The organism is Sphingomonas sp. CCH21-G11, from assembly GCF_001555965.1.
Classification (GTDB): Bacteria; Pseudomonadota; Alphaproteobacteria; order Sphingomonadales; family Sphingomonadaceae; genus Sphingomonas.
On the sequence record NZ_LSHX01000018.1, the window covers coordinates 1 to 57,301 of the forward strand.

At 68.0% G+C, this 57,301-nt stretch carries 52 protein-coding genes (1 of these 52 cut by a window edge); 21 read left to right on the forward strand and 31 right to left on the reverse strand.

All coding sequences use genetic code 11. The features are described 5' to 3' along the window. The 5 genes from AX676_RS03800 to AX676_RS03820 form a co-directional block, all read right to left on the reverse strand. The coding region (locus tag AX676_RS03800; protein ID WP_156441211.1) for an error-prone DNA polymerase at positions 1 to 2,501 on the reverse strand (2,501 nt) is incomplete at its 3' end. Positions 2,502 to 2,674: 173 nt separating this feature from the next. Beyond that, complete coding sequence (locus tag AX676_RS03805; protein WP_231726138.1) at positions 2,675 to 4,324, reverse strand: DNA polymerase Y family protein; 1,650 nt, start codon at positions 4,322 to 4,324, stop codon at positions 2,675 to 2,677. Positions 4,325 to 4,616: 292 nt separating this feature from the next. Further along, complete coding sequence (locus tag AX676_RS03810) at positions 4,617 to 5,366, reverse strand: ImuA family protein (protein WP_066480840.1); 750 nt, start codon at positions 5,364 to 5,366, stop codon at positions 4,617 to 4,619. 53 nt (positions 5,367 to 5,419) lie between these two features. Next, positions 5,420 to 5,968 carry a GNAT family N-acetyltransferase gene (locus AX676_RS03815; RefSeq protein WP_066480839.1) on the reverse strand — a complete coding sequence of 183 codons (549 nt, stop codon included), beginning with the start codon at positions 5,966 to 5,968 and terminating at the stop codon, positions 5,420 to 5,422. A gap of 19 nt (positions 5,969 to 5,987) precedes the next feature. Further along, entirely contained in the window at positions 5,988 to 8,234 is a 2,247-nt protein-coding gene (locus tag AX676_RS03820; RefSeq protein ID WP_066480838.1) for a TonB-dependent receptor, read from the reverse strand. A gap of 369 nt (positions 8,235 to 8,603) precedes the next feature. On the opposite strand from AX676_RS03820, the gene AX676_RS03825 reads away from it, so the two are divergent. From AX676_RS03825 to AX676_RS03840, 4 genes are all read left to right on the forward strand, one after another. Beyond that, positions 8,604 to 9,893 (forward strand): 3-methyl-2-oxobutanoate dehydrogenase (2-methylpropanoyl-transferring) subunit alpha, encoded by a 1,290-nt coding sequence (locus AX676_RS03825; RefSeq protein WP_066480837.1) that lies wholly within the window; start codon positions 8,604 to 8,606, stop codon positions 9,891 to 9,893. 153 nt (positions 9,894 to 10,046) lie between these two features. Further along, the gene (locus tag AX676_RS03830; RefSeq protein WP_066480868.1) at positions 10,047 to 11,051 is read left to right on the forward strand and encodes an alpha-ketoacid dehydrogenase subunit beta; all 1,005 of its coding nucleotides are present in this window, start codon (positions 10,047 to 10,049) and stop codon (positions 11,049 to 11,051) included. Between the two features lie 2 nt (positions 11,052 to 11,053). After that, positions 11,054 to 12,346, forward strand: coding sequence for a dihydrolipoamide acetyltransferase family protein (locus AX676_RS03835; protein ID WP_066480836.1), 1,293 nt, complete (start codon positions 11,054 to 11,056; stop codon positions 12,344 to 12,346). Between the two features lie 33 nt (positions 12,347 to 12,379). Continuing rightward, positions 12,380 to 13,201, forward strand: coding sequence for a protein phosphatase 2C domain-containing protein (locus tag AX676_RS03840; RefSeq protein WP_066480834.1), 822 nt, complete (start codon positions 12,380 to 12,382; stop codon positions 13,199 to 13,201). A 13-nt stretch (positions 13,202 to 13,214) separates the two neighbouring features. Here AX676_RS03840 and fghA read toward each other — a convergent pair whose 3' ends face one another. The 5 genes from fghA to AX676_RS18435 all read right to left on the reverse strand — a co-directional run bounded on the left by fghA (position 13,215) and on the right by AX676_RS18435 (position 17,973). Then, entirely contained in the window at positions 13,215 to 14,057 is an 843-nt protein-coding gene (gene fghA, locus AX676_RS03845) for an S-formylglutathione hydrolase (protein ID WP_066480833.1), read from the reverse strand. After that, the gene (purU, locus tag AX676_RS03850; RefSeq protein WP_066480832.1) at positions 14,054 to 14,917 is read right to left on the reverse strand and encodes a formyltetrahydrofolate deformylase; all 864 of its coding nucleotides are present in this window, start codon (positions 14,915 to 14,917) and stop codon (positions 14,054 to 14,056) included. Before purU ends, fghA begins: the two co-directional genes overlap by 4 nt. After that, positions 14,914 to 15,294, reverse strand: coding sequence for a VOC family protein (locus AX676_RS03855; RefSeq protein WP_066480831.1), 381 nt, complete (start codon positions 15,292 to 15,294; stop codon positions 14,914 to 14,916). Before AX676_RS03855 ends, purU begins: the two co-directional genes overlap by 4 nt. Positions 15,295 to 15,349: 55 nt before the next feature. After that, entirely contained in the window at positions 15,350 to 16,462 is a 1,113-nt protein-coding gene (locus AX676_RS03860) for an S-(hydroxymethyl)glutathione dehydrogenase/class III alcohol dehydrogenase (protein WP_066480829.1), read from the reverse strand. A gap of 143 nt (positions 16,463 to 16,605) precedes the next feature. After that, positions 16,606 to 17,973: a CoA transferase gene (locus tag AX676_RS18435; RefSeq protein WP_066480864.1), complete on the reverse strand. Its 1,368-nt coding sequence runs from the start codon at positions 17,971 to 17,973 to the stop codon at positions 16,606 to 16,608. A 75-nt stretch (positions 17,974 to 18,048) separates the two neighbouring features. Between AX676_RS18435 and AX676_RS03870 the strand changes: the two genes are divergently transcribed. Continuing rightward, entirely contained in the window at positions 18,049 to 19,173 is a 1,125-nt protein-coding gene (locus AX676_RS03870; protein WP_156437771.1) for a citrate synthase, read from the forward strand. A gap of 24 nt (positions 19,174 to 19,197) precedes the next feature. On the opposite strand, the gene AX676_RS03875 is transcribed toward AX676_RS03870, so the two are convergent. The 9 genes from AX676_RS03875 to pyrE form a co-directional block, all read right to left on the reverse strand. Next, a complete protein-coding gene (locus AX676_RS03875; protein WP_066480827.1) occupies positions 19,198 to 20,823 on the reverse strand; it encodes an alkaline phosphatase D family protein in 1,626 nt (541 codons plus the stop codon). Between the two features lie 26 nt (positions 20,824 to 20,849). Further along, a complete protein-coding gene (locus AX676_RS03880) occupies positions 20,850 to 22,034 on the reverse strand; it encodes a glycosyltransferase (RefSeq protein WP_066480862.1) in 1,185 nt (394 codons plus the stop codon). An 11-nt stretch (positions 22,035 to 22,045) separates the two neighbouring features. Next, positions 22,046 to 22,585 carry a DUF2141 domain-containing protein gene (locus tag AX676_RS03885; RefSeq protein WP_082730963.1) on the reverse strand — a complete coding sequence of 180 codons (540 nt, stop codon included), beginning with the start codon at positions 22,583 to 22,585 and terminating at the stop codon, positions 22,046 to 22,048. After that, positions 22,585 to 23,508, reverse strand: a complete 924-nt coding sequence (locus tag AX676_RS03890) for a hypothetical protein (protein ID WP_066480826.1) — start codon at positions 23,506 to 23,508, stop codon at positions 22,585 to 22,587. Before AX676_RS03890 ends, AX676_RS03885 begins: the two co-directional genes overlap by 1 nt. 19 nt (positions 23,509 to 23,527) lie before the next feature. Then, positions 23,528 to 24,157, reverse strand: a complete 630-nt coding sequence (maiA, locus tag AX676_RS03895; protein WP_066480825.1) for a maleylacetoacetate isomerase — start codon at positions 24,155 to 24,157, stop codon at positions 23,528 to 23,530. A gap of 148 nt (positions 24,158 to 24,305) precedes the next feature. After that, on the reverse strand, positions 24,306 to 25,187 hold the full coding sequence (lepB, locus tag AX676_RS03900) for a signal peptidase I (protein ID WP_066480824.1): 882 nt from the start codon (positions 25,185 to 25,187) through the stop codon (positions 24,306 to 24,308). Then, positions 25,188 to 25,604: a holo-ACP synthase gene (gene acpS / locus AX676_RS03905; RefSeq protein WP_066480823.1), complete on the reverse strand. Its 417-nt coding sequence runs from the start codon at positions 25,602 to 25,604 to the stop codon at positions 25,188 to 25,190. Positions 25,605 to 25,710: 106 nt separating this feature from the next. Continuing rightward, complete coding sequence (locus tag AX676_RS03910) at positions 25,711 to 26,442, reverse strand: pyridoxine 5'-phosphate synthase (RefSeq protein ID WP_066480822.1); 732 nt, start codon at positions 26,440 to 26,442, stop codon at positions 25,711 to 25,713. Further along, complete coding sequence (gene pyrE / locus AX676_RS03915; RefSeq protein WP_066480860.1) at positions 26,439 to 27,023, reverse strand: orotate phosphoribosyltransferase; 585 nt, start codon at positions 27,021 to 27,023, stop codon at positions 26,439 to 26,441. The genes AX676_RS03910 and pyrE overlap by 4 nt, the downstream gene beginning before the upstream one ends. A 198-nt stretch (positions 27,024 to 27,221) precedes the next feature. Here pyrE and coxB point away from each other — a divergent pair, with 198 nt between their 5' ends. From coxB to AX676_RS03935, 4 genes are all read left to right on the forward strand, one after another. Then, positions 27,222 to 28,361, forward strand: a complete 1,140-nt coding sequence (gene coxB, locus AX676_RS03920) for a cytochrome c oxidase subunit II (protein WP_082730962.1) — start codon at positions 27,222 to 27,224, stop codon at positions 28,359 to 28,361. Between the two features lie 2 nt (positions 28,362 to 28,363). Continuing rightward, positions 28,364 to 30,007, forward strand: a complete 1,644-nt coding sequence (gene ctaD / locus AX676_RS03925) for a cytochrome c oxidase subunit I (RefSeq protein ID WP_066480820.1) — start codon at positions 28,364 to 28,366, stop codon at positions 30,005 to 30,007. A gap of 198 nt (positions 30,008 to 30,205) precedes the next feature. Then, positions 30,206 to 31,219, forward strand: a complete 1,014-nt coding sequence (locus tag AX676_RS17645) for a hypothetical protein (RefSeq protein ID WP_156437770.1) — start codon at positions 30,206 to 30,208, stop codon at positions 31,217 to 31,219. A gap of 92 nt (positions 31,220 to 31,311) precedes the next feature. Continuing rightward, entirely contained in the window at positions 31,312 to 32,148 is an 837-nt protein-coding gene (locus tag AX676_RS03935; RefSeq protein ID WP_066480859.1) for a TIGR00266 family protein, read from the forward strand. A 96-nt stretch (positions 32,149 to 32,244) separates the two neighbouring features. On the opposite strand, the gene AX676_RS03940 is transcribed toward AX676_RS03935, so the two are convergent. Beyond that, positions 32,245 to 32,913, reverse strand: coding sequence for a L,D-transpeptidase family protein (locus AX676_RS03940; RefSeq protein ID WP_066480817.1), 669 nt, complete (start codon positions 32,911 to 32,913; stop codon positions 32,245 to 32,247). Between the two features lie 269 nt (positions 32,914 to 33,182). After that, positions 33,183 to 33,938 carry a competence/damage-inducible protein A gene (locus AX676_RS03945; protein WP_066480815.1) on the reverse strand — a complete coding sequence of 252 codons (756 nt, stop codon included), beginning with the start codon at positions 33,936 to 33,938 and terminating at the stop codon, positions 33,183 to 33,185. Between the two features lie 65 nt (positions 33,939 to 34,003). On the opposite strand from AX676_RS03945, the gene map reads away from it, so the two are divergent. Genes map through AX676_RS03965 form a run of 4 tightly spaced genes read left to right on the forward strand, consistent with a single transcriptional unit; the run spans position 34,004 to position 37,826 of the window. Next, on the forward strand, positions 34,004 to 34,831 hold the full coding sequence (gene map / locus AX676_RS03950; RefSeq protein ID WP_066480813.1) for a type I methionyl aminopeptidase: 828 nt from the start codon (positions 34,004 to 34,006) through the stop codon (positions 34,829 to 34,831). Positions 34,832 to 34,855: 24 nt separating this feature from the next. Further along, a complete protein-coding gene (locus tag AX676_RS03955) occupies positions 34,856 to 35,962 on the forward strand; it encodes an 8-amino-7-oxononanoate synthase (protein WP_066480811.1) in 1,107 nt (368 codons plus the stop codon). Then, positions 35,959 to 36,576, forward strand: coding sequence for a dethiobiotin synthase (gene bioD / locus AX676_RS03960; protein WP_066480810.1), 618 nt, complete (start codon positions 35,959 to 35,961; stop codon positions 36,574 to 36,576). Before AX676_RS03955 ends, bioD begins: the two co-directional genes overlap by 4 nt. Next, positions 36,573 to 37,826, forward strand: a complete 1,254-nt coding sequence (locus AX676_RS03965) for an adenosylmethionine--8-amino-7-oxononanoate transaminase (RefSeq protein ID WP_066480809.1) — start codon at positions 36,573 to 36,575, stop codon at positions 37,824 to 37,826. Before bioD ends, AX676_RS03965 begins: the two co-directional genes overlap by 4 nt. On the opposite strand, the gene AX676_RS03970 is transcribed toward AX676_RS03965, so the two are convergent. After that, a complete protein-coding gene (locus tag AX676_RS03970) occupies positions 37,776 to 38,933 on the reverse strand; it encodes an HD-GYP domain-containing protein (RefSeq protein WP_066480807.1) in 1,158 nt (385 codons plus the stop codon). The two genes, AX676_RS03965 and AX676_RS03970, sit on opposite strands and share 51 nt — an antisense overlap. 56 nt (positions 38,934 to 38,989) lie before the next feature. Beyond that, entirely contained in the window at positions 38,990 to 39,961 is a 972-nt protein-coding gene (locus AX676_RS03975) for a helix-turn-helix transcriptional regulator (RefSeq protein ID WP_066480806.1), read from the reverse strand. Between the two features lie 262 nt (positions 39,962 to 40,223). Between AX676_RS03975 and AX676_RS03980 the strand changes: the two genes are divergently transcribed. Beyond that, positions 40,224 to 43,661 carry a TonB-dependent receptor gene (locus tag AX676_RS03980; protein ID WP_066480805.1) on the forward strand — a complete coding sequence of 1,146 codons (3,438 nt, stop codon included), beginning with the start codon at positions 40,224 to 40,226 and terminating at the stop codon, positions 43,659 to 43,661. 168 nt (positions 43,662 to 43,829) lie between these two features. On the opposite strand, the gene glmS is transcribed toward AX676_RS03980, so the two are convergent. From glmS to AX676_RS04020, 8 genes are all read right to left on the reverse strand, one after another. Further along, positions 43,830 to 45,665 (reverse strand): glutamine--fructose-6-phosphate transaminase (isomerizing), encoded by a 1,836-nt coding sequence (gene glmS, locus AX676_RS03985; protein WP_066480804.1) that lies wholly within the window; start codon positions 45,663 to 45,665, stop codon positions 43,830 to 43,832. Positions 45,666 to 45,680: 15 nt separating this feature from the next. Further along, the gene (locus AX676_RS03990; protein ID WP_066480803.1) at positions 45,681 to 46,049 is read right to left on the reverse strand and encodes a PIN domain-containing protein; all 369 of its coding nucleotides are present in this window, start codon (positions 46,047 to 46,049) and stop codon (positions 45,681 to 45,683) included. After that, on the reverse strand, positions 46,046 to 46,420 hold the full coding sequence (locus AX676_RS03995; protein ID WP_066480802.1) for a ribbon-helix-helix protein, CopG family: 375 nt from the start codon (positions 46,418 to 46,420) through the stop codon (positions 46,046 to 46,048). The genes AX676_RS03990 and AX676_RS03995 overlap by 4 nt, the downstream gene beginning before the upstream one ends. Positions 46,421 to 46,451: 31 nt before the next feature. Then, positions 46,452 to 47,801: a bifunctional UDP-N-acetylglucosamine diphosphorylase/glucosamine-1-phosphate N-acetyltransferase GlmU gene (gene glmU / locus AX676_RS04000; RefSeq protein WP_066480800.1), complete on the reverse strand. Its 1,350-nt coding sequence runs from the start codon at positions 47,799 to 47,801 to the stop codon at positions 46,452 to 46,454. A gap of 73 nt (positions 47,802 to 47,874) precedes the next feature. Beyond that, a complete protein-coding gene (locus tag AX676_RS04005; protein WP_066480799.1) occupies positions 47,875 to 48,882 on the reverse strand; it encodes a nucleotidyltransferase domain-containing protein in 1,008 nt (335 codons plus the stop codon). Further along, the gene (locus AX676_RS04010; RefSeq protein ID WP_066480798.1) at positions 48,879 to 49,742 is read right to left on the reverse strand and encodes an HprK-related kinase A; all 864 of its coding nucleotides are present in this window, start codon (positions 49,740 to 49,742) and stop codon (positions 48,879 to 48,881) included. The genes AX676_RS04005 and AX676_RS04010 overlap by 4 nt, the downstream gene beginning before the upstream one ends. 10 nt (positions 49,743 to 49,752) lie before the next feature. Further along, positions 49,753 to 50,028 (reverse strand): HPr-rel-A system PqqD family peptide chaperone, encoded by a 276-nt coding sequence (locus tag AX676_RS04015; RefSeq protein WP_066480797.1) that lies wholly within the window; start codon positions 50,026 to 50,028, stop codon positions 49,753 to 49,755. Positions 50,029 to 50,033: 5 nt separating this feature from the next. Continuing rightward, entirely contained in the window at positions 50,034 to 50,426 is a 393-nt protein-coding gene (locus tag AX676_RS04020; protein WP_066480795.1) for a hypothetical protein, read from the reverse strand. A gap of 91 nt (positions 50,427 to 50,517) precedes the next feature. Here AX676_RS04020 and AX676_RS04025 point away from each other — a divergent pair, with 91 nt between their 5' ends. The 7 genes from AX676_RS04025 to phoB form a co-directional block, all read left to right on the forward strand. Further along, positions 50,518 to 51,753 (forward strand): ATP-binding protein, encoded by a 1,236-nt coding sequence (locus tag AX676_RS04025; protein ID WP_066480794.1) that lies wholly within the window; start codon positions 50,518 to 50,520, stop codon positions 51,751 to 51,753. 54 nt (positions 51,754 to 51,807) lie between these two features. Then, positions 51,808 to 52,842, forward strand: coding sequence for a substrate-binding domain-containing protein (locus AX676_RS04030; protein ID WP_066480793.1), 1,035 nt, complete (start codon positions 51,808 to 51,810; stop codon positions 52,840 to 52,842). Between the two features lie 76 nt (positions 52,843 to 52,918). After that, positions 52,919 to 54,295: a phosphate ABC transporter permease subunit PstC gene (gene pstC, locus AX676_RS04035; RefSeq protein ID WP_066480792.1), complete on the forward strand. Its 1,377-nt coding sequence runs from the start codon at positions 52,919 to 52,921 to the stop codon at positions 54,293 to 54,295. Then, positions 54,288 to 55,586, forward strand: coding sequence for a phosphate ABC transporter permease PstA (gene pstA, locus AX676_RS04040; RefSeq protein ID WP_066480790.1), 1,299 nt, complete (start codon positions 54,288 to 54,290; stop codon positions 55,584 to 55,586). The genes pstC and pstA overlap by 8 nt, the downstream gene beginning before the upstream one ends. Then, complete coding sequence (gene pstB / locus AX676_RS04045; protein WP_066480789.1) at positions 55,586 to 56,392, forward strand: phosphate ABC transporter ATP-binding protein PstB; 807 nt, start codon at positions 55,586 to 55,588, stop codon at positions 56,390 to 56,392. The genes pstA and pstB overlap by 1 nt, the downstream gene beginning before the upstream one ends. A 16-nt stretch (positions 56,393 to 56,408) precedes the next feature. After that, positions 56,409 to 57,098, forward strand: a complete 690-nt coding sequence (phoU, locus tag AX676_RS04050) for a phosphate signaling complex protein PhoU (RefSeq protein WP_231726137.1) — start codon at positions 56,409 to 56,411, stop codon at positions 57,096 to 57,098. A gap of 28 nt (positions 57,099 to 57,126) precedes the next feature. Continuing rightward, positions 57,127 to 57,301: the beginning of a phosphate regulon transcriptional regulator PhoB gene (gene phoB / locus AX676_RS04055; RefSeq protein WP_066480785.1), read on the forward strand. The gene runs 518 nt beyond the window's last position; the window shows 175 of its 693 coding nt (coding positions 1–175); it begins with the start codon at positions 57,127 to 57,129; the stop codon falls past the right edge of the window.

A 57,301-nucleotide genomic window follows, 5' to 3' on the forward strand; every position in this document is an offset into this window, starting at 1 on the left:
GCCACCAGCACCGCGCCAGGTGGATAGCCCCCACTCTCGCCCCCTCCCCTGGGCCGCAGGCGAGCGAAGCTCAACGGGAGGGGGGAGCCGTCCCCCAAATCCCACCCCTCCACCATCACGTCCCAGCGGCTGGCGTTGATGCACAGCGGCCGCACCTCGACGCCGTGTTCGCGCGCGTCGCGGACGATCTGGGCGGGGGCGTAGAAGCCCATCGGCTGGGCGTTGAGCAAAGCGGCGCAGAAGATGTCGGGGTGATGATGCTTCATCCAGCACGACGCATAGGCGATCTTGGCAAAGCTGGCGGCGTGGCTTTCGGGAAAGCCATAGCTGCCGAAGCCCTCGATCTGCTTGACCAGCCGCTCGGCAAAGTCCTGGGCGATGCCGTTCGCGCGCATGCCCGCGATCAGCTTGTCGCGGAACTCGCCGACCCCGCCGGTGAACTTGAACGTCGCCATCGCGCGGCGCAGCCGGTCGGCCTCCGCCGGCGTAAAGCCCGCGCCGACGATCGCGACCTTCATCGCCTGTTCCTGGAACAGCGGCACGCCCAGCGTCTTTTCCAGCACGTCGCGCAGCGCATCATTGGGATAGACGACCGCCTCGCGCCCCTCGCGCCGCTTCAGATAGGGATGAACCATGTCGCCCTGGATCGGGCCGGGGCGCACGATCGCGACCTCGATCACCAGGTCATAGAATTCGCGCGGCTTCATGCGCGGCAGCATCGACATCTGCGCGCGGCTTTCGATCTGGAACACGCCCAGCGTGTCGGCGCGCTGGATCATCCCGAAGGTATCCGGGCAATCGGTCTGCATCTCGTCGCTCGCCATGTCGATCGCCACGCCCTTGTGCGCTTCGAGCAGTTCGAACGCGCGGCGCATGCAGCCGAGCATCCCCAGCCCCAGCACATCGACCTTCATGAAACCCAGCGCCTCGATATCCTCCTTTTCCCATTCGATCACCCAGCGGTCGGGCATCGCGGCGGGTTCGACCGGGACCAGGTCGTGCAGCGGATCGCGGGTCAGCACGAAGCCGCCGGGATGCTGCGACAGATGGCGCGGCGTGCCGATCAGCTCGCGTGCCAGTTCCAGCGTCAGCGCGATACGCGGGTCGGTCGCATCCAGGTTGAGCGCCTCGACATGCCGCTCCCCCACCCCTTCGGCTGACCAGCCCCAGACCTGGCCCGCCAGCCCCGCGGTCAAATCCTCGCTCAGCCCCAGCGCCTTGCCGACCTCGCGCACGCTGCCCCTGGCTCGAAACCGGCTGACCACGGCGGTCAGCGCGGCATGGTCATGGCCATAGCTGTCATAGATCCACTGGATCACCTCCTCGCGCCGCTCATGCTCGAAATCGACGTCGATGTCGGGGGGCTCGTTGCGGCTGGTCGAGATGAAGCGTTCGAACAGCAGCTTGTGCTTGATCGGGTCGATCGACGTGATGCCGAGCACGAAGCAGATCATCGAATTGGCCGCCGATCCGCGCCCCTGGCACAGGATGTTCTGCGCGCGGGCATATTGCACGATCGAATGGACGGTCAGGAAATAGGGGGCATAGCCCATCTGTTCGACCAGCCCGAGTTCGTAGTCGAGCAGCTTGCGATAGTCGGCGGGCGGCGCGCCGCCGAAGCGCCGGTCGAGCGCCTGGCGCGCCATGTGCGCCAGCGCGTCCTGCGGGCTGCGGCCGCTCATCATGATCTCGTCGGGATATTGATAGCGCAGGTCGCGCGGGGTGAAGGTGCAGCGTTCCAGGATCGCGTCGATCGCGCGCAATGCATCGGGGCGATCGGCGAAGCGGCGCGCCATTTCCTGGGGCGGGTGCAGGTGGCGATCGGCATGGCGCTCGCGCCGGAACCCCAGATCGTCGACCGTGCATTTGTTTCGGATGGCGGTGACGACATCCTGCAGCATCCGCCGGTCGGGATGGTGATAGAGCACGTCCCCGGTCGCCAGCGGCACCAGGCCATGCGCGCGCGCCGCCCGGTCGAGCGCGTGGAGGCGCAGCGCGTCGTCGGGCCGGCGGTGCCAGGTCAGCACGACATGGCCGCGACCGGGAAAGATATCCGCCATCCAGCGCATCGCCAGCGGGTCGCCGCGATCGGCAAGGCCCGGCACCAGCGCCGCGACCAGCCCGTAGGCATGCGCCGCGACATCCTCCCAATGCAGGAAGCACTGCCCCTTTTCGCCGCGTTTGGGGTCGGCGCGCCCCTTGCCCAGCGTCAGCAGCCGGGTGAGCGCGCGCCAGCCGCCGACATCCTGTGGCCACACCAGCAGCGACGCGCCGCAGACCAGGTCGAGCCGGCAGCCGGCGACCAGGCGGATCGGATGGCCCTGTTCGCTGACCTGCTCGGCCGCGATCAGCGACCGGACGATGCCGCCCACCGAATTGCGATCGGTGACGCCCAGCGCCGGCATTCCCATCATCGCGGCGGTGGTGAACAATTCCTCCGCCGACGACGCGCCGCGCAGAAACGAGAAATGCGTCGTGACCTGAAGCTCGGCATAGGTCATTGGCCGGGCAACAGCGGTTGGAATGGGGCTAACAGTCCAGAAACTGAACTGCTCAAGCCCCTCCCCTTCAGGGGAGGGGTTGGGTTGGGGGCCGTCGGGCGCGGCGCTGGTGGACAGCCCCCACCCCCGGCCCCTCCCCTGAAGGAGTGGGGTGAAGAGAGGTCAGTGCCCATTCACCCGAACAGGCCATGGAGATACCAGCTCAGGTCGCCGGTGGCGGGGCGTTCGCCGTCGCCGCGGCGGAACAGCCAGAAACGCTGGCCGGCGTCGTCCTCCACCCGGAAATAGTCGCGGGTGGCGTGGCGTTCGGCGGAACGTCGCCACCATTCGCCATGAATGCGCTCCGGCCCGTCGGCGCGGACCACGCGGTGGGTGCGCCCGCGCCAGGTGAAGCGCAGCGGCGGACGATCGGGCAATTCGGCAAGCACGTGATCGAGCATTTCGGGCCGGCGCAACAGCCGCACCGGGCGCGGCCAGGCGGGGTGCCAGATCGGCGATTTGCCAGTGCGGTCGAGGCGGCGGACATCGTCGGGGCGCAGCCGCTCCCCGGATTCCGGCGGCGGCGTGAGCGGGCCAACGCGCCCGACAGCGCGTTCGGGCACGTCGCTTTCGACGGGCTCGGCACGCCACAGCCGCGCCATGCCGATGCGGTTGGCGATCGCATCGATCAGCGGGGCGAGATCGGGCGTGGCGTCATGCTCCAACCCGGCGGCGACCGATTGGGGTGCCAGCGGCTCGCTGCGGCGCAGGTGGAGCGTCATCGCATCGATGCCGTACCCCGGCTCGATCGTCTCGATCCGCCGGGCGAGCAGGCGCAGCAGGTGCGCGGGATCGCGGCTGGCCTGCGCCAGGCCGATACGGATGAGCTGGGGCACATGGTCGACCCGGTCGGCGATCAGCTCGACCGCGCGCGCGCCCTCGCCCGCCGCGGTCAGCGCCGCGACCAGCCGGGTGACGAGCATACCCAGCCAGTGGGCGATCACCTCCGCCGTCAGGATCGGCTCGGCGAAACGCTGTGCGACCGCGATCGCGTCGCGCGCGATCACCGGGACGAGCGGCTCGGGCAGCCTGCCCGTCGCCTGGTCGATCCGGTCGCTCAGGGCGCGACCGAAACGGCGCACGAGCGGTGCGCGCGGCAGGGCGATCAACGCCGCGATGCGGTCGACGCCCAGCCGCCGGAGCAGTTCGACCTGGTCGGGCGCGATGCGCAGCGCGGCGGGCGGCAGGGGAGCGAGCGCATCCGCCTGTCCCCCCGGCGGGCACAAGGTCACGGGATCGCAGCCCCAGCGCGCCAGCGCCCAGGCGGCACCGGGCGTGTCGGCGATGGCGACGCGCGCGCTGATCCCCAGCCGGGCGAGCAGCCGCACCAGCCGCCGCGCCATCGCGCCCTCGCCGCCGAACAGATGCGCGACGCCGCTCACGTCGACGAACAGCAGGTCGTCGTCTTCGATCGCCACCACCGGCGACCAGCGCCGCGCGAGCAGCAGCGCCAGCCGGTTCAGGTCGGCGCGATCGCCCGCCGGATCGGCGGGATAGAGCCGCAATTCTGGCGACTGGGCGCGCGCCTGCGTCACCGCCATGCCGGGGGTGATGCCCAGCATGCGCGCGACCGGACAGGCAGCGGCGATGACGATGCGGCTGCCGGTACGGTGAGTGGTCGCGTGGGCGATGGGTAAGACCGGGGATTGCCTGGCCTTGACCTGCCGCCGGGAGGAAAATTCGGGTGTCGCAGGACTGCGCAGCGACACCGGCGAATGGCCGCGCGCTTCATCGCAGGGCATCGACTTGAACGGGTGATCGGCGGCTTCGCTGCGCCGGCCCATTGTTGGTTTTAGAGGGGCTTGCGATCGACCCCGCTCACCCCTCCCCTTTAGGGGAGGGGATGGAGGTGGGGCCTTGCCACAGACGGCCGGCCCGGTGGATGGGCCCCACCCCAACCCCTCCCCTGAAGGGGAGGGGCTTGATGGGGTCAGCTTCGTTGGCTCTGTGCCGGCCATCTCGGCGCGGGCCCAGCGCGCGCCGGGGCGCCAGCCGGGCGTGTTAGGCACCGAACATTGCGTCGCGCGCTCGCGATGCGCGATTTCGCCCAGCGGCGCGGGATCAGCGGCGACCGGTTCAGGCGGCGGCGCGGCGATCCGCCCCGCCCGCCGCAGCCGGTCGATCGACCAGTCGGGCAGGTAGAGCGCAGCGACCCGTTTCATCGCATCCCTCCAGCAACCAGTGATGAGGCTCGCCGCCGCGCTGGCGGACAAGGTCGACGTGCCAGCGCGACCGGCCGACGCCGGCGACCGGCAGCGCTGCCGACGGCGCGCACCCGATCCGCCAGCGCGTCACCGCGGCCGACGGAATGGCGAGCGGATCGCCCCCGGCGCGGTCGTGGCGGCGCAGCAGCAGCGCGACGGTGCGGCCGCCTTCGGCCGCGAGCTGCAACCGGCGGGTAGCGGGCATCGCCGCGCGCTTCACCTCGCCGATCACCGCGCCCAGCCCGCGATGGCGCAGCCCCTCCTCCATCAACGCGAGCAGTTCGGCATCGTCGGCCGCCTCGGCATAGATGACGCGGTGCGCGCCCAGCCCGACCTGGCTCAGCCCCGGCGCGAACAGGTCGCGGCGGCGCACCACCCACAGCACCTCGCCCCACGCGCGCGCGGCGATGCCCGCCAGGAACAATGTGGCGGCGGCATCATCGGCCAGCGACGGCCCACCGCCCGCGACTTCGTGCAGCGCATCGAGCCTGAGGCCGCCATCGCCCAGCCGCCGGTCCACCGCAGCGATGCCGAACGGCAGCACGTCACGACGGCGCAGCGACGCGCCTTCGATCGCACGAAGCTGTTCGCGCAGCTCAACCAGGGCAGTGGCATTGGACACGGCACGACTCGACTCGGAGTTATGTTCCTATTTTGTTCCTATCGTGTCGTGAGTCAATCGGGCGCAGTGGAATCCCCCTGCCCCAGTGCACGCTGCAGGTAGACGGTGTCGAGCCAGCGGTCGAACTTGCGCCCGACCGATCGCATCCGCCCGGCATGGGTAAAGCCAAGTGCGGCATGAAGCGCGATTGAGGCGGGTTCCGGCCCGCCGACCACCGCCAGCATCTGGCGGAACCCGGCTGCCTCGGCCGCGTCGATCAGCGCGCTCAGCAGCACGCGGCCAATCCCGCACCCGATCATGTCGGGGGCCAGGTAGATGCTGTCCTCACAGGCATGGGCATAGGCCGGGCGATCGCGGAACTGCGTGGCATAGGCATAGCCGACCACGCGACCGTCACGGCACGCGACCAGCCACGGCCAGCCGCGCGCCGCGACCATCAGGATCTTCTCACGTGTCGCCACCGCATCGGGGGCGGCGGTATCGAACGTCGCGGTGCCGTGCGCGACGTGGTGCGCATAGATCGCCGCGATTGCCGCGGCATCGCTCTCACCGGCCGCGCGGATGACCAGTGCAGGATCAGGCGGGGCGGCGGACCGGGTCATGCCGCCGCCCCGCGCCCGATCAGTTGATCCGCGTGCGCAGCGACAGGCCGATGATGCGCGGTTCGTTGACGAAGGCGGTGTTGTTGTTGAAGTCGATGCCGCCCTTCACATTGTCCTCGTCGGTAATGTTGCGCGCGAACGCCGCGATTTCCAGGCTGCCGTCCTGCTTGGCATAGCCGATTCGCAGGCCGCCTTCGAACTGGGTGTCCGAATTGAACTCGCGCGATTCATAGAGGAAGAAGTTGGTCGGGCCCTGGAACGCCCAGTCGGTGAAAACGAACAATTCCGCATCGCCCTTTACCGGGACGGCATAGCGGGCGGTGAAATCGCCGATCCATTCCGGCGCGTTGGGGAACGGGTTGCCGTCGACCAGCGCGCGCCGCGTGCCCGCGATCGTCACGGTCGGATCGGTGACGGTGCACTGGGCACAGATGCCGACCGCGAGCGTGTCGTCGTTGATCTCGGTGTCGTTATAGCTGAAGCCGGCGGTCAGCGTGAACCGCTCGGTCACGCGGAACTCGCCGTCGAGCTCGAACCCCCAGGCATTGGCCTCGTTGGCGTTGAGCAGCTGGACGAGGTTGCCGCCGCCGCCGACTGCGGTGAACTGCGGGTTGTTGACGCTGTAGGTGAACGCGGCACCGTTCAGGCGCACGCGGCGGTTGAACAGCTCGCTCTTGAAGCCACCTTCCCATGACAGGATCGTCTCCGACGCGGCGACCGACGGCGGTGCGAAGAAGGCGACGTCACGGCCCTGGATCGACGGCGCACGGAAACCGTCGGCCACACGGCCATAGATGCTGAATTCGGGCGTCACTTCATAAAAGGCACTGACGTCCCAGCTGACGCGCTCGTCCGACACCTCGCGGTTGTCGAGCGGCGAACCACCGATCACGTTGAACAGCTTGCGATCGTCGGTGTAGCGCGCGCCGCCCGTCAGCTTCAGCGCTTCCGTCAGCTTGTAGCTCGCCTGACCGAACACCGCCCAGCTTTCGTTGCGGTGGCGCACCAGCGTCGGCGGGGGGAAATCGAAGCCCTGGGTCAGCACGGTGAAATCGCTATCGAAGAAGAATGCGCCGACCTGCCAGCCCAGCCGGCCGGTGCCGTTGCTGGCGAGGCGGACTTCCTGCGTGCGCTGTTCCAGGTCGATCGAATCCTGGGTGTCCGACGGGAACGGGATGAAGCCCGGCCCCGACACCGGCAGGAACGCCGCGCCGAAACCGCCGTCCACGTCGGCACGGCTGCTGCCTTCGCTCGATTCATAGGCGCTGATCGAGGTGATCGTCGCGAAATCGGCTTCGTAATCGACGCGCAGCGACCCGCCGGTGCCGCGATAGGCCTGGCGATTGCCGCCGCCGGCGTCGAGGAAGACGCGGTCGCGGTCGTAATTCTGGTTCAGCTCGTTATTGCCGGGCCCCAGGATGTTGGCGCGAAAGATCGCCGAGCCGCCGAAGGATTCGAGATTGCGATAGTGCAGATTGCCGAGGATGCTCAGCCGCTCGACCGGGGTGAATAGCAGCTGGCCGCGCACCGCGCGCTCCTCATAGGCGCCATAGACATCGTCCTGGCGCCGGAAGCCGTTGTCGATCCAGTTCTCGCGCCGCTGGATCAGGAACGACACGCGTGCCGCGAGCACGTCCTTGACGATCGGTGCGCCGACGCCACCGTCGAAGTTGAGCGAGCCAAAGGTGCCGAAGGAAAGCGAGCCCTGCGCGCTGAAATCGTTCGACGGCTTGACCGTATCGAACTTGATGATGCCGGCCGGCGTGTTGCGCCCGAACAGCGTGCCCTGCGGACCGCGCAGCACTTCGACACGCTCGATGTCGAACAGCGGAAAGCTCTTGAGCGAGACGTTCTCCAGCACGACTTCGTCGACGATCACCGACACCGGCTGCGACGCGGCGAGATCGAAGTCGGTGTTGCCGAGGCCGCGAATGTAGAAGCGCGGCGCGACGCGGCCGTTGGAGCTTTCGGCATACAGGCCGGGGACCCGAGTCGCGAGCGCGGTGATGTCGTTGCCCGAATCGAAAATGGTCTGCAGCCGCTCCGACGGCAGGATGGCGACCGACAGCGGCACTTCCTGGATGTTCTCCGAACGGCGCTGGGCGGTCACCACGATGTCCGCGAGCTGGCCGTCGTCGACGGTTTCCTGAGCAGGGTCGGCGGAAGTGCTCTGCGCCTGGGCGGTCCCCGCACCCAGTAGCGCCACGATGCCCAATGCCACACCCTGGTGCCAGCGACGCCGCATACGACCGTTCGATTCGTTCATTTCGATCCCCCGATAAGCGCGGCGACCGGCCTCTCCCAAGCCGGAATCCGTCGCTGTCAAACCCGTGAAACATCGCGCGAGCGGGTGCCGCCGTCGCTTGGCTCATCCCATTGTCAAAAAATTGAAGCAAAAACGAGGCGTGATCTTACGGCAACGAGCTTTTCGTCACTACAGCAGCAAGAATGCCACAGCACGCTCTGGCCGTCCGCGCCGCCAGCGTGCAGATTGTCGACGGCGTCCCGATGCGCCCGATGCGGCGGTCGGCTCGACAGCTCGCTTGAAACTTTATAACAGGCTGGCGCAATCAAACGCCACGGCCATGTTCAAGCCGCGGCGACCGTTCGGAGAGTGTATGAGGCTGCAGCACCCATGACGCAGACCCGCGACCGCGCCAACCTGCCGCCGCTCAGCCTGCACGTGCCGGAACCCAAGTTCCGGCCGGGCGATCCGGTCGATTTCAGCGACATCGACGTGCCGGCGGCGGGCGCGACTCGCCGCCCCGACACCGCCGAGCCCGCCGACCGTTTCCGCGAGCTCGCTTACGGCCTGGTCCGCGTGCTCGACGATTCGGGCCAGGCGGTCGGCGACTGGAACCCGCGACTCGACGGCGATCAGCTGCGCCGGATGCTCCGGATGATGGCGCTGACCCGCGCGTTCGACGAACGCATGTTCCGCGCCCAGCGCCAGGGCAAGACCAGCTTCTACATGAAGAGCATGGGCGAGGAGGCGGTGTCGGTCGCCGCCGCGCTGGCGCTCGCCCCCGACGACATGTGCTTTCCCAGCTATCGCCAGCAGGGCGTGCTCATCACCCGCGGCTACAGCCTGGTCGAGATGATGAACCAGATCTACTCGAACAAGGGCGACAAGCTGCAGGGCAAGCAGCTGCCGATCATGTATTCGGCGCGGGATTACGGGTTCTTCTCGATCTCCGGCAACCTCGCCACCCAATATCCCCAGGCGGTCGGCTGGGCGATGGCGAGCGCGGCCAAGGGCGACACGCGCATCGCCGCGACCTGGTGCGGCGAAGGGTCGACGGCGGAGGGCGACTTTCATTCCGCCTGCACCTTCGCGGCGGTCTATCGCGCACCGGTGATCCTGAACGTCGTCAACAACCAATGGGCGATCAGCAGCTTTTCGGGCTTTGCGGGCGCGGAGGCGACGACTTTTGCGGCGCGCGCGGTCGGCTACGGGATCGCCGGGCTGCGCGTCGACGGCAATGACGCGCTCGCCGTCTATGCCGCGACCGCCTGGGCGGCCGAGCGCGCGCGAACCAATCAGGGCGCGACGCTGATCGAACACTTCACCTATCGCGCGGAAGGGCATTCGACCTCGGACGATCCCTCGCAATATCGCTCGGCACAGGAAGCCGCCGAATGGCCGCTGGGCGACCCGGTCACCCGGCTGAAACAGCACCTGATCGCGATCGGCGAATGGGACGAGGACCGCCAGGCGGCGATGGATCTGGAACTGGCTGAAATGGTCAAGACCGCGCAGAAGGAAGCCGAGAAGAACGGCATCCTCGGCCACGGCCTGCACCAGCCGCTCGACACGATGTTCGAAGGCGTGTTCGAGGAGATGCCCTGGCACCTCAAGGAACAGCAGGCACAGATGCTGGCCGAGGAAAGCGCCTCGGGCCGGCCCTGGGCGAACGCGAAATGAGGGGGCGAAATCTTGTACGTCGTCCCGGCGCAGGCCGGGACCGCTCACCGAATGTCGCGCCTTCACCTGCCAGCGGCCCCGGCCCCCGCCGGGGCGACGGAGTTTTAGTCCGTGACTGACCAAGACCTCACCGAAACCCCCGCCACCACGCGGATGAACATGATCCAGGCGATCAATTCCGCCATGGACGTGATGATGGCGCGCGACCCCGACGTCATCGTGATGGGCGAGGATGTCGGCTATTTCGGCGGCGTGTTCCGCGCGACGGCCGGCCTGCAAAAGAAATATGGCAAGACGCGCGTGTTCGACACGCCGATCACCGAGATCGGCATTGTCGGCGTGGCGATCGGCATGGGGGCCTATGGCCTGCGGCCGGTGCCGGAGATTCAGTTCGCCGATTACATCTATCCCGCGCTCGACCAGCTTGTCTCCGAAGCCGCGCGGCTGCGCTATCGTTCGGCGGGCGAGTTCACGGCGCCGATCACGGTGCGGTCGCCGTTCGGCGGCGGCATCTTCGGTGGCCAGACGCACAGCCAGAGCCCCGAAGGCATCTTCACCCATGTCTCGGGCCTGAAGACCGTGATCCCGTCGACCCCCTATGATGCCAAGGGGCTGCTGATCGCCGCGATCGAGGACAACGACCCGGTCATCTTCTTCGAGCCCAAGCGCATCTATAACGGCCCGTTCGACGGCCATTGGGACCGCCCGGCCAAGAACTGGTCGCAGCATCCGGCGGGCGAGGTGCCGACCGGCTATTACCGCGTCGATCTGGGCAAGGCGGCGGTGGCGCGCGCGGGCAGCGACCTCACCATCCTGGCCTATGGCACGATGGTTCATGTCTGTCAGGCGGTGGTCGAGGAAGCCGGCGTCGACGCCGAGATCCTCGACCTGCGCACGCTCGTCCCCCTCGACATCGACGCGATCGAGGCATCGGTTCGGAAAACCGGACGCTGCATGATCGTCCACGAAGCGACCCGCACCGGCGGCTTTGGCGCGGAACTCTCGGCACTGGTCACCGAACGCTGCTTCTATCATCTCGAAGCCCCGGTCGAACGCGTGACCGGCTTCGACACGCCCTATCCCCACAGCCTGGAATGGGCCTATTTCCCCGGCCCCGTCCGCATCGGCCAGGCGCTCAAGAAGATCATGAAGGACTGAGGATGGCCCGCTTTTCGTTCCGCCTGCCCGATATCGGCGAAGGGATTTCAGAGGCCGAGATCGTCGCCTGGCATATCAAGATCGGCGACCGGGTCGAGGAGGACCAGCAGCTCGCCGACATGATGACCGACAAGGCGACGGTCGAGATGGAATCGCCCGTCGCCGGCATCGTGGTCGAACTGGCCGGCGAGGTCGGCGACCAGATCCCGATCGGATCGACCCTGGTGGTGATCGAGACGGATGCCGAGGTCGAGGGTGAAGTGGCTGCCGAAACGCCCTCTTCCGTTGAGGGGAGAGGGTTGGGAGAGGGGACCCCGCAGGTGCCGGAAGCGGCCGAACCCGCAGCCGAACCAAGCCCGCCCCCTTCTTCAGACACCATCGCGCCCGAACAACCTCTCTCCCCGACCCCCTCCCCTGAAGGGGAGAGGGAGAAGCCGATTCTCGCCTCCCCCGCCGTGCGCGACCGCGCCCGCACGCTGGGCATCGACCTGCACGAGGTGAAGCCGGCGGAGGGCGACCGCATCCGCCACGCCGATCTCGACGCCTATCTGCGTTACGGCACCGCCCAGGGCTATCACGCCCCCCATGCCAGCCGCGCGCGCGACGACCAGCCGGTCAAGGTCATCGGGATGCGACGCCGCATCGCCGAGAACATGGCGGCGGCCAAGCGCCACATCCCGCACTTCACCTATGTCGAGGAAATCGACGTCACCGCGCTGGAGACGCTGCGCGGCGACCTGAACGCCAATCGCGGCGCGCGGCCCAAGCTGACCATGCTGCCGCTGCTGATCGTCGCCATCTGTCGCACCGTCCCCGACTTTCCGATGATCAACGCGCGCTATGACGACGAAGCGGGCGTGGTGACGCGCCATGGCCGCGTCCATCTGGGCATGGCGACCCAGACCGACGCCGGGCTGATGGTGCCGGTGATTCGCGACGCGCAGGACAAGAACGTGTGGCAGCTCGCCGCCGAAATCACGCGGCTGGCCGAGGCTGCACGCACCGGCAAGGCGAAGTCGGAGGAGCTGTCGGGCGGCACGCTGACCGTCACCTCGCTCGGGCCGCTGGGCGGGGTCGCCACTACGCCCGTGATCAACCGGCCCGAAGTGGCGATCATCGGCCCCAACAAGATCGTCGAGCGCCCGGTCTTTGTCGGCGACGACATCGTCCGCGCCAAGCTGATGAACCTGTCGATCAGCTGCGACCACCGCGTCGTCGACGGCTGGGATGCAGCGAGCTTCGTCCAGGCGCTGAAGAAATTGCTGGAAACGCCGGTCCTGCTCTTCGCCGACTGAAAAAGCGTCATCAAGCGGGGTTAGGCGGGCGGGATGCGTTTCGATCTCATTCAGTCCCTCTCCCTTGCCGGCGATGCCGCCACGCCCAACGACGACCGCATGGGCAGCGGCGACCGCCTCGCCTGGGTGATCGACGGCGCGACCGATCTCGGCCCGCCGGGGCTGCTCGGCCCGCGTGGGGGCGCGGCCTGGCTAGCGATCGAGGCGGACGCCGCCTTCGCCGCCGCGGGTGACGCACCGGTCGCCCAGGTTTGCGCGGCGGCATTCGCCCAGATCGCGCAGCGTTATGAAGCGCAGCGCACGCGCGTTCCGCTCGGTCGCTGGGAGTTGCCGCGCGCTTCCTTCCTGATTGCGCGGGCGGGCGAGGACACCGTCGATTACGGCTGGCTGGGCGATTGCGTGGGGCTGCTGCGGTCGGGGGGCGAGGTGGTGCGGATCGGCGAGCCGATCGATCGCCGCGACCGTGAAACCGCGCATGCTGCGAGTCTGGCCGAACATGGCCTGGGCGACAAGCCGCGCGCCGGGCCGGTGCTGGACAGCCTGCGCGCCGCGCGCGACCGGTCGGAAAATCACGTGCTCGGGGTGGAGGCGGCGGCGCACGCGGTGCGCACCGGATCGGTCACGGCGGTGGCGGGCGACGACCTGCTGCTGATGACCGATGGCGTCAGCGTGCTGACCGACGCCTATGCCGCGCTCGACGCGGCGGCGATGATGACGCTGCTCGACCAGGGCGGCCTGCTCGCCATCGCCGCACGCCTGCGCACGATCGAGGCGGAGGATGCCGCGTGCACGCGTTATCCGCGCTTCAAACGTTCGGACGACGCAACCGCGATCTGGCTGCGCGTCGCCGACTGAACGCCCCCGGCGATCAGGCCTTCAACCGCGCGGCATGCCAGGCGACGTGATCCGCCATGAAGGTCGAGATGAAATAATAGCTGTGATCATAGCCCGGCTGGAGCCGCAGCGTAAGGTCGATACCGGCCCGTGCGCATGCCTGCTCGAGCAGTTCGGGCTTCAGCTGTTCACTCAGGAAATCGTCCGCCGCGCCCTGATCGACCAGGATTTCGGGCACGACCGCACCGTCATCGATCAGCGCGCAGGCGTCATAGGCGCGCCACGCCGCCCGGTCTGGGCCGAGATAGCCGCCCAGCGCCTTTTCCCCCCACGGGCAGGCCAGCGGCGAACTGATCGGGGCAAAGGCGGAAACGCTGCGGAACCGGGCGGGATCGCGCAGCGCGACCGTGAGCGCGCCGTGCCCGCCCATGCTGTGCCCGGTAATGCCCTGGCGCGTCAGGTCGGCCATCGGAAACGCGGCGGCGACCAGCGCGGGCAGCTCGTCCTCGACATAGCTTCGCATCCGGAAATGCGTCGCCCAGGGGGCCTGGGTCGCATCGACATAGAATCCCGCGCCCTGGCCGAAATCATAGGCCGGATCGTCGGGCACGCCGTCGCCGCGCGGGCTGGTGTCGGGCGCGACCAGGATGACGCCGCGTTCGGCGCATGCGCGGCGATACCCGCCCTTGTCAGTCACGTTGGCGTGGGTACAGGTCAGGCCGGAAAGATACCACAGCACCGGCAGCCGCGCCCCCGGTGCGTGCGGCGGGATATAGATGGAGAACACCATGTCGGTGCCGGTCGCGGTCGACGCATGGCGATGCACCTCCTGCACCCCGCCATGCGCGCGGTTGGCCGAAACCCGCTCGATGCTCATCGAAACACCACCGTCTTGCCGCCGTTCAGGAACACGCGCCGTTCGCCGACCGCGTTGACCGCGCGCGCCAGCACCTGCGCCTCGATATCGCGGCCGATACGGACCAGGTCGTCGACGGTCGCGCGATGATCGACGCGCTCGACCGCCTGTTCGATGATCGGCCCTTCGTCCAGGTCGGCGGTGACGAAATGCGCGGTCGCGCCGATCAGCTTGACGCCGCGCGCATGCGCTCGGTGATAGGGCTTCGCGCCCTTGAAGCCGGGCAGGAAACTATGATGGATGTTGATGCACTGCCCCGCCAGCCGCTGAGCAAAGTCGGCTGACAGCACCTGCATGTAGCGCGCCAGGATCAGCCACGGCGCGCCCGCATCCGTCATCACGCCCTCGATCGCGCGCTCCTGAGCATCGCGATCCTCGCCCACCGGCAGATAGTGAAAGGGGACGCCATGCCATTCGACCAGGTCGCGCAGGCTGTCATGGTTGGACACGATGGCGGCGATGTCGACCGCGAGCGACCGGGTCTGGCGACGGTGGAGCAGGTCGTTCAGGCAATGCGACCCGCGCGACACCGCGATCACCGCGCGCGGGCGATCGTCGGCATCGGCCAGCGCCCAGTCGAGCGCCAGCCGATCTGCCACGGGCGCGAACGCATCGCGAAGTGCGGCGGTGTCGCCGATGAAACGATCACCGCCGCCGGTGAAAACCACGCGCATGAAGAAGCGCCCCGTGTCCAGATCGGCATATTGCTGGCTGTCGACGATGAACCCGTCACGCTCGGCCAGGAAGCCGGCGACCGCGGCGACGATGCCGACGCGGTCGGTGCAGGCGAGCGTCAGGATCCAGCGTGGGGCCGGCGTCATCCCAGACGGTGCATCGCGCAGATCTTGTTGCCTGCCGGATCGCGCAGATAGGCGAGGTAGAGCTTGCCGAACGCGGCTTCACGCACGCCCGGCGGATCCTCGCACGGCGTGCCACCCGCCGCGACGCCCGCCGCATGCCACGCATCCGCCTGTTCGGGGGAGGCGGCGGCGAAACCGACGGTGCCGCCATTGGCGTGACAGGCGGGTTCGCCGTTCAGCGGCTTGGTCAGCAGGAACAGGCCGCCATTGTGAAGATAGATCACACGGCCGCTCGCGTCGGTCATGCCAGGCTTCGCGCCCAGCGCACCCAGCGTCGCATCGTAAAAGGCCTTGGACGCATCCATGTCATTGGCGCCCAGCATGATGTGACTGAACATTGAACGGCTCCTTGGTGGTTGATCGGTTGAAGGGGTCAGGGTCTCGATAGACGGTTCAATAGACGACGACGCTGCGGATCGATTCGCCCGCATGCATCAGGTCGAAGCCCTTGTTGATATCGTCCAGGCTCAGCACGTGCGTGATCATCGGGTCGATCTCGATCTTGCCGTTCATGTACCAGTCGACGATCTTCGGCACGTCGGTGCGCCCCTTTGCGCCGCCGAACGCGGTGCCGCGCCAGTTGCGCCCGGTCACGAGCTGGAAGGGGCGCGTCGCGATTTCCTTGCCGGCCTCCGCCACGCCGATGATGATGCTGGTGCCCCAGCCGCGATGACAGCATTCCAGCGCGGTGCGCATGACGTCGGTATTGCCGGTGCAGTCGAAGCTGTAATCGGCCCCGCCGCCGGTCAGTTCGACCACCTTTGCGACGACGTCGTCGCGGCTCATGCCGCGCGTGTTGAGGAAATGGGTCATGCCGAAGCGCCGGCCCCACTCCTCGCGGTCGGGGTTGATGTCGATGCCGATGATCATGCCCGCGCCCGCCAGCCGTGCGCCCTGGATGACATTGAGGCCGATGCCGCCCAGCCCGAACACGACCACCGTCTCGCCGACCTGCACCTTGGCGGTGTTGACCACCGCGCCGACGCCCGTCGTCACGCCGCAACCGATGTAGCAGCTGGTCTGAAACGGCGCGTCGGGGCGGATCTTCGCGACCGCGATTTCGGGCAGCACCGTGAAGTTCGCGAAGGTCGAACAGCCCATGTAATGAAAGATCGGCTCGCCTTTGTACGAAAAGCGCGTGGTGCCGTCGGGCATCAGCCCCTTGCCTTGCGTCGCGCGGATCGCGGTGCACAAATTGGTCTTGCCGGACAGGCACGACTTACACTGGCGGCATTCGGGCGTGTAGAGCGGGATGACGTGGTCGCCCGGCACCACGCTGGTCACGCCGGCGCCGACCTCACGCACCACACCCGCGCCTTCATGGCCCAGCACCGAGGGAAACAGCCCCTCGCTGTCCAGCCCGTCAAGCGTATAGGCGTCGGTGTGGCAGATGCCCGTCGCCATGATTTCGACCAGCACCTCGCCGGCGCGCGGACCGTCGAGGTCGAGCTCGACGATCTCGAGCGGTTGCTTGGGCGCAAAGGCGACGGCGGCGCGCGTTTTCATGCGGAAATATCCTCGGCGGGTCTCGCTCCTTCTCCCCTAGCCGGGCGCGACGCGCGCGCAAGTGCCTGGTGTCGAAACGTTGCGCTTTGCGACCGATCCTGTCCGGCCCGGCGGGACCGCTCGCACCGCGACCATCGACGCCTTCATTCGGCGCTATCGGAGCCGAGCCTCACCGCCGGCCGGTCCCAGCGCATCGGATGGCCTGCGATCACGGCCGGTGGCCGCAGCCGCTGCGCCGGCCCCCAGGCGGTTGGTTCGACGTCGGGCGCATAGTCCGCATCGTCGGGCGGCGGCATGTCGCCGGTCATTGGCTCCCCCGGGTGATCGACGAGCAGCTTTGCAGTGCGCGCGAGCGAAAGGCGCGCGGCCGTCGCGCCCGCACCGGTGGTCCGCGCGATGAGCGCGCGCACCGCCGCGGCCGCCAACAGATATCCGGTGGCATGATCGAGCGCCTGAACGGGCAGCGAGACGGGCCGGTCGGCCCCGCGCCAGACCTGGCCGGACGCGGCGATGCCGCAGGAGAACTGGACCAGGCTGTCAAAGCCCCGCCGCCGGGACCACGGGCCGCTGTGCCCATAGGCGTCGAGCGAGATGTCGATCAGACCCGGACGGATGGCCTGACGCTCGGCCGCGCCAAACCCCAGCCGGTCGAGCGCATCGCTGCGATAGCCATGGACCAGGATGTCGGCGCGGCCGAGCAGCGCCGCGAGCGATGCCCGACCGCCAGCGGTCCTGAGGTCGAGCCGCGCGCAGCGTTTGCCCAGCGTCACTTCCGGCGCGACCGCGGGTTCGTCCCAATCCGGTGGGTCGATCCGCAGGACATCGGCACCAAACCCGGCAAGGAAGCGGGTGGCGACCGGGCCGGCCAGCACCCGGGTAAGGTCGAGCACCCGCAGCCCGGCAAGCGGACGGCCGGGCGTCGGCCGCCAGGCGCCATCGCCAGGCGCCGCCGGTGTATCCCACAGGATCAGCGGCTCGTGCGCCGCCGCGATGCCCTGGGGATGGTCCGACCATTGCTCGATGGTCCGTAGCCGCGCCGCGCAACCGCCGGCGGCGATGATGGCGGCTTCCAGCGCGTCGCCGTGCCATTGCGCCACGCATGCGGCCACGGCCGCGCGATTGGGCGCACAGCCGAGCACCCCGAGCGCCGCGGCCCGATGGTGCGGCGCGTTGGTGTGGAGCTTGATCCACCCGTCGCGCACTTGATAGTCGCCGGCGATCGCGTCCCACGGCGTCGGCATTTCCCAGCCCAGTGGCCGGATCGACCAGCCGAACCACAGCGACGCGAGCCGGTGCGAAACGGCTACCGGCGGCGCGACATCATATACGCCCACCAGCTCGGACACCGACAGGCACGCCGCCGCGATCGATGCCGCCGCCAGCTCCGATACCGCGAAACACGACGGCAGCCGATCTTCATCCGAAAAGGCAACCCGGCCCGACGCCGTGCGCGGCAGGGCCAGCGCATCCAGGATCGCGCCGAGCAACGCGTGCGAAATCGTGTCGGACATCCCATGCTCCCTCATCCGAGCATGTGGGCTAGCGCCTGATTGCCGCGCCGATCAATCTTGATACATATAATCAAGATGACCGAATGGATCGACCGCGACACCGTGTTGAAGCGCCTGGGGATCAAGGCGCAGACGCTTTATGCCTATGCCAGCCGGGGCCGCATCCGCATGCGGCCAGACCCGGCGGACGCCCGCCGCAGCCTGTACAGCGTCGACGATGTCGCCGAGGCGGGGGTGCGCAAGGCGCGCGGCCGCAAGCCCGCCGCGATCGCGTCGAGTTCGATGGCATGGGGCGAACCGTCAATCCCGACCCGTCTCTCCACGATCCATCGCGGCAAGCTCTACTACCGCGACGTCGATGCGCTGACGCTGGCGTCGACCGCAATGCTGGAGGAGGTCGCCCGGCATCTCTGGGCGGTCGACTGGCAACCGGCTTTCTCTGCCGCCGCCGGGCCTCACGCCGATGCGTTCTCGTTCCTGGCGGCGCGGATATCGACCGGCGCGTCGACCATCGGCCGCAGCGGCGACCACCTTGCCCGCGAAGCCGCGCAGATCATCGGCGGGCTGGCGTCGATCTGCGGCGCGGCGGATGTCCCCGGCCCGCTTCACCACCGGCTGGCGCGCGGCTGGGATGGCGACGACGGGACCGCCGACCGGTTGCGCCGCGCGCTGGTCGCGATGGCGGACCATGATCTCAACGCATCGACCTTTGCCGCCCGGGTCGCCGCGTCGACGGGCGCGTCGCTGCCCGCCTGCCTGCTCGCCGCGCTGTGCACGCTTTCCGGCCCGCGCCATGGCGGCGCAGGTGCGGCGCTGGCCGCGCTGGTGGAGGAGGCGCGCCGATCGGGCGCGGAACATGCCGTGCGGCACTGGCGCGAACGCGACGCGATGCTCCCCGGCTTCGGCCACCCGCTCTATCCCCAGGGCGATCCGCGCGCGGCACTGATGCTGGCGGGGCTCACGCCGCCCGAAGACCTGGCGGAATTGGCCGCCGACGTGCGCGAGCAGACCGGGGCATTGCCCAATTGCGACTATGCGCTCGCGGCGATCACCCGCGTGCTGCGCCTGCCCCCCGATGCGCCGTTCAAGATCTTTCTGCTGGGCCGCGCCGTCGGCTGGTGCGCGCATGTGATCGAACAGAGTCGCGATGGCACGCTGATCCGGCCGCGCGGCCGCTTCGATGGCGCGTTGCCCGATTGACCGCACGACAAGCCCCGCGGCGCGTCACGCCATTCTGTGCGCTCCACGCTTCACGGTAGCGCGATGGCCCGGCCCGGTGCGCGTCGAGCGTTCGCGGATGGTATCGGCGAACACCCATTCGTTGACCGCCTGATCCGGGGTGAGCGAGAGCGTCATGTAGCCCCGTCGCGACGTGTCGCACCATTTGAGTTCGGGATTGGCGGCGATCATCGCGGCGGCGACCGCCTTGGGATCGGCGGCGAGCGCGCTTTCATAGCCGGGCGAGGTCACACCCTGGCCGGCGAACTCGACCGCTGCCGGCCGCCCGTCCTGCGCCAGGTCATAGGCCCAGGCGTTGTGGCTGTCGCCGGCGATGACGATCGTGTCGGCGCCCATCGCCTGCACCGATTTGAGGAAGCGCGCCCGCGCCGCCGGGTAACCGCCCCAATTGTCGAGATTGGACGGCAGCCCGACCTTGCCCGCCAGCACCCCGGCGCGCACGAACGCCTTGGCGCGATCGGCGGCATCGGGTGCGAGGAAGTCGAGCGCGTTGGCCGGTGCGCGCGTCTCGCCCATGATCGTGCCGAAGCCGACGACCTGCCAGCGCGTCCCGGCGCGCACCGACGCGCGCATGGCATCCGCCAGCCAGGCTTCCTGCGTCGTCCCCAGCATCGTCGCGGCGGGATCACGCCACGCGCCGTCGCGAAATTCGACGAGCGCACGCGCCGGATCGGCGGACAGGAACAGCGGCGCGAGGCTCGGCGGCGCGCTGCGTGCGCTCAGCCGCGTGTCGGTGCGGTAAAGCGTCGCGAGCGCGCCGATCGGATAGGCCTTCCACGGCTCGTCCGACACCGGCATCCATTCGCGATAGGCCTGGATCGCAGCCATCTTGCGTGTCGACCAGTCGCCCTCGTCCTTGTCGTGGTTCTGCGCGCCGCCTTCCCAGCTGTCATTGGCCGATTCGTGGTCGTCCCATGACAGGATCATCGGCGCGGCGGCGTGCAGCGCCTGAAGATCGGGATCGGCCCGGTAGCTGGCATAGCGCAGCCGGTAATCGGCGAGCGCGAGGATCTCGCCCTGCGGCTGCGGTACCCGGGCGGCAATTGCCTGCTCGGCCGACGGATAGTTTCCGGCCGCATATTCATAGATATAATCGCCCAGATGCACCGTCAGGTCGATGTCGCCGCGCCGGGCGGCATGGGCATAGGCGTTGAAATAGCCGAAGCCGATGTTCGAGCAGGAAAAGACCGCGATGTTGAACCGGTCGACCAGCGCATCGGGCAGCGTGCGCGTGCGCCCCACGGGCGACAGGGTGCCGTCGGGCGCGATGAAGCGGTAATGATAGCGCGTGTCGGGCTTCAACCCGTCGACGGTGAGCTTGACCGTGTGATCGCGCCACGGCCCGGTGATCATTTCGCCACCGCCCGCGACGCGCGCGAAATCGGCGCTTTCGGAAAGTTCGACGCGCAGCTTCGCGGCCGCGCCGTCCGCGGGGACATAGCGCGTCCACAGCAACACCGACGTCGCGGCGGGCTCGCCGCTGGCGACGTTGTGCGTGAAACCCCGACCCGCGCCGACGCTTTGCGCCCAGGCGAAACCGGGGATGGCGAACGCGCCGAGCCCCAGTGCGCCGGTGGCGACGAACGATCGGCGGTCGATACGGATGGTCATGTGGCGTCTCCCCCTGGTACCCGTCGTCACGCCGCCAGACGCGGGCGGCGGCGCGCGTCGAGCAGCGACTGATAATAATCGATCAGCGCGATCGCATGATCGCGGTCGGTGCGCACCTGGCCTGCGGCATGGCGCGCGGCGGCGCGCAGGATGCGCGGTTCGCGCGTGAACAGGCGGCGGATCGCCGCGGCTGCCGAACGCGCGTCGCGGGCGCGATAGGTCTCGGCGAACAGTGGATCCGCCAGTTCGGCAAAGCCGCCCTCGTCGGGCGCGATCAGCGGCAATCCCGACGCGATCGCCTCCAGCCCGACCAGCCCGAACGGCTCGGCGTCGGAACCGTGGATGAGCGCATCGCAACTCGCCATGATCCGCGCCAGCCGCTGACGGTCATAGACCGGGCGGAACAGCTTGATGTGCGGGCTGCCCGCGACACGGCGCTGCACGACGCGGCTGTCGACGCCCGCGCCGATCTGGATCAGGCCGACCGGCATCTGCGCGCCCGCGCGCTCGACGGCGTCGAAGATCATCGGCCATCGCTTTTCGGGATGATGCCGGCCAATCCCGAGCAGCAGGTGCGCGTCGGGCGGCAGGTCGCACTGGGCCAGCAGCGCCCGGCGCAGGCCCTCGTCGCGGTGTTCGGGCGAGAAGATCCCGCGCTGAATGCCCAGCGGCATCGCGGCGTGAACGGTCAGCCCGCGCCGTGCATGACGCTTGGCCAGCGAGGGGCCATTGGTCACGAAGACATCGAACTTGGCCAGGAAACGCGCCATGTATCGCGTGTACCAGCCGAACGCGCGCTCGATGCGGTCGGGCGCGGCGAAGCGTTCGAACCAGCGCATCGGATAGGCGGCGACATTGTCGTTGTGCGCGAAGAAGACCTTGAGCGCGCGCCCCTGCCAGTTGCCGACGATCCAGCCCGGCCGCCACGGCGAGCTGGTTTCGACCACGTCCGCATCCAGCCGGTCGAGCAGCCGGCGGATCGGATCGCCATCGACGAAGATGCCGTAATTGGTGTCGAGGATCAGACGCGGGGCCTTCACCCAATGGATGCAGCCCCCGCCCGGCCGTTCCTCCACCGCGTCCGCGCGCCCCGGGGCGATCACGATCAGCTCGTGCCCCAGCTCGGCCATGATCTCCATCTTGCGATCGAGATAGGTGCGCACCCCGCCGCCGGTGGGGGAATAATATTCGTTGACGTCGACGACGCGCACGGGCGTCTCCTTCACTTCCCGCCGCGGATCGGACCGAAGCCGGACAGGCCGCGCAGATACTGGGCGCGGATGTTGGTGGTCGTGACGCCATCGCCGACGTTGATGACAGCTTGATGAAGCTTCGGCCGGGCGCGCCCCAGCTTGACGTTGCTCGGGAACCCCGCGCCGTCCTTCCAGAAATCGAACTTGTTCCTGCCGTCGCGGTCGTGGGTGAACAACAGCGCGTAGCGGCCCGGTGCCGGCGCCTTGATACAGATGGCGACGGGGCCGCTGGGCGGCATCGGCGCCCAGATGCGGCGGAAGAACTTGCCCTCGGCGCGTAGGTCGCGATCGTCCTTCAGGAAATCCTGTTCGTTCGCGGGATAGAGCTCGAGCTTCAGGCGACCGACGCGGTCCTTGAGCCCGGTGACGTTGACGCGGATGGCCGGCCCCGAATCCGCCGCGCAAACCGCGGCGTCCTCCCCCAGGATTGCCTGCGCCGTTGCGGGGGCGCCGGTGGCGGCGGCAGCCGCGAGCGCGAAGCCCCGCGACACTTTCAGGATCGTTGGCATCAGAACCTCGTCTTGATGAGCGAGAACAGGCCGAACAGTGCGATGAGGACGAGATGGCAGAGCAGGTTGAGCGCGGAGGTGAAGGCGACGAGATCGCCCAGCGCCTCGCTCTGGCCGATGAACAGGATGGCGAAGGTCGCGAACACCAGTTCCTTGTTGGGGATGAGCGGCATGCGGAACACCAGCAGCCGCCCCGCGACCAGGAACGACCACATGCCCAGCGACACGTCGGGCATGGCGAGATGCCACGCCAGCGCCAGCGCGGCGGAATCGAGGACGAAGCGCACCGCATGGATGCCGAACACCTGCCAAAGCTGACGACGGCCGAGCGAGAAGACGCGTTTGGAAAAGATCACGAACGGCGCGGACAGGGCAAAGATGATCGCCGCCGACAGCGCGACCATGCGCAGGTCGGACCGGCTGAGCAGGTCGGACGCGATCGGCAGCACCAGCGCGATCATCAGCAGCGTCAGCGAATTGGCCGCGATCCCCGACAGGATCGTCACGTCCTTGACCGCGCCGAAGGGCGACGTGACCATCTTCATGCGCTGGCGCGCCCAGACATAGAAATAGACGTCGCCCGAATAGCCGATGACCACGTCGTTCGCGATCCGCTTGCGCAGCAGCGCGCCCAGCCCGGCGACGGGCAGCTGCCAGAGCCGACGGAAGATCACGAAGTCGCCGACCGGCGACGCAAGGTAGGCGACGGCGAAGGCGAGGTAGAAGAGCGGGCTGTCGGGAACCGTCCGCGACAGGCCCGCCAACCCGGCCTCGAGGAGCTCGCGGGCCAGTCCGACGACCATCAGCACCGACAGCGCCGCGCCCAGCAGCACAGGCCAGCGCCGCTTGATCCGCTCGATCGGCTCCAGCCCGCCCATTGCGGCGAACTCCTCGGACTCGGGCGTGGCGGCAGGCGTAGTCACGGGGTGATCGCGGCTCCGATCAGACGAAATGATCGGGATGCGCCGCGGCGAATGCGGGCAATGCCGTCGCGGCGGCGTCGATCGCCACCAGGCGGGGAAACGCATCGAGCGGCACCGAAAAGCGCCGGGCATTGGCGATCTGGGGCACCAGGAAGACATCGGCGATGTCGGGGGCCTCGCCGCCCAGATACGGCCCGTCGCCCGCCATTTCCTCGATCGCGGCCAGCCCGGTGACGATCCAGTGCGCATACCAGGCCATGCGGGCGTCACGGTCGGCGTCGAACTGGGTTTCCAGGCGTTTGAGCACGCGAAGGTTGTTGAGCGGATGGATGTCGCACGCGATGGCAAGCGCGAGCGACAGCGCCCGGGCGCGGGCCAGCGGATCGGCCGGGATCAGCCGCGGTTCGGGATAGGTCGCCTCCAGCCAGTCGATGATCGCCAGCGACTGTGTCAGGATGGTGCCGTCGCCGATGTCGAGCGCGGGAACCAGGCCCTGGGGATTGGCGGCGAGAAACGCGGCGCTGCGCTGATCGCCATCGACCAGCGACACCGGATGGCGTTCCCACGGCACGCCCTTCAGATTGAGCGCGATCCGCACGCGATAGGCGGCGGAGGAGCGGGCATAGTCCATCAGTCGAATCGACGGCATCGGTGTTCCTTGGGCCGCGCGGACGGATCGGCCCCGCACGAATGGCCGGCCGCGACGGTGGGTTCGCGACGATGCCTATGACACGGCAATGACAGCACCATGACGTCCGCCGATCGGCCGGCCTGTCCGCACGCGCCGGCGGAAACGCTCAGCGCGCCGCGTCGGGATGGAGCGAATTGCCGGCCCGTCCGGGCCGGAACGCGCCCGGCCAGCTGCGCGGATCGATGGTCATTTCGCCGTTGAGCGAGAAGGTGATGAACTCCGCCCGGCCCCCGATATTCTCCCACGGCACCGGCCCGCCCAGACCGCGATCCTCGATCGAAAAGCGGCTGTCGGCGGAATTGTCGCGATTGTCGCCCATCAGGAAGACATGATCGCGCGGCACCGTGATCGGTCCATAATTGTCCCCCAGGCTGAGACCGATGTCGACGGTGTCGTAGCTGACGCCGTTGGGCAGCGTTTCGCGCACGATCGGGAGCCGGCAATAGGCGCGCCCGTCGGTTCCGGTGAAGCGCGCGCCGGGATATTGCGCGGCGTCGCACTGCGCATTGCGATCGACCGGCAGCACGCGGGGGGCGGCGATGCGGCGCTCGACCGGCACGCCGTTCAGGATGAGGGCGCCGTTGCGCACCTCCAGCCGGTCGCCGGGCAGGCCGATCACGCGCTTGATGTAATCGATCCGCGACCCCGGCGGCGTGACGATGACGACGTCGCCGCGTGCGGGCAGGCGGCCGAACAGCCGCCCGCCGACAAAGGGCAGCAGGTGAAAGGTCGGGGTCACGAACGAGAAGCCATAGGGGTATTTTGTGACGACCAGCCGGTCACCCTTCAGCAACGCCGGCACCATCGATTCGGACGGGATGTAGAAGGGCTTGGCGATGAAGCTGTGAAAACCGAGCACGGCCAGCACCAGCCACAACAGCCCGCGCGCCTCCGCGCTCCAGTCCACGCCGCGACGCTGGGCCGCGGGCGGCGTATCGGCATCCTCACGCGGCAGGGGAATCGTCGCGGTGGCGTCAGTCGAGGTCATTCACCTATCCTCTGGCGTCACCGGCACCGCTTCGATCACCACGAACGCCTGCGCCCAGGGGTGATCGTCGGTCAGCGACAAATGGATGCGCGCGACGTGACCCGGCGGCGTGATCGCGTCAAGCGCCGCGTGCGCGCCACCGGTCAGCGCCAGCGTCGGTGCGCCGGACCGTGCATTGACCACGCCGATGTCGCGCAGGAAAACGCCGCGCCGGAACCCGGTGCCCACCGCCTTGGAGAACGCCTCCTTGGCCGCGAACCGCTTGGCCAGCGTGCCCGCCATCGTGAACGGGCGCCGCGCCGCCTTCGCCCGCTCGACATCGGTGAAGCAGCGATGGAGGAAACGGTCGCCGAAACGGTCGATCGAACTCTGGATGCGGTCGATGTTGCACAGATCGGAACCGATACCGATGATCATGCCGCGCCCCCGAGCGCCGCCGCGGCGCAGGCCGGGGCCGCAAGCCGAACGATGCGCCCCACCGGCCAGCGGCCCCGGCCTGCGCCGGGGCGACGAGGGGTGGGCATCACCGCGCGCTGTCCATCAGGTCGCGCATCCGCTTCACCACCGGGGCCAGCCCGTCGAAAATCGCCTCGCCGATCAGGAAATGGCCGATATTCAACTCGCGCAACTGGGGGATCGCGGCGATCGGCACGACATTGTCGAAGGTCAGGCCGTGGCCGGCATGGACCTCGATCCCGTTCTTGGCGGCCAGCGCGGCGGCGTCGGCGATCCGGCGCAGTTCGTCGGCCTGCGCGTCACCCGCCAGCTCCGCATAGCGGCCGGTGTGGAGTTCGACGACGGGCACGCGCAGGCGCAGCGCCGCGTCGATCTGGCGCGGATCGGGTTCGATGAACAGGCTGACGCGCACGCCCGCATCCCCCAGCGCGGAGCAGAAGGGCGCAAGCTGGTTGTGGAGCCCGGCGGCATCCAGTCCCCCTTCGGTCGTGCGCTCCTCGCGCTTTTCCGGGACGATGCAGGCGGCATGGGGGCGGTGGCGCAGCGCGATGTCGAGCATCTCCGTCGTCATCGCCATTTCCAGGTTGAGCGGCACCGGCAACCCGTCCGACAGCCGCGCGATGTCGTCGTCGGTGATGTGGCGGCGATCCTCGCGCAGATGCGCGGTGATGCCGTCCGCGCCTGCATCCGCCGCGAGCAACGCCGCGCGCACCGGATCGGGATAGCCCGACCCGCGCGCATTCCGCACGGTGGCGACATGGTCGATATTGACGCCCAGGCGCAGGTGATGGGGGCTCATGCCACCGCCCGGCTGCCGGGCTTGACGGCGGGGATCGCCGCCAGTTCGGGCGGGAGTGCGTCGGGGGCATAGGTCGGCACGTCGAGCCGGATGAGCGGGTAGAACGGGACGCCCAGATCCGCCGTCCCGTTCGATCGATCGACCAGCGCGGCGGCTGCGACTACCTCGCCCCCCGCCATTCGGATCGCCGCGATCGCCTCGCGCGAGGACAGCCCGGTGGTGACGACGTCCTCCATCATCAGCACGCGCGTGCCGGGAGCGAGCGCGAAGCCGCGCCGCAGTTCGAACGTGCCGGTCGGCCGTTCGAGGAACATCGCGTCGACGCCGAGCGCCCGACCCATTTCATGCCCCGCGATCACTCCGCCCATCGCGGGCGACACCACCGCCTGGATCGCGCCGCGCACCGCATCGGGCAGCCGCGCGGCGAGCGAGTCGGCCAGCCGCGCGCCGCGCATCGGGTTCATCAGCACGCGCGCGCACTGCAGATACCTGCTGCTGCGCAGACCGGAGGAAAGAATGAAATGCCCCTCGAGCAAGGCGTCGGCGGCGCGGAATTCGGCCAGAACTTCGTCTTCGGTCATGCAGGATTTCCGGGGATCATCGGCGCTCATGTCTACGCCAGCCCCCCGGGCCGGGCAAGCTGGACCAAAAACCGTGCTGCATATGCTTGAGACGCCGGTAAACCCTCGATATAGGCCGCGACGTGAAACAGGACCCGTGCGCAATTACGGGCACGCTTGCGCAACCCGCGCCATGATGAAAACGGACGAAGCAAACCCATGCACCTACCCGGATTGAAGCCGATCCTGATCGCCGCCGCGCTGGCCCTGTCCGGCGCGACCGGCGCTGCGGCGCAACAGGCCGAAGCCCCGCCCGCCGCGGCGGAAGCGGCGCCCGTCGCCCCTGCCCAGGCGACCCCGGTCGTCACCGCCAGCGCTCAGCCGCAGGCCCCGGCCGATACTGCAGCGGCAGCGGCCACGCCGGCCAAACCTGCCGATCCCACGCTCAATCCCGACGGATCGCCGATCCTGCGCGCGACTCCGGGCCAGGGCCAGCCGACCGACGGGCTGGTCGGCCTGCAGACCCAGGTCACGCCGAACGGGCGCGAGGCCTTCGGCTTTCACAACTGGGTGCTGATGCCGATCATCACCGGCATCTCGATCCTGGTGCTCGGGCTCCTGCTCTATGTGATGGTGCGCTATCGCCGCGCCGCCAACCCGACGCCGTCCAAGACGTCGCACAACACGATGATCGAGATCATCTGGACGCTGGTTCCGGTGATCATCCTGGTGGTGATCGCGGTGCCGTCGATCCGGCTGCTCGCCAACCAGTTCAAGCCCGCCCCCGCCAATGCGGTCACGCTTAAGGCGATCGGCAACCAGTGGTACTGGACCTATGAATATCCCGACCATGGCGGCTTTTCGGTCACGTCCAACCTGCTGAAGGAACAGGGCGAGGTCGCGGCCGGCCAACGGTTCCGCACCGACGCCGACGGGCCCCGCCTGCTGGCGGTCGACAATCGCATCGTCCTGCCGGTCGGCACGCCCATTCGCCTGATCACCACCGCCAACGACGTGATCCACAGCTGGGCGATGCCGGCGTTCTGGATCAAGCTGGACGCCATTCCGGGCCGGCTCAACGAAACCAGCTTCACCATCGAAAAGCCGGGCCTGTATTTCGGCCAGTGTTCGGAACTTTGCGGCGCGCGTCACGCCTATATGCCGATCGCAGTCGAAGCGGTGCCGGCCGCGCAGTTCGCCGCCTGGGTCCGCGCCAAGGGCGGCAAGATGCCGGGCGAGGCCGCGCCAGCCGCCGCCACGACACCGGCCCCCGCGGCGACGCCCGCCGCCACCGAAGACGCGCCGGCCGACAATGCGATCGCTCCCGAAGCGGCGGCGATCGAGAACACGGAAAACTGATCATGACCGACACCGCACTCAACCCCTCCGCATTCCACGCGCATGATGACCACGCGCACCATGATGCGGACCACAAGCCTGGCTTCTTCGCGCGTTGGTTCATGTCGACCAACCACAAGGACATCGGCACGCTCTACCTGATCTTCGCGATCGTCGCCGGCATCATCGGCGGCGCGATTTCGGGAATGATGCGCGCCGAGCTCGCCCAGCCCGGCATCCAGTTCCTGGAAGCATGGTCGGGGCAGCAGGGCGACGCCGCGCTCCATTTCTGGAACGTGCTGATCACCGCGCACGGGCTGATCATGGTGTTCTTCATGGTGATGCCGGCAATGATCGGCGGTTTCGGCAACTGGTTCGTGCCGATCATGATCGGCGCGCCCGACATGGCGTTCCCGCGCATGAACAACGTGTCGTTCTGGCTGCTCATCCCGTCCTTCGCGCTGCTGCTCGCCTCGCCCTTCTTCGGCGGCGCGGGCACCGGCTGGACGGTCTATCCGACGCTGTCGACCTATGGTCAGCCCGACGCATCGGTCGACATGGCGATCCTGTCGCTCCACTTGGCGGGCGCGAGCTCGATCCTGGGCGCGATCAACTTCATCACGACCATCTTCAACATGCGTGCGCCGGGCATGACGCTGCACAAGATGCCGCTGTTCGTGTGGTCGGTGCTGGTCACCGCCTTCCTGCTGCTGCTCGCGCTGCCCGTGCTGGCGGCTGCCATCACCATGCTGCTGACCGACCGCAACTTCGGCACGACCTTCTTCGATCCGGCCGGCGGCGGCGACCCGGTGCTGTACCAGCACCTGTTCTGGTTCTTCGGCCACCCCGAAGTCTACATCATGATCCTGCCGGGCTTCGGCATCGTCAGCCACATCGTCGCGACATTCAGCCGCAAGCCGGTGTTCGGCTATCTCGGCATGGCCTATGCCATGGTCGCGATCGGCGTCGTCGGCTTCGTCGTGTGGGCGCACCACATGTTCACGACCGGGCTGAGCGTGAACACGAAGATGTACTTCACCGCCGCGACGATGATCATCGCGGTGCCGACCGGCATCAAGATCTTCAGCTGGATCGCGACGATGTGGGGCGGCTCGCTGAGCTTCAAGACGCCGATGATGTGGGCGATCGGCTTCATCTTCATGTTCACCGTCGGCGGCGTCACCGGCGTCGTGCTCGCCAATGGCGGCGTCGATGACTATATGCATGACACCTATTACGTCGTGGCGCACTTCCACTATGTGCTGTCGCTCGGCGCGGTGTTCGCGCTGTTCGCCGGCTTCTACTACTGGTTCCCGAAAATGTCGGGCCGGATGTACAGCGAGCTGCTGGGCCAGCTGCATTTCTGGGTGTTCTTCGTCGGCGTGAACGTGCTGTTCTTCCCGATGCACTTCCTCGGCACCCAGGGCATGCCGCGCCGCTATCCCGACTATCCCGACGCCTATAGCTATTGGAACGAGATCGCGAGCATCGGCTACGCGATCATGGCGGTCGGCATGGTGTTCTTCTTCTGGAACGTCCTCCAGTCGCTGCTGGCGGGCAAGAAGGCGGAGGGCAATCCGTGGGGCGAAGGCGCGACCACGCTCGAATGGACGCTGCCCAGCCCGCCGCCCTTCCACCAGTTCGAAACGCTGCCCAAGATCGACTGATCGACAGGCACTAACGCCTCGAAAACATGAACGACCCGGGTGATCGCCGTCACCCGGGTCGTTCACATGCGCGCAACATTCCCGATGTCTAAGGCGCAGGGTTCACGGGTGATTGCCGAAGGGCGTCGCGGCGGCGGACCGTGACCATGCCGGGGGGGAAGGCAGGGGCTTCGACAGGGGGTTCCGATGCGATGGACGATGACCGGCGCGGTAATGACGCTGCTGTGGCTGAACGCCTGCTCGGGCGGGGGCGATCCGGGCGGATCGACACCGATCGCCGCAACCCCGACGCCCGGCCCGACACCCTCACCCACTCCGACACCGGCGCCCACCCCGACGCCCGCACCCACGCCGACCCCGACACCCGCGGCCAGCCCAAGCTCGACCTATATCCGCTTTGCCGACATCTATGCGTACCGGCTCGGGTCGGGCGTGACGCTGCCCAGCGCGTGCAGCGCGGTGGCGTTCGACCGGCAGCCGCCATCGGTGCTGCCCACCAGCAGCTTCGGGCAGGGCGCGACCTTCCGTTTCGTGGTCACGCCCCAGGTCTGGGCGATCAACGGCGACGGCTTTCAGCTCTCGTTCGACGGCCGCACAGTCGACCCCTTCGCCACCGGTGCCGAAGCGGCCTATATGACCGAGGTGGCGGGTGAGCCGGTGCGCTTCACCATTGTCGTGCCGGACGCCGGGGGCCGGGCATTCGCCTATAGCCGGCTGGCATCGGTGGCGATCCCGGTCGAGCGGGTGTCCCGCCAGACGCACTGCATCGTCGGCATCTCGACCCTTTCCAGCGACCTCGCCACGGCACCGTCGACGCCCTATGGCGATGGCCGCATCCTGGCGACTGCCTATCTGGCCGATTCGGGTGGCGGGCCCGCCCGCGCATATGGCCTCGGCAACAGCATCGTCACAATCACCCCCGACTCCGCGGGCCGCCGCATCACGCTTACGCTCCGGTTGGTGGGCACGCCCATGGCCGGGGGGACCGACATCCCGCTGGGCAGCTTCGCCGCCACTGCGTCGATCGACGCCGCGACAGGCAATTTCACCGCGCCTTTGACCAGCAGCGACCGCGGCGTGACCGGAACGCTCAGCGGCCGGTTCTTCGGGCCCCAGGCGATCGAGGTGGCGGCAGCGTTCGGCGCGACCGTCGCGGCAGACGGCGCACAGCCCGCGTTCACGATCGCTGGCGGCATATTTGCCGCACGCTAAGCCGCCACCCGCTGCATCCGCCGGGTCGATATGCTATCAGCCGACGGCCGGTCACGATGACCGCGCCCTTCATGTCCAGGGAGCATGATCAGATGGTCGCCAACAGTCCATGGCAGCATCACCGTCGCGCAGGCGTCGCCGACGACATCGATTTCGAGATCAAGGGCCAGGAGCTTCAATTCGTCGAGATCGAGCTCGACCCCGGCGAAAGCGCGGTGGCGGAAGCCGGCGCGCTCGTCTGGAAGGACGCGGCGATCGGCATGACGACGGTATTCGGCGACGGCAGTGGCGGTGCCGACGGCGGTTTCATGGACAAGCTGCTCGGCGCGGGCAAGCGACTGATCACCGGCGAAAGCCTGTTCACCACGGTGTTCACGCACAATGGCAGCGGCAAGGCGCGCGTTGCCTTTGCCTCCCCCACCCCAGGTGCCATCCTGCCGCTCAACCTTGCGCAGCTGGGCGGGCGGCTGATCTGCCAGAAGGACAGCTTCCTCGCCGCAGCCAAGGGCGTGTCGATCGGCGTCGAGTTCCAGCGCCGGGTGATGACCGGGCTGTTCGGCGGCGAGGGCTTCATCATGCAGAAGCTGGAGGGCGACGGCTGGGTCTTCGTCCAGATGGGCGGCACCGTGGTCGAGCGCGAGCTGGGGCCGGGCCAGGAGCTTCACGTCGATACCGGCTGTCTGGCCGCCTATACGCCTGGCATCGACTTCGATCTGGTGACGGCGGGCGGGGTCAGGAGCGTCCTGTTCGGTGGCGAGGGGCTGTTCTTCGCGCGGTTGCGCGGGCCGGGGCGGGTGTGGATCCAGTCGCTGCCCTTCTCGCGCCTCGCCGGACGGATGCTCGCCGCCGCCGGATCGCGCGGGGGACAGAATCGGGGCGAAGGATCGATGCTGGGCGAGCTCGGCGACCTGATCGGCGGCAATCGCTGACGGACGGACGCCACCTCTCCCGTCAACCGAGCGTCATGCCAAGATGCCCGGTGGCCCCCGGCACAGGGCTGGGGTGACGGACAAGTGCGACTCGACTTAGGCGATGATGCTGTCGCCCAGCGTCATCGTCTCGCCATTGGTGACGATCACCCGGTCGCCCAGCTTGACCGTGCTGAACAGCTTGCGCGCGAACGCGGTCGGGACGCCGATGCAGCCATGCGTCGCCGCGCCTTCCTCGACATCGCTGCCGTGGATCGAGATGCCGTCATTGGTCAGCCGCAGCATATAGGGCATCGGCGCGTCATAGAGGTTGGAAACGTGATCGGCGTCCTTCTCGGTAATCGGATAGATGCCGGTCGGCGTCGGCTTTTCATCCGCGCCATAGAGGATCACCGCCGCGCCGATCTCATGCCCGCCCCTGAACACCGACAGCACCTGCGCCTGCAGGTCGACGGTGATGACGATCGGGCCATCGGGCACGCCGGCATCATCCCAGACATGATCGCCATGGGTGAAGGGCGACGGCACGTCGAGGATGCGCTTGACGACGAAATCGGGATTGGCGGCGGGTGCCGTCATCTCGACCGGCGTCGTCGCAGCGATCGGTGAAGGCGTGGGTTCGGGCATGGATTGAATCGCGGGCGCAGCCACCGGTGCAGCCTCGCGCAATGGGTCTATGCCGCTGTTCATCGCCAGCAGCGTCGCACTCGTCCCGATCGCCAGCATCATGCCGGCGCGCATCGCATAGGTCCCAAAGCGGGTCATCAGCAGCTCCTGTTGCGCTGCTTATCGTCGATTGCCGCACGGTGCGCGAGGGGTTGGAATCGCGCTGTGCCGGGCTGGGACGTTTACCACGCCAACAGCAGAAGAGCCTGCATCGACCCGCTCATCCTGAGTAGGGACTAAGCTTGGCGAAGCCTGTCCTGAGCGACGCCGCTGGCGGCGTCGAAGGGCTCAGCGGCTACTCAGGATGAGCGGTTCGGGGATACGTCCTTGCGCGCAAACTCGCACGCAAGACTCGCTGGCGACCGGCCTCAAATCCCCTCCGCGACCACCGGGAAGCCGGCCGCTTCCAGCGCCGCCGTCAGATCCGCCACGCACTGATCGACCACCGCCGCATCCGTTGCGCGGACGACGAAGTTGGCGCCGACGCGGCCTTCGCGGAAGAAGGGGTAGCTGCCGATCGCGACGCCGTCATGGCTGGCTTCCGCGCGGCGGAGCAGGTCGGCGACTTCGCTTTCGGCGACCCAGCAGCCGATCGTGCGGCTGATCAGCGGCAGCCCGCCCTCCAGCGTGCCGGTCAGCGCGTCGAGCATTCCCGCCGCGATGTGCGGCACGCCCGCCAGGATCAGGATGTTGCCGATGCGGATGCCCGGCGCGCCCGACATGCGGTTGACGATCAGCTCCGCCCCCGCCGGGGTGCGCGCCATGCGCAGCCGCGCCTCGCTCAGGCCGCCGCGCGTCGCATAATAGGCGGCCAGCGCCGCGTGCGCCTGGGGGTGGATCACCACCTCGACCCCCAAGGCGGCGGCGATCGCGTCGACGGTGATGTCGTCATGGGTCGGCCCGATGCCGCCGGTGGTGAACAGGTAATCGTTGCGCGCGCGCAGCGTGTTGACCGCCTCCACGATCGAATCCTGGCGGTCGCCGACCACGCGCACTTCGGCCAGCCGGATGCCCTGGGCATTCAGCCAGGTCGCGATCTGGGCCACGTTGCGGTCCTGGGTCCGGCCCGACAGGATCTCGTCGCCGATCACGACCAGCGCGGCAGTCCAGATGCGTGTGCTCATGGCCGCGCGGCATAGCGCAAGCCCCGTCGCTGGCAAAGCCGGGCCTGTGCCGCTATATCCGTGCGATGACCGAATATGTGATGGCGGACGCGGCCACGCCGATGGCGCGCGACGGGGCAATCAAGCTGCACGGGCCCGACGGGTTCGAAGGGATGCGGCGTGCCGGGCGGCTGGCGGCCGGAATCCTGGATGCGCTCGTGCCCCATGTCGTCCCGGGCGTGACCACCGCCGAGCTGGACGACATGATCCGCGGCATGATGATCGCCGGCGGCGCGGTGCCGGCGACGCTCGGCTATCGCGGCTATACGCACAGCTGCTGCATCTCGATCAACCATGTCGTCTGCCACGGCATCCCGGGCGACCGAGTCCTCAAGGACGGCGACATCGTCAATATCGACGTGACGCCGCTGCTCGACGGCTGGCACGGTGATACCAGCCGCATGTACCTGGTCGGCGACGTGCCGCTGAAGGCGCGCCGGCTGGTCGAGGTGACGCACGAGTGCCTGATGCTCGGCATCGAACAGGCGCGACCGGGCAACCGGATGGGCGACGTCGCCAACGCCATCCAGCGCCATGCCGAACGCCACCGCTTCGGCGTCGTGCGCGACTTCTGCGGGCACGGCCTGGGCCGGCTGTTCCACGACGCGCCCGAAGTCGTCCATGTCGGCCGCCCCGGCACCGGACCCGAGCTCAGGCCCGGCATGTTCTTCACGATCGAACCGATGATCAATATCGGCCGCCCCGACGTGAAGCTGCTCGACGATGGCTGGACGGCGGTGACGCGCGACCGGTCGTTGTCGGCGCAGTTCGAACACTCGATCGGGATTACCGAGAGCGGCTGCGAGATCTTCACGCTCAGCCCCAAGGGGCTGCACCGCCCGCCCTACGCCTGACCGCCCGGACGGGGGGACGCGGAAATGTGGGATGCCCATGCCGCGCAACTGCGCGCGCTGGCCGACGCGGATCGGCTACGGGCGCTCGCGCCGCGTGCCGGCATCGACTTTTCGTCCAACGACTATCTCGGGCTTGCCGGGTCGGACCGGCTGCGCGATGCCGCCCGCGCCGCAATCGACCGGGGCATACCCGTCGGGTCGGGCGGATCGCGGCTGCTGCGCGGCAACCATCCCGAGCATGAGGCGCTGGAGGCGGAGGCCGCAGACTTTTTCGGCAGCGAGACGGCGCTTTTCCTGCCGACCGGCTATGCCGCCAATTCGGCGCTGCTCGCGACCTTGCCCCAGACTTGCGACCTGATCGTCCATGACGAACGGGTCCATGCGAGCAGTCATGAAGGGATGCGGCTGACGCGCGCGACGTCGCGAAGCTTTCCGCATAACGACGCGGCCGCCGCCGATGCGGCCATCGCGGCGTGGCGGCGGACGGGCGGCACCGGCACGCCGTGGATCGCGGTCGAAAGCCTCTATTCGATGGACGGCGACCGCGCACCGCTCGACGATCTCGCCGCGGTCGCCGCGCGCCATGACGCGATGCTGGTGGTGGACGAGGCCCATGCCACCGGCGTGTTCGGCACGGACGGTCGCGGGCTGGCGGCGGCGCTCGGCGGTGCGCACAACCTCATCACGCTGCATACCTGCGGCAAGGCGATGGGCGTGGAGGGCGCGCTGGTCGCGTTGCCGCGCACCGCGCGCGACTTCCTGGTCAACCGCGCGCGCGGCTTCATCTTTTCGACCGCGCCGTCGCCGCTCAGCGCCGCGCTGGTGCGGGCCAGCCTGCGTATCCTGGCCGACGCGCCGGAACTGCGCACCGAACTGCACGGGCTGATTGCGGTGGCGGGCGCACAGCTGCCCGGTGCGGGTGCCAGCCAGATCGTGCCGGTCATATTGGGCGAGGACGCACGCGCGATGCGGGTGGCGGCTGGCTTACGCGAACGCGGCTTCGACATTCGCGGCATCCGGCCGCCGACCGTTGCGCCGGGCACGGCGCGGCTGCGCATCTCGATCACCCGCAATGTCGATGCCACGCAGATCGCGACGCTGGGCGACGCCATTCGGGAACTGACGGCATGAGGCTGGTCGTCACCGGCACCGACACCGATGTCGGCAAAACGATGGTCGCGGCGATGCTCGTCCAGGCGCTGGGGGCGCATTACTGGAAACCGGTGCAGTCGGGACTGGCCGATGGCAGCGATTCCGATCGCGTCGCCGCGCTGACCGGCGTCGCGCACGACCGCATCCTGCCCGAGGCCTATCGCCTGACCGAACCGCTGTCGCCGCACCGCGCCGCCGAGCTGGACGGGGTGACGATCGATGCCGCGCGGCTCGTCCCGCCGCCCCACGATCCGCTGGTGATCGAGGGCGCGGGCGGCGCGCTTGTCCCGGTGACGCGCGACCTGCTCTATGCCGACCTGTTCGCGCGCTGGGCTTTGCCGGTCGTCATCGTCGCGCGGACGGCGCTGGGGACGATCAACCACAGCCTGCTGACGATCGAGGCGTTGCGTGCACGCGCCGTGACGATCCTGGGCATCGCGTTCAACGGCGACGCCAATGCGGACAATGAAGCGACGATCTGCGCGATCGGTGGGGTTCGCCGCCTGGGCCGCCTGCCCCGGCTCGACGCGCCGTCGCCGGATGCGCTGGCCGCGGCGTTCGCCACCCATTTCGACGCGGGCGATTTCGCATGACCTCACCCATATGGCACCCGTTCACCCAGCATGGCCTGGGCGAACCGATCCCGCTGGTCAGCCATGCGCAGGGCGCGGCGATCCACACCGTCGATGGCCGCCGGATCATCGACGCGATCTCGAGCTGGTGGGTGACGACCCACGGCCATGGCCACCCGCGCATCATGGCGGCGATCGCCGAGCAGGCGGCGCGGCTGGACCAGATCATTTTTGCCGGCTGGACGCACGAGCCCGCCGAAACGGTCGCGCGCGAACTGGTGGCGATCACCCCCGCGCCGCTGACCCGCGTGTTCTTCTCCGATTCGGGCTCGACCAGCGTCGAGGTGGCGCTGAAGATGGCGCTCGGGCATTTCGCCAATCGGGGCGAGGCGCGCCACCGCATCCTGGTGCTCGAACACAGCTATCATGGCGACACGATCGGCGCGATGTCGGTCGGCGCGCGCGGGGTGTTCAACCGCGCGTATGCGCCGCTGCTGTTCGACGTCGAGACCCTGCCCTTCCCCGCGACCGGGCGGGAACAGGCGACGATCGACGCGCTGGAGGCCGCGTGCCGCGACGATACCCCTGCCGCCCTCATCGTCGAGCCGCTGCTGTCGGGGGCGGGGGGGATGCAGATCTATCCGCCCGCGACCCTGCGCGCGATGCGCGACCTCTGCACCCGCCACGGCGTGCTGTTCATCGCGGACGAGGTGATGACCGGATGGGGCCGCACCGGCACGCTGTTCGCCTGCGACCAGGCGGGCGTGGTCCCCGACCTCATGTGCCTGTCCAAGGGGCTGACCGGCGGTGCGATGCCCCTTGCCGTCACGCTGGCCACCGATGCGATTTTCGACTCGCACTGGTCGCGGGACCGCGCCCGGATGTTCTTTCATTCGTCCAGCTACACCGCCAATCCGATCGCCTGTGCCGCCGCTGCCGCCAATCTGGCGATCTGGCGCGACGAACCGATGCTGGACCGCGTCGCCGACCTTGAACGGCGGCAGCGCACGCATCTGGCTACGCTGGCATCGCACCCGGCGGTCCATGGCGCGCGCCAGCTGGGAACGGTGACCGCGCTGGAGCTTGGCGACGGGACGTCGCGCTATCTGTCCGATCTGGCCCCGCGACTGCTGGCGTTCTTTCGCGACCGGGACATCCTGCTCCGGCCGCTTGGCAACACGATCTACGTCATGCCGCCCTATTGTATCGACGATGCCGACCTAGGCCTGATCTACGGCGCCATCGCCGAGGCCCTCGACCGGTTCGGCTGACTCCGCATCTTCGCGGACGCCGTGCAGATTGACGTCGGCAAAGGCCAGCAGCTGGCGGCGAAGCGTGCGCCAGTCGGTCAGCCCCCAGCGATCGGCGCGTTCGACCGACAGGATCGGATCGCGGCCGGGATCGACCATCACCCAGTCGATCGGGCGCTTGGCATGGGTCGAGAAAAAGGCACAGATTGCGGGCCGGAGCGGATCCTCGGTCAGCTCGTCTGCGACGATGCCCAGCCGCCCGCTTTGCAGCATCACCAGCGATCCCGGCGGGAACGCCCCGATCAGCTTGCGGAATTCGGCGAGCACGCGGCGGTCGAAATGGCCTTCGGCGGTGCTCATCCATTCCAGCGCCTCGGCCGGCGACCAGCTGCGCTTGTACGCGCGGGCCGAGGTGACGGCGTCATAGACGTCGCAGATCGCCGCCATGCGCGCGACCAGGCTGATTTCCTTGTCCTTCAGCCCGAACGGATAGCCCGATCCGTCGAGCCGCTCGTGATGGTGCAGACAGACGTCGCGCACCACCGCCGGGACTTCGGCCACGTCGTTCAGCAGCTCATGCCCGCGCACCGGATGCTCGCGCACCAGCCGGAATTCATCCACGGTCAGTTCGGCGGGCTTGTCGAGCACCGCGCGCGGGATACGCGCCTTGCCGATATCGTGCAGCAGGCCGGCCAGGCCGACATCCTCGAGCACCAGGCCCGGCTCGTCGAGCCGCCGGGCGAGCGCGACCATCAGGCCACACACCGCCACCGAATGCAGATAGGTGTATTCGTGCTTGGTTTTCAGCCGGCCCATGCCCGGCAGCGCCATCGGATGGCGCAATACCGACGCGGTGACCGATCGGACCAGCGCCTGCAGCGCGTCGTAATCGATGGGATCGCCGTCCGTCACTGCCCGGAAGGCCCCACGGATCGTTTCCTTGCCCGATTCGATGATCTGCTTGGCGCGCTCGCGCTCGCGGCCGAGCGACGCGGGACGCGCGCGCAGGAACATCGGTGCGGCCGGTGCCGGCGGGCCGGCATCCGTTTCCGTTTCCGGCGGCATGAACATGCGCCAGTCGCTGCGCAGCAGCGTGTCGTTGATAACCTTTGGCTCTACCCCGTCCATGACACCGGCATAACGCGGACATGGTTGCCAAGCCGTTACGAAAATCCGGGGGCGGATCAGCCCGCGGCGATCTCGCCGCGATAGCGCCGCGGGCTTACGCCGATCACGTTGCGGAAGCTGGTCGAGAAATGCGCCGGCGATCCGAACTGGTAACGCCGCGCGATTTCCGCGACCGGCATCGACGTCGCCCGAAGGTCCTCGGCCGCCGCGTCGATGCGCGCCCGGACAAGATAGGTGTAGACGGTCAGTCCGGTGACCCGGCGGAAAGGCCCGGCCAGCAAAGTGCCGTCGCGCCCTGCCGCGGCGTGGATGTCGGCGAGCGTCACCGGCGCGCGAAGATTTGCGTGAATGAACGCGATCGCGCGGGCGACGGCCGGGTCCTCGCTGCGCACCGCGATTGTCGCCATGCGCGTGGACAGGTTCGACCAGCGCAGCAGCGTGCGCAACGCGATCTCGTTGACGACCGCTTCGACCGTGACCGTCGAAAAATGCCCGGGCGCGCGGAAAAACGCCGCGAGCGCGGACTGTACGCGTTGCATGACCGGCCAAGGTGCCGGATCGGCATGACTGGCGAAGTGCACGGCGCGACCATCGGCCACGTCGGCAACGAGCGTCGCCATCCAGTCGGGTTCGATCGCCACCGCGATCGTGCGATGCGTGCCCGGCACCGCGTTGCTGGCGGTGGCATGACGGACGAGTTCGCTGCCCGACGGGGCGAAGCTGACCGCGTGACGATCGAACTCGAGCCGGCGAAGCGGGCCGTCATTGACCTTCATCATCGACCAGCCGGGATTGAAGTTGAAATCGATCACATGCGCGCGCGCCTGAAAGGAAAAGTCGAACACCTCGCTTTCCAGCTCGTGCAGCCGGACGCCCGGCGTTTCGATCTGAAGGCCGAAATCGGGCCGGCGCTCGATCCGTCCGTCGACGCGCGGGGCGATATCCTTGCGTCCCGCCCTGCCGACGACGAGCGGCTGGATGACGTGGTGATGCACCGGGGCGGTCGGGGGCGGGATGAGCAGGGGCATGATCTTTGTCCAATCGGCACTCGACCGCCCGGATTTCCGGCGGTGAGCCGACGGCGTTGGCAGCCGTCCGCAACACGACCATGACGGCCGCGCGAGAAATTCCCCGACGCTTTCGATTTATTGCGCTTGATTTCGGATGCTGCCCGCCGCGCGCATTCTTGCGAGATATATCGAAAATGGACCTACCCCGTTTTGCGGGGCTGTCATTCCACGCGCCTACCCGCCGCACCTTGTTGCGATGCAAAAAAGGGGAGCGCACGCCATGCAACGTCCATTCAATCTTGCCGCACTTGCCGCCTCGATCCGGCTGCTCGGTGGCGCGAGCGCCGCGGCGATTGCCGTCTGCGCGGCAATCCCGGCTGCTTATGCGCAAGTGACCTACGCCGAAATCGGCGGCGAGGTTCGCTTCGACGACGGCGCACCGGCGGCCGGCGCGACGATCGTCGTCGAACATGTCCCGTCGGGATCGCGCGTCACGACACGGGTCAACGCCTCGGGCCAGTTCACCGCCAGCGGCCTACGCATCGGCGGACCCTACACGATCCAGATCAGCGGCGACGGGGTAGTCACCTCCGAGATCAAGGACATCTTCGCGGTTGCGGGCGATCCGGTCACGCTGTCGGCCACCGTGGCCCGGCGCGACGCGGGCGCCGCGGACGAGATCGTCGTGCTGGGCGGATCGCGCAACCGGCTGAGCTTCGGGTCGATCAACACCTATGGCCAGGGCGAGATCAGCGACCAGCCGGTCGTCGAGCGCCGCCTCCAGGAAATCATCCAGCGCGACAGCCGCGCCTTCCTGGACTTCGGTCAGCCGGACGAGGATCAGGGCATTTCGCTGCTCGGTTTCAACACGCGGTTCAACAACCTGATCGTCGACGGCCTGTCGCAAGCCGACAGCTTCGGCGATAATTTCACCGGCCTGTCGACACGGCGATCGCCGATCTCGCTGGACGCCATCGAATCGCTGTCGGTCGAGACGGCACCGTTCGACGTCCAGAATTCGGGCTTCCAGGGCGGCCAGATCAACATCAACACCAAGTCGGGCAACAACCAGTTCCACGGCTCCGCCCGCTATCTGCAGGGCGGTGGCGGCCTGTCCGCGCGTGAGATCGGCACCGATGCCGCGGGCGCGCCGTTCACGATCGCGCGCGAACCGATCGAGCGCACCTATGGCGCGACGCTGTCCGGACCGATCATCAAGGACAAGCTGTTCTTCTTCTTCAGCTATGAAGAATTCAGCGAAAACGACACGCTGGGCGCCTGTCCCTCCGGCATTGCGTGCGAAACCCCCAGCCTGCTCGTCAGCAGCGCAGCCTATGACCGCATCCGTCAAATCGGCATCGACCGCTACGACTATGATTCGGGCGACTTCAACGACATCCTCAACACGCCCAATGGCGAGCGCAAGTTCCTGGCCAAGCTCGACTGGAACATCAGCGACAACCAGCGCGCGCAGTTGACCTATCAGCGCACCGAATCGAACAGCATCGACACGACGCGTGGCCCGGGCCTCAACTCGCCGTCGAGCGCCGCCGCTTTCGACGCCGACACCCCCATCGGCCTTTCCGGTCAGCTCTTCTCGCAATGGTCGGACAGCTTCTCAACCCAGATCCAGGTCGGCTATCTGCGCCAGGTGCGCAAGGCGACGCCTTTGTCGGCGAACGCGAATTTCGGCCAGGTGCTGCTCCAGGACGTCGACTTCACCCGCAATGCCGACGGTTCGCTGGTGCTCGATGCGAACGGCAATCCCATCCCCGACGGCGACCTGTCGATCGGGCCGGACGATTCCGATCAGAACAACGTGCTCGAGGCGGATCGCTGGCAGATCAAGACGCGCGGCGAATATGTCGCCGGCGATCACAAAATCTCGTTCGGATACGAATTCGACCGCCGCGACATCTTTCGTTCGCGTGCCCCGGCGGGCAATGGGGTGTTCACCTTTGCACCGATCACGGTCAACGGCACCGCGCTGACCACGATCCAGGCATATGAACAGGGCATCGCCACCAGCGTCAGCGCCACCGCGCCGACGACCGGCAATGTCGCCGACGCCGCCGCCGATTTCGCGCTGACCCAGCACTCGGTGTATCTGCAGGACCAATGGGCGGTCACGCCCCGGCTCGATATGCTGTTCGGCCTGCGTTACGAGCTGTTCACCAGCGGCGACGCGCCGGCGGCCAATCCCTTCTTCCTCGCCCGCTACGGCATCTCGAATCAGGACACGCTGGATGGCGTCGACGTGTTCCTGCCGCGCTTCGGCTTCAACTGGCGGCCGTTCGACAACACCGTGGTACGCGGCGGCGCGGGCATCTTCGCCGGCGGCACGCCGATCACGTGGTTCACCGAACCCTTCCTGACCAACGGGGTCAGCCTGGCAACGGTCACGCGGAACAACGCACAGCTTGGCGGGCCGGTCGATCCCAATGAATTGCCGGCCGCCATCCTGGCGCAGCTCGCGACGGTGCGCGCGGGGCTGCGCAACGGCACCGACAGCAGCGTCTCGTTCATTTCGGCCGACTTCGACATCCCCAAAAATGCGCGTTTCACGCTCGCGGTCGACCAGCGCGCCAACCTGCCGCTGCTCGGCGACAATTGGCGCTTCACGGCGGAGGCGACCTATTCGGACGTCATCGACGCGCTCCAGTTCCGTGACCTGCGGATCGTACCGAGCGGCGTGACGCTGCCGACGGGCACGCCGCGCTACGTCACCAACATCGCGTTGGATGCACGAACGCCGAGTTCGGTTACCAATCCGCGGACCGCCCAGACCGTGCCCGTCCAGGACATCGGCATCTTTAACACCAGCGAAGGCCATTCGCTGGCGCTGACGTTCGAGGCCGAAAAGGACTGGAACCTGGGCAAGATCGGCCGCGTCGGCTTCAACACCGGCTATACCTATGTCGAATCGGTCGACGTCTCGCCGAGCAACGACACCGCGACGCTGGCGAGCGTGTACGAAACCGGCGCCTATGACGACGTGAACAATCCCACCGCCGGCAATTCGATTCAGGCGGTGCCGCACAATTTCGTCTTCTCGCTCAACTATTCGAACGAGTTCGCGAAGGATTTCAGGTTCAGGTTCAATATCTTCGGCAACTATCGGACCGGTCGCGCCACCTCGCTCGTCATCGATGCGGACGATCCGCTCAGCGCCGCCGATCTTGGCGGGCTCCAGTCGGCAACCAACCCCGGTGGCATTCCCGCCGCCATCTTCAACCGGCTCCAGTTTCTCCAGCCCGCCTTTTCCGGGCGCGCCAACCAGCGCCTGCTCGCCTATCTGCCGACCGGGGCGGGCGATCCGCTGGTGCGCTATGCGGGGGGCGCCAGCTACGAGCAGATCCTGGCGATCGAGCAGGCACTGGGGCTCGAGCGGTATCGCGGCTCCTTCATCCCGCGGAACATCGTGCGTGCAGGCGACACCTTCCGGCTGGATCTCAATGCCCAGCTCGAAGTCCCATCGCCGCTCCCGGGCAAGCTGATCTTCGACGCCAGCATCCGCAATTTCCTCAACCTGCTCGACCGCGATTATGGCGCAGTGCGGCGCTACAATATCCGCCAGAATTTCTACGATGCGGTGTTCGATCCGGCGACCAACCAGATCGTGATCGACGATATCTCGACGACCGATTTCATCGAAGCGCAGCAATATGCGCCGAGCTCCGCGTGGCGGGCGCAGCTTGGGGTGCGCTATGTCTTCTGACGATCGCGCCGGGCGCTTCGCCGCCGGTCCGCCTTTCGCTTTGCAGCAATCGGCATCCAGCCGGTGATGTCCCGTTTATGAAGCAAGTGCTACAAACCCCCTTGCCGGCTTAACCCACCGGCGATCGGGCCGCCCGGACAAGACCGTGCGGCCCGATTTTGTTGGGGGCTATTCGACCGTCACCGACTTGGCCAGATTGCGCGGCTGATCGACGTCGGTGCCCTTGGCGACCGCGACGTGATAGGCGAGCAGCTGCACCGGCACGGCATAGACGATCGGCGCGATCAGCGGGTGGACGGCGGGCATCTCGATCGTCGCCATCGCGTCCTCGCCCGCCTGGGCCAGCCCGGCGGCGTCGGAAATCAGCACCACCTTTGCGCCCCGTGCCTGCGCCTCCTGCATGTTGCTGACCGTCTTGTCGAACAGCGGTCCCGATGGCGCGATGACGATCAGCGGCACGGCTTCGTCGATCAACGCGATCGGCCCGTGCTTCATCTCGCCCGAGGCATAGCCCTCAGCATGGATGTAGCTGATCTCCTTGAGCTTGAGCGCGCCCTCCAGCGCCAGCGGATAGTCGGGGCCACGGCCCAGATAGAGCACGTCGCGCGCGATCGCGATCGTCCCCGCCATCGCCTCGATCTCGGCGTCATGCGCCAGCGCCGCGTTGATCGCCGCGGGCACTTCGCGCAGGTGGCGGACGATCTCGCGCTCCTCGGCTTCGTCCAGCCGGCCCTTCGCACGCGCCAGATTGACCGACAGCGCCGCCATCACCGCCAGCTGACAGGTGAACGCCTTGGTCGAGGCAACCCCGATCTCCGGCCCGGCATGGGTCGGCATCAACAAATCGACCTCGCGCGCCATCGAGCTGGTCGGCACGTTGATGATGCCGGCGGTGGTGACGCCGTTCGCCTTCATGTGGCGCAACGCCGCCAGCGTGTCGGCGGTCTCGCCCGACTGGCTGACGACGACGCCCAGCGTGTGGGGCAGCAGGACGGGGTCGCGGTAGCGGAACTCGCTCGCCACATCGACCTCGACCGGCAGGCGCGCGAACTGCTCGATCCAGTATTTGCCGATCATGCCGACATAGCTGGCGGTGCCGCACGCGACGATGACGACGCGCTCGACCGTCGACAGGTCGAACTCCATGTCGGGCAACGCGACCTGCTCCTCGACCGGGCGCAGATAGCTGCGCAGCGTCTGGGCGACCACGACCGGTTGTTCGTAGATTTCCTTCTGCATGAAGTGGCGGTGATTGCCCTTGTCGATCAGCGCGCCCGTGATGCCCGACAGGGTTACGGGGCGCTCAACCGGCCGGTTGTCGCGATCGAATACCTGCGCGCCGCCGCGCGTCACCACCACCCAGTCGCCTTCGTCCAAATAGGCAATGCGCTGGGTCAGCGGCGCGAGCGCGAGTGCGTCCGATCCCAGAAAGGTCTCACCCCCATTTTCCTCGGCGCCATGCCCGACCACCAGCGGCGACCCCAACCGCGCGCCGATCAGCAGGTCGGGATGATCCTTGAACAGGATCGCCAGCGCGAAGGCACCGTGCAGGCGGGGCAGCACCGCCTTGACCGCGTCCTGCGGGCTGGCGCCGCGATCCAGTTCGCGATCGATCAGGTGCGCGACGACTTCGGTGTCGGTCTGGCTCAGGAAGGTGCGGCCGTCGGCGATCAGCTCGTCGCGCAGCGGCTTGAAATTCTCGATGATGCCGTTGTGGACCAGCGTTACGCGGCCAGCGACATGGGGGTGGGCATTGTCCTCGGTCGGCGCGCCATGCGTCGCCCAGCGCGTGTGCGCGATGCCGACCGTGCCGGGCAGCGGCTCCTCGCGCAGGCGGGTGCCGAGATTGACCAGCTTGCCACTGGCGCGCCGCCGCTCGATCGCGCCGTTGTGCAGCGTCGCGATGCCGGCGGAATCATAGCCGCGATATTCCAGCCGCTTCAGCCCGTCGAACAGGCGATCGGCGACTTCCGCGCCGCTGATGATCCCGACAATGCCGCACATGATTTGGAGCTTTCGTTACAAGGTGTAGGGGACGCGGATGCCCGGCATATTGGCCGGGAAGTCCTTGGTGTTGTTCGTGACCAGAATGCGATGATTGACCTGAGCTGACGCCAGAATGAGCGCATCGGCCAGGCGCAGCCGCGGTCGCTCGCGGCGCAGTGCCGCGGCATGTTCGGCGGTGCGAAGATCGATCTCGTCGATGGAAAAGCCGTTCAGGAAGGTCTGGATGGTGCGCATCGTCGCCCCGCTCTCCTTGGACATCACCTCGATCCAGGCAATCCGGCTGATCCAAGGGCGATCGACGCGCGCAATTTCGGCGTGCGCCACCCGGTCTCCGTGCAAGGCATAGATCAGGATGTTGGCATCAAAGGCATAGCTGCTCACCGGTCTGAGCGCTTCTGCCCGGTCGTCCTGCTCGCTGACATGTCGAGATAGCGCTGACGCTCGCGGTCATCCGTCTCATCGAACAGGTCGGGAAATTCTGCCCGCACCGCCTCGTAATCGTCATCCCACGGCCGCGTCCACGACGCCCGCTCACGGCGCTGCCATTCAACGGCATCCCCGATGTCGGTCCGGTCTTTCCAAATCCCGAAGGCTTGATCCAGCCACGCCTTGCCGTTCGGTGCCTGGTCTTGCGCTTTGTAGGTCGCGACGACATCCCTGAGCAACGACGCGCGCGATATGCCCCGCTCAGCCGCCCGCTGGTCGAGCCAACGAATATCCTCTTCAGGCAAATCAGCTAGAATGCGGGTCATGTCAAATTGATATCATGTGACGATATCATCGTCAATCGCGCGCCTGCTTGCGCGCTTTCATCATCGCGCGGAACTTCGCCGCCCAGCCCGGCCGGCTTTCCTGTTTGCCGCGCGCCAGCGCCAGCGCGTCGGCCTCGACATCGCGCGTCACCACGCTGCCCGCGGCGACGATCGCGCCCGCGCCGATGTTGACCGGCGCGACCAGCGCGCTGTTCGATCCGACGAATGCGCCCGCGCCGATTTCGGTGCGATATTTGAAGAAGCCGTCATAATTGCAGGTGATCGTCCCCGCGCCGATATTCGCGCCCGCGCCGATGCCGGCATCGCCCAGATAGGTCAGGTGATTGGCCTTGGCCCCCGCGCCCAGCCGCGCGTTCTTGACCTCGACGAAATTGCCGACGCGCGATCCCGCCTCCAGCACCGCGCCGGGGCGCAGCCGCGCGAACGGGCCGACCGAAACGCCGCCGGCGATCGTCGCGCCTTCGACATGGCTGAAGGCGTGGATGACCACCCCGTCCGCGACCGTCACCCCGGGGCCGAACACCACATTGGGTTCGATCACGACGTCGCGGCCGATCACCGTGTCGTGCGCGAACCACACCGTCTCCGGCGCGATCAGGGTCGCGCCATCGGCCATCGCCCGGACGCGCCGCTGCTGCTGCCACGCCAGTTCGAGCGCGGCCAGGTCGGCGCGGCTGTTGACGCCGGCGACTTCGACCTCGGCCACCTCGACCATCGCCGAATGGCGGCCATCGGTGGCAGCGATGGTGACGATGTCGGGCAGGTAATATTCGCCCGCCGCATTGTCGTTGCCCACGTGGTCGAGCAGGTCGAACAGATCGCTCGCCCGCGCCGCCATCAACCCGGAATTGCACAAAGTCACCGCGCGCTCGTCGGCGCTGGCATCCTTGTATTCGACGATCCGGTCGATGCGGCCGTCGGCGTCGGCGATCACCCGGCCATAGGCAGCGGGGTCGGCGGCGCGGAACGCCAGCACCACCACTGCGGGAGCGTCAGGGGCGTGCAGCCGGTCGATCATCGCGCGCATCGTCGCGGTCGCCACCAGCGGCACGTCGCCATAGAGGATCAGCACGTCGCCCGCGAACCCGGCCAGCGCCTCCCGGGCCTGGAGCACCGCATGCCCGGTGCCCAGCTGCTCCGCCTGATGGGCAATCGCGACGCCCAGCGGGGCCACCGCCGCCTCGACCTGGTCGCGCCCGGCGCCGACCACCACGACGGTGCGCGCCGGCGCGAAATCGCGCGTCGCGTCGATCAGGTGGCGCAGCATCGGCTTGCCCGCGATCGGGTGCAGCACCTTGTGCAGGTCCGACTTCATCCGCGTGCCCTTGCCCGCGGCGAGGATGATTGCAGCGGTTTCCATCACGATCCTCTCCACGCTCGTCGCAGGCGCGACTGCCACGAAACGGCGCGGGGTGCCAGTGCCGGGCGCGGGCTCAGCCGACCGGCCGGTGGCCGCCGCGCCACTTGATCCACAAATGCCGCGCCAGCATCGCCGGCGGCATCCGCAGCCAGTGCCCGCGCAGATAGAAGCCGAACTCGGTCACCTTGCGCGTCCGCCGGCCCCAGCCGTCACGCGACAGGATACGACGCAGGAACAAGGCGTCGAGCGCGTCGCCCCGCAGCCATTCCGGCGGCAGCTCCGTGCCGTAGAGCGCATGGGCCAGCCGCAACGACCGGGCGACCGCCGGCCACAGGCCATGATGGCGCGCGCGCGCCTCCAGCCCCTCGACCCCGAACTCCTCGACCAGACAGTGAATGTCCCACAGGTTGCGCAAACCGCCGGCCAGGTCGCCATCGGCGATCAGGTGCGCGGCCGCGTGCACGATGACGTCATCGGGGGCGAGCATGTGCAGCCCCGGCGCAATCTCCACCGCGTGCGCGATCAGGCCGGCGGCGTCGGGCCGCACCCGCGCGGTCAGCGGCAGGATGGTGTGGTGCACGTCGATCATGCGATCGCGATCGCGGTGGATCATCGGGGGCAGCTCGTGCATCCACCGGCGGTAATAGGCGTCGTCATAGGGATCGGGCTTGACCCATTCCCACCCCGCCGCGAGCAATGCTGCCTCCGCCGCGTCCAGCCGGTCGCGCGGCACCAGGATGTCGAGATCGCCGATCGAGCGCCCCTGCCCGGCCTTCAGCCCCGCCGCGACGAATGCCGTGCCCTTCAGTAGCAGGACGGGGATGCCGGCCGGTGCCAGCGCGCGCCGCGCCATTTCCGCTTCCCACAGCGCGGCGATGCGCCCCTGTTCGGCGGATGCGCGCGCGTCGGCGAGGACGCGCGCCGCGGCGGGAGGGATTTTCAGCCCGTCGACGCGATGGGCGAGCGTCCCGATAATCTGTTCGGCGCGCGCCGCCGCGATCAGCGCGGTCCAGCCCGCCGCGTCCAGCGACAGCGCGGATCCGGGTTCGCGCAGGACGCGGACCACCAGCTGCGCGCTCATGCGACCGCTGCCCAGAGCCGCTCGACCTCGGCCAGCGCGGTGTCGGTATCCGGATAGTCGATGGCATGCGCCGGCACCGATGCGACCAGCCGGGTGAGCGCGTCGAAGCCGCGTTCACCCAGCGCGACATAGTTGGTCGACGCCTGCGTCAGCCGCATGAACGTCTCGCTCGCGGGCACCGGGCGCGTCGCGGCGGCGAAGCCGAAGCTCGGAAACAGGATGAGTGCCGGCTGGGCGGGCGCATCCATCGCCGTGATCGCCCGCGCATCGGGCACCAGATGGCGGATGTCGCCCTTTGGCGTCTCCGGCTGGGGCGGACCGAAACGCGCGTCGGTCAGCGCAGCCGCGACGACATCGACCGCCCGGTTCTTCAGGCTGATCAGCCGGGGAAAGGCGTGCGCCAGGCCCGTGGCGGGATCGACCAGCAGGAATTCATCGCCCATCAGCCGCCACCCGCGCGCCATCAGCAGCGCCGCCAGCGTCGACTTGCCCGCCCCCGACACCCCGGTCAGGATCAGCGCGCGGCCATCGCGTTCGACCGCGGCGGCGTGGAGCAGCAGGTACCGCCGCTGGCCGAGCGCCATCTGCAGGTTCATGCCCATTTCGGCGGCGAGCAGGCCGAGGCGCAGCGGAAGCGGTGCGGCGTCGGGAATGGTGTAGTCGCCCGCGATCATCACGCTCGGGCGAACGATGCGTCGCCACGGGCGCGGCGCGAACAGCCTCACGGTGAAATCGGGAATGCCGTCGCTCGGGCGCGGATAGTCGCGATAGAGCGCCCCGAGCTGGGCGATCGGCGCGCGCCAGTCCGATCCGATGCGAAAGCCGACCGGACCGATGCGGAGCTGGACGACGTGCTTCACCGGCCGGCCGTCACGCGCGCGCGACCAGGCCCGCCTGCGCCAGCTCGTCGAGGCGCGCGGACAGAGCCGTGGCGTCCGGGTCCGCCAGGTCGAAATCGGCGACGAGGCGCTCGAGCAGAGTCGCGGCGTCGATCGCGGCATCGCCCATCGCCGCCAGCATCTCGGGCACCGGCGAGGCGACGAGATGCGTCTGGCCCGACGGCCGGTGATAGATGGCGGTCAGCACATCCATCGCCACGATGCGCAGATGTCCGGCAGGCGCGGCGCGATAGACCGGCGGCGCCATCGCGGTCAGCCGCGCGGCATCTGCAGCGATGCGAAGCAGGTAAAGCCGCTGGTGCCCTGCTGAAGCCGGCGGATATAGTTGGTATAGGCGCGATTGGTGGCGAAATCGGTATCGGGCAGACGTCCGCCCGCCAGCGCGCGCTTGACGTCCTCGCCCTTGAACGGGCGCGCCGCGGGGGGCACCGACCCCGGTGTGCCGGGCGCGACCAGCGTGCCGTCCGCAGCGATATAGTTGCCCGCCCGGCCCGGATCGGGAACCGGCACTTCGCAGGTCGAAACCGATGCCGCGGTTTGGGCGAGCGCGGGCCGGATCGAGACGATCGCCGACGCGCTGACGGCACCCAGCATCAGCGCGCGGCGGCGCGTGGAGGCGGGTCCGGGGGTGGGATCGTCGGTCATGATGCGCTTGTCATGCCCCGGGGCCGCTTTCGCAATCGTAAATTGCGGCGGTATCAAGTGCATTACGGGCGTTTTCGACTACAAACGGGACATGGGAATCACCTGGACGACCCGCATCGGCCTCGCGCTCGGGCTGATCGCCGCCGCTGCGGTCGGCATCGGCGCGCTCGGCGGCGACATCAACGGCATCGCCGTCGCACTGATCGGCGGCACCGCTGCCGTGCTGCTCGCCGGGCTCGAGGCGCGCGAGCGCACGATCGAACCGGAGCCGGTCGCGCCACCGCCGACCGAAATGCCCTTCGACGAGGCGGTCGAGGCGATCATCGACCCGGTGCTCGTCGTCGTCGACAATCGCGTCGTCCACGCCAATGACGGCGCGCGCACGCTGCTCGGCCGCCACATCATGGGCGAGGACGTCCGCCTGGCGATCCGCCATCCCGCTGCCGCCGAACGCCTGCTGAGCGGCAGCGAGCCGCCGAGCGAGCCGATCCACCTGGTCGGGCTGGGTACGCGCGACCAGCGCTGGGAGATGCGGGTGCGCGTCATCGCCAGCGGCGCCCGCATCGTCCACCTGATCGACCGGACGGGCAGCTACGCGACCGAGAAGATTCGCGTCGATTTCGTCGCCAACGCCAGCCACGAGCTGCGCACCCCGCTCGCCTCGCTGCTCGGCTTCATCGAGACGCTGCAGGACGAGGCCGGCGAGGACGCGGAAACGCGCGCGCGTTTCCTGAAGGTGATGCAGGCCGAAGCGGTGCGGATGCGGCGACTGGTCGACGACCTGATGAGCCTGTCGCGGATCGAGGCCGAAAAATATCGCGAGCCCGACCAGCAGGTCGACCTGCGCGCCTTGATCGAGGAAGTGCGCGAGGCGCTGGCCGCGACCAATGACGAACGCGGCGGCGACCTGATCACCGAGCTGCGCGACGCGCCGCCGGTCAAGGGCGATCGCGCGCAGTTGAGCCAGGTGCTCTACAATCTGATCGGCAACGCGATGAAATATGGTCGGCCCGGTACCCCGGTGACGATCGCGCTTCGCCACGACGGGGGACCGATGGTCCGGCTGGCGGTGGCGGACGAGGGCGAGGGGATCGCGCCCGAGCACCTGCCGCGCCTGACCGAACGCTTCTATCGCGTTGATTCGGGTCGCAGTCGTGCGGCCGGCGGCACCGGGCTGGGGCTGTCGATCGTCAAGCATATCGTCGAACGCCATCGCGGGCGCATGGATATCGCCAGCACGCCGGGCGTCGGCACGGTCGTTACGGTGCTGTTGCCATCGTCGCAGCTGTCATCAAGCCGTAACGTCGCTGCAACACAGGCACCATGACGCGATGCTAGCCGCCGGCCGGGGGCCGAACCGGCATCAGCGATGGAGATACTCATGACCAGCCGTCTGGCGATTGTCGCGGCATCCTCCCTTCTGCTCGTTTCCTGCGATCAGGGGGCGGCACGCGACCAGATCAAGGTCGTCGGGTCTTCGACGGTCTATCCCTTCACCACGATCGTCGCCGAGCAGCTCGTCAACAACAATCCCAACCTGAAGGCCCCGGTGATCGAATCGACCGGTACCGGCGCGGGCATCAAACTGTTCTGCGCAGGCGTCGGATCGCAGCATCCCGACATTCTCAACGCCTCGCGGCGCCTTTATGCCTCAGAGCTTCAGAACTGCACGGAAAATGGCGTGACCGGCGTGATGGAGGTGCAGGTCGGCACCGACGGCGTGGCGCTCGCCGAATCGCTCCAGGGGCCGAAGCTGTCGCTGACCAAGAAGGACATCTATCTGGCGCTCGCCGCCAACCCGATGGGCCAGCCCAACACGCGGCGCACCTGGCGCGACGTCAATCCCGCGCTGCCGGCGCTGCCGATTCAGGTGTTCGGCCCCCCATCCACCAGCGGCACGCGCGACGCGTTCGTCGAGCTGATCCTGGCTCCGGGGTGCGAGGAAGCCTATCCGGAGGCCGCCGCGATCAAGAAGGGGCCGGACCCTGACCGCTATGCCAATGTCTGCACGCGCATCCGCGACGACGCGGCCTATGTCGACAAGGGGGAGAACGACAATCTGATCGTCCAGAACCTGTCGACCAACCCCAACGCGATCGGCATTTTCGGCTTCAGCTATCTGGAGGAAAACGACGACCGGCTGCGCGGCGTGCCGATCGACGGGGTCGAGCCGACCTATCAGACGATCGCGACCAACCGGTATCCGGGCGCGCGTCCGTTGTTCATCTATGTCAAGAAACAGCATATCCGCCCGATCCCGGGCATGCGCGCGTTCCTGGAGGCGTATGCGAACGCGTGGGCGCCGGACGGCCCGCTGGTCAAGCGCGGCATGATCGCGGCGTCGACGAATGTCCGCTTCAACTCGAAGAACATCATCGACAACGAAATCACCCTCAAGCCCGAGGACCTGAACTGATCGTGCCGCCCGCCCGCCTCACCGCGACGGCCGCCGCCGCATCCGGCGTCCGCCCCGACACGAAGACCCGTCGTTCGTGAACATCTTCGTTCTGTTGTTCCTGATTCTGGGCATGGGCCTGATCGGCTGGCTGGTGGCGCGCGCGCGCGCCGCCGGTTTCGATGCCGGTGCCGCGAAACGGTTGCACTCGCTGCCGTCGCAGCATGGCTGGTACATGGCGATGTGGACCGTCCTGCCCGGGCTGATCTTCCTCGCGGTGTGGAACATCCTCTCGCCCGCGCTGGTGCAGAGCGCGGTCATCGCCAGCCCGGCCGCCGCCGGCCTGCCCGCGATCGATTTCGAGCGCGCGGCGGTGATCGCCGAAGCGCGCAACCTGGCCAACGGCACCGCCTATGGCGCCTTCAACCCGCTGGCGGAGACGCTGGCGCCGATCTATGCCGACGCACAGGCACGCTATGGCTGGATCGGCACCGCGGTCGCGCTGCTGCTGACCTTTGCCGGCGGCGCCTTTGCCTATACGCGCGTCCAGCCGCAGTTCCGCGCGCGCACGCGCGTCGAGAACACGGTGATGCTGGCGCTGCTCGTCGCATCGCTGATCGCGATCCTGACGACGGTCGGCATCTTCGTCTCGCTCCTGTTCGAAAGCGCGCGCTTCTTCGCGATCGTGCCGGTCACCGATTTCCTGTTCGGCACGCGCTGGAGCCCGCAGGTGATCAGTGCCACCGATCCGGGCGAGACGCTGGGCGCGGTGCCGCTGTTCTGGGGCACCTTCTTCATCGGCGCGGTCATCGCGATGCTGGTGGCGATCCCGTTCGGGCTGATGAGCGCGATCTATCTCACCCAGTATGCCGCGCCGCGCGTGCGCGCGTGGATGAAGCCGATCCTGGAAATCCTCGCCGGCGTGCCGACCGTCGTCTACGGCTATTTCGCGGCACTGACCGTCGCGCCGCTGGTGCGCGACTTCGCGGTCGCGATCGGCTTTACCTATGCCAGTTCGGAAAGCGCGCTCGCCGCCGGGCTGGTCATGGGGGTGATGATCATCCCGTTCGTGTCGTCGATGGCCGACGATTCGATCGCCGCGGTGCCGACCGCGATGCGCGACGGGTCGCTGGCGATGGGCGCGACGACATCGGAAACGATCAGCCGCGTGCTGTTGCCCGCCGCGCTGCCGGGCGTGGTCGCCGGCATCCTGCTGGCGGTCAGCCGCGCGATCGGTGAGACCATGATCGTCGTGATGGCCGCATCGGGCGCGGCGACGATCACGCTCAATCCGTTCGAAAGCGCAACCACCGTCACCAAGCAGATCGTCGACCTGCTGACCGGCGAGGCCGAGTTCGACAGCCCGAAGACGCTCGCCGCCTTCGCGCTCGGCCTGACGCTGTTCGTCATCACCTTCCTGCTCAACATCGTCGCGCTGCGCGTCGTGAAACGGTATCGCGAGGCTTATGAGTAAGTCGATCGTCGCCCCCGTGCCGACCGGCACCGCCGAACCCGCGATCCGCGCGCCGACCGACTGGACGACGTCGGCGATGCAGCAGCGCATCCGCAGCCGCTATGCCGCAGAGCGCCGCTTCCGCCTGCTCGGGCTGGCGGCGGTGACCCTCTCCGCCGGATTCCTCGCCTTCCTGCTGATCACCATGCTGATGAACGGCATCGGCGGCTTTTCGCGGGTCGAGGTGGCGCTTCCCCTCGACCTCGCCGCCGCCGAGCTGAAGGTCACCGCCGACCGCCTCGATGACAAGGGCGCAGACCTCGCGCTTGCCGGCGCGGGGATCGAGGATGCGACCGCCAACGCCGCGGTCAAGGCGTTCGGTCCGGCGGGGCTCGACATCATTTCGCCCACCGCCTGGCTGGAGGTACGCGAGGCGGTGAAGCGCGATCCCACGCTGCTGTCGCGCAAGGCGGCGGTCGACGTACCCGTCGCCTCACCGATCGCCGAGGCCGCCAGCGGGCAGGGCACGCCGGAGGCCGAGGCGCTCGTCGCGACGCTCGAACAGCGCGGCGTGCTGACCCGCGGGTTCAACTCGACCTTCCTGACCCAGGCCGACTCGACCGACCCGACCGCCGTCGGCATCTGGGGCGCGCTCAAGGGGTCGCTGCTGACCATGATCGTCACGCTGCTGATCGCCTTTCCGATCGGCGTGCTGTCCGCGATCTACCTCGAGGAATACGCGCCCAAGAACCGCTGGACCGACCTGATCGAGGTGTCGATCAACAATCTTGCCGCGGTGCCCTCGATCATCTTCGGCCTGCTCGGCCTGGCGGTGTTCCTCGGCACGCTCCACCTGCCGCGCTCGGCCCCGATCGTCGGCGGGCTGACGCTCGCACTGATGATCATGCCGGTGATCGTCATCGCCGGGCGCAATGCGATCAAGGGCGTGCCGCCGTCGATCCGCGACGCCGCGCTCGGCATCGGCGCCAGCCGCATTCAGGTGGTGTTCCACCATGTCCTGCCGCTCGCGCTGCCCGGCATCCTGACCGGCACGATCATCGGCATGGCGCGCGCGCTGGGCGAAAGCGCGCCGCTGTTGATGATCGGGATGCGCGCCTTCATCTCGCAGCCGCCGGGCGGCTTCACCGATCCCGCGACCGTGCTGCCGGTCCAGATCTTCCTGTGGTCGGACCAGATCAGCCGCGGCTTTGTCGAAAAGACCAGCGCCGCCATCCTGGTGCTGCTGGTCTTCCTGCTCGCGATGAACGCGATCGCCATCTATCTCCGCAACCGATTCGAGACCCGCTGGTAATGAATGAACTCGCCACCCCGCTCGCCGCGCCCGCGCTGCGCAACGCGCCGCACACCAAGATGGCGGCGCGCGACGTCAACGTCCATTACGGGTCGACCCACGCGATCAAGGGCGTGTCGATCGACATCGACATGGAGAATGTGACCGCGTTCATCGGCCCGTCGGGCTGCGGCAAGTCGACCTTTCTGCGCTGCCTCAACCGCATGAACGACACGATCCCGATCGCGCGGGTTGACGGCGAGATCACGCTGGAGGGCGAGAACATCTATTCCCCCGCGATGGACGTGGTGCAACTGCGCGCGCGTGTCGGCATGGTGTTCCAGAAGCCCAACCCGTTCCCGAAGTCGATTTATGAGAACATCGCCTATGGCCCGCGCATCCATGGCCTGGCCCCGGGCAAGGCCGACATGGACCGCATCGTCGAACAGTCGCTGCGTCGCGCGGGGTTGTGGGACGAGGTCAAGGACCGGCTGAACGACAGCGGCACCGCGCTGTCGGGCGGCCAGCAACAGCGGCTGTGCATCGCGCGCGCCATCGCGGTCGATCCCGAAGTCATCCTGATGGACGAGCCCTGTTCGGCGCTCGACCCGATCGCCACCGCCAAGATCGAGGAGCTGATCCACGAGCTGCGCGGCAAGTACGCGATCGTCATCGTGACGCACAACATGCAGCAGGCCGCGCGGGTGTCGCAGCGGACCGCCTTCTTTCACCTCGGCAACCTCGTCGAATATGGCGTGACGTCGGAAATCTTCACCAATCCTCGCGAAGAGCGGACCAAGGATTATATCACTGGCCGTTATGGCTAAGGCGGGGTTGCGTAGCGTGAGCGAGCATACGGTCAAGATTTTCGACGACGAGCTGGGCGAGCTGCGCGGGCTGGTCGCGCAGATGGGCGGGCTGGCCGAAGCCGCGATCGGCGCGGCGATGGAGGCGCTGGTCCAGCACGACGCCGCTGCCGCGCAGCGCGTCGTCGACGGCGACAAGCGCATCGACGCGCTCGAGCACGAGATCGAGCGGCTGGTGATCCGTCTGATCGCGCTGCGCGCGCCGATGGCCGACGACCTGCGAGAGATCGTGGCGGCGATGAAGATCGCCGGGGTCATGGAGCGCGTCGGCGACCATGCCAAGAACATCGCCAAGCGCGTGACCGCGATGGAGGACAACCGCCATATCGAGCCGCTGTCGGTGCTGCCGGCGATGGCGATCGTGGCGAGCGAGATGCTGCACGACGTGCTCGACGCCTTTGCCGCGCGCGATGCGCAAGCCGCGATGGATGTCTGCGAGCGCGACCGCGCGGTCGACGATTTCTACAACAGCATCTTCCGCGCGCTCGTCACCTTCATGATGGAAAATCCAAAGAGCATCAGCCAGGCCGCGCACCTGTTGTTCATCGCCAAGAATCTGGAACGGATCGGCGATCAGGCGACCAACGTTGCCGAGATGGTCTATTATGCGGCGACCGGCGATCACATGGCCGAACGCGAGCGCATCGAGACGGTCGCCGATCAGTGAGCACGACCGAAGGACAAGGGTGGAACATATGGCGCGGGTGAAGATGCTGCTGGTCGAGGACGACGCGGCGCTGGCCGAGCTGCTGATCTGGCATTTCAAGCGGGAAGATTTCGAGGTCAAGCAGACCCCCGACGGCGAGGAAGCGCTGCTGCTCGCCAAGGAAGCGACGCCCGATATCGTCCTGCTCGACTGGATGGTCGAGG

Excerpts from the sequence above, each read along its gene's own strand:
- acpS (WP_066480823.1), bottom strand. The coding sequence starts at position 25,604 with ATGATCATCGGTATCGGTTCCGATCTGTGCAACATCGACCGCATCCAG.
- AX676_RS17645 (WP_156437770.1), top strand. The coding sequence starts at position 30,206 with ATGACCGGCGCGGTAATGACGCTGCTGTGGCTGAACGCCTGCTCGGGC.
- map (WP_066480813.1), top strand. The coding sequence starts at position 34,004 with ATGACCGAATATGTGATGGCGGACGCGGCCACGCCGATGGCGCGCGAC.
- AX676_RS03980 (WP_066480805.1), top strand. The coding sequence starts at position 40,224 with ATGCAACGTCCATTCAATCTTGCCGCACTTGCCGCCTCGATCCGGCTG.
- AX676_RS03825 (WP_066480837.1), top strand. The coding sequence starts at position 8,604 with ATGACGCAGACCCGCGACCGCGCCAACCTGCCGCCGCTCAGCCTGCAC.
- pyrE (WP_066480860.1), bottom strand. The coding sequence starts at position 27,023 with ATGACCGAAGACGAAGTTCTGGCCGAATTCCGCGCCGCCGACGCCTTG.
- AX676_RS03820 (WP_066480838.1), bottom strand. The coding sequence starts at position 8,234 with ATGAACGAATCGAACGGTCGTATGCGGCGTCGCTGGCACCAGGGTGTG.
- AX676_RS04030 (WP_066480793.1), top strand. The coding sequence starts at position 51,808 with ATGACCAGCCGTCTGGCGATTGTCGCGGCATCCTCCCTTCTGCTCGTT.
- AX676_RS03840 (WP_066480834.1), top strand. The coding sequence starts at position 12,380 with ATGCGTTTCGATCTCATTCAGTCCCTCTCCCTTGCCGGCGATGCCGCC.
- glmS (WP_066480804.1), bottom strand. The coding sequence starts at position 45,665 with ATGTGCGGCATTGTCGGGATCATCAGCGGCGCGGAAGTCGCCGATCGC.
- bioD (WP_066480810.1), top strand. The coding sequence starts at position 35,959 with ATGAGGCTGGTCGTCACCGGCACCGACACCGATGTCGGCAAAACGATG.
- glmU (WP_066480800.1), bottom strand. The coding sequence starts at position 47,801 with ATGGAAACCGCTGCAATCATCCTCGCCGCGGGCAAGGGCACGCGGATG.
- AX676_RS03965 (WP_066480809.1), top strand. The coding sequence starts at position 36,573 with ATGACCTCACCCATATGGCACCCGTTCACCCAGCATGGCCTGGGCGAA.
- AX676_RS03945 (WP_066480815.1), bottom strand. The coding sequence starts at position 33,938 with ATGAGCACACGCATCTGGACTGCCGCGCTGGTCGTGATCGGCGACGAG.
- ctaD (WP_066480820.1), top strand. The coding sequence starts at position 28,364 with ATGACCGACACCGCACTCAACCCCTCCGCATTCCACGCGCATGATGAC.
- AX676_RS04015 (WP_066480797.1), bottom strand. The coding sequence starts at position 50,028 with ATGGCGCCGCCGGTCTATCGCGCCGCGCCTGCCGGACATCTGCGCATC.
- AX676_RS03835 (WP_066480836.1), top strand. The coding sequence starts at position 11,054 with ATGGCCCGCTTTTCGTTCCGCCTGCCCGATATCGGCGAAGGGATTTCA.
- AX676_RS03805 (WP_231726138.1), bottom strand. The coding sequence starts at position 4,324 with ATGGGCCGGCGCAGCGAAGCCGCCGATCACCCGTTCAAGTCGATGCCC.
- AX676_RS18435 (WP_066480864.1), bottom strand. The coding sequence starts at position 17,973 with ATGTCCGACACGATTTCGCACGCGTTGCTCGGCGCGATCCTGGATGCG.
- pstB (WP_066480789.1), top strand. The coding sequence starts at position 55,586 with ATGAATGAACTCGCCACCCCGCTCGCCGCGCCCGCGCTGCGCAACGCG.
- AX676_RS03815 (WP_066480839.1), bottom strand. The coding sequence starts at position 5,968 with ATGACCCGGTCCGCCGCCCCGCCTGATCCTGCACTGGTCATCCGCGCG.
- AX676_RS03975 (WP_066480806.1), bottom strand. The coding sequence starts at position 39,961 with ATGCCCCTGCTCATCCCGCCCCCGACCGCCCCGGTGCATCACCACGTC.
- AX676_RS03860 (WP_066480829.1), bottom strand. The coding sequence starts at position 16,462 with ATGAAAACGCGCGCCGCCGTCGCCTTTGCGCCCAAGCAACCGCTCGAG.
- AX676_RS03830 (WP_066480868.1), top strand. The coding sequence starts at position 10,047 with ATGAACATGATCCAGGCGATCAATTCCGCCATGGACGTGATGATGGCG.
- AX676_RS03935 (WP_066480859.1), top strand. The coding sequence starts at position 31,312 with ATGGTCGCCAACAGTCCATGGCAGCATCACCGTCGCGCAGGCGTCGCC.
- AX676_RS03870 (WP_156437771.1), top strand. The coding sequence starts at position 18,049 with ATGACCGAATGGATCGACCGCGACACCGTGTTGAAGCGCCTGGGGATC.
- AX676_RS03910 (WP_066480822.1), bottom strand. The coding sequence starts at position 26,442 with ATGAGCCCCCATCACCTGCGCCTGGGCGTCAATATCGACCATGTCGCC.
- AX676_RS03955 (WP_066480811.1), top strand. The coding sequence starts at position 34,856 with ATGTGGGATGCCCATGCCGCGCAACTGCGCGCGCTGGCCGACGCGGAT.
- AX676_RS03885 (WP_082730963.1), bottom strand. The coding sequence starts at position 22,585 with ATGCCAACGATCCTGAAAGTGTCGCGGGGCTTCGCGCTCGCGGCTGCC.
- AX676_RS04020 (WP_066480795.1), bottom strand. The coding sequence starts at position 50,426 with ATGACCGACGATCCCACCCCCGGACCCGCCTCCACGCGCCGCCGCGCG.
- AX676_RS04005 (WP_066480799.1), bottom strand. The coding sequence starts at position 48,882 with ATGAGCGCGCAGCTGGTGGTCCGCGTCCTGCGCGAACCCGGATCCGCG.
- fghA (WP_066480833.1), bottom strand. The coding sequence starts at position 14,057 with ATGAGCATCGAGCGGGTTTCGGCCAACCGCGCGCATGGCGGGGTGCAG.
- AX676_RS03875 (WP_066480827.1), bottom strand. The coding sequence starts at position 20,823 with ATGACCATCCGTATCGACCGCCGATCGTTCGTCGCCACCGGCGCACTG.
- AX676_RS03995 (WP_066480802.1), bottom strand. The coding sequence starts at position 46,420 with ATGACCCGCATTCTAGCTGATTTGCCTGAAGAGGATATTCGTTGGCTC.
- AX676_RS03855 (WP_066480831.1), bottom strand. The coding sequence starts at position 15,294 with ATGTTCAGTCACATCATGCTGGGCGCCAATGACATGGATGCGTCCAAG.
- AX676_RS04025 (WP_066480794.1), top strand. The coding sequence starts at position 50,518 with ATGGGAATCACCTGGACGACCCGCATCGGCCTCGCGCTCGGGCTGATC.
- AX676_RS03940 (WP_066480817.1), bottom strand. The coding sequence starts at position 32,913 with ATGACCCGCTTTGGGACCTATGCGATGCGCGCCGGCATGATGCTGGCG.
- lepB (WP_066480824.1), bottom strand. The coding sequence starts at position 25,187 with ATGACCTCGACTGACGCCACCGCGACGATTCCCCTGCCGCGTGAGGAT.
- coxB (WP_082730962.1), top strand. The coding sequence starts at position 27,222 with ATGCACCTACCCGGATTGAAGCCGATCCTGATCGCCGCCGCGCTGGCC.
- maiA (WP_066480825.1), bottom strand. The coding sequence starts at position 24,157 with ATGCCGTCGATTCGACTGATGGACTATGCCCGCTCCTCCGCCGCCTAT.
- purU (WP_066480832.1), bottom strand. The coding sequence starts at position 14,917 with ATGACGCCGGCCCCACGCTGGATCCTGACGCTCGCCTGCACCGACCGC.
- AX676_RS03970 (WP_066480807.1), bottom strand. The coding sequence starts at position 38,933 with ATGGACGGGGTAGAGCCAAAGGTTATCAACGACACGCTGCTGCGCAGC.
- pstA (WP_066480790.1), top strand. The coding sequence starts at position 54,288 with ATGAGTAAGTCGATCGTCGCCCCCGTGCCGACCGGCACCGCCGAACCC.